The organism is Pseudoalteromonas sp. Xi13, assembly GCF_003952205.1.
In the GTDB taxonomy this organism is placed as follows: Bacteria; Pseudomonadota; Gammaproteobacteria; order Enterobacterales; family Alteromonadaceae; genus Pseudoalteromonas; species Pseudoalteromonas atlantica.
Genome location: NZ_CP034439.1, coordinates 1,926,711 through 1,984,381, shown reverse-complemented (window position 1 = coordinate 1,984,381; position 57,671 = coordinate 1,926,711). Strand labels below are relative to the sequence as shown.

Sequence of the window (57,671 nt, the reverse complement as noted above, 5' to 3'; positions counted from 1 at the left end):
CTAATGTCATGGCCAGTAAGAAATAGGTGTTTTTAAGTACCTTGTTTGTTTCAATGGTCGACATTACCGGTTTAGCGGTATTGTACGAATGATTAAATGCCATTGTAGAGCTCCTTTAAGTGAAACATGTTTGTTTCGATAATTTAACTAAAATTAGATTACCAACTCTTATATGTTTGGGCAAACCTTTGTAGATCAATAGAGTGTTATTTTTTAATTAAAGTTCATTAAAGCATCAAAAAGAAATTATTTGTTTTATCTTTAAACAAATTAATTGTTTTTTAAGCACTTGAACAATTTTTTTAAAAAAAAGCTTCACAAAGCCAATGGGTTTCCCTATTATGCAGGCCGTGCGGAGAGATGGCAGAGTGGTCGAATGCACCGGTCTTGAAAACCGGCATAGGTTTGTAGCCTATCTAGGGTTCAAATCCCTATCTCTCCACCACCTTATTACAATAATTATGAGTACACTCTTACTTGTAATTTATAGCACTTTCGGAGAGATGGCAGAGTGGTCGAATGCACCGGTCTTGAAAACCGGCATGGGTTTGTAGCCCATCTAGGGTTCAAATCCCTATCTCTCCACCATTATATTAAAGCCCGCTTTTTAGCGGGCTTTTTTGTTTTTACGCTTTATTATCAGGCCACCTTAGGTTTCCTCGCTTATTTCCCCATTTCGGTTTGCTATTAGCCGCTATTGATAGATTATTAACATATTGATGTACTACTTTTATTTTTTAGATTTTAAAATAGTATGTTGTGGCTCAAGGATGATTTACCTTCAAGAAAACCTATTGTTTATCGTGCAACGATTCTCATTGATAACGTTGTTTGTTTTATTTGTATTTCAACCTTTTGACACAATTAACTATACATCATCACTTTTGCAGCTTTGCTGTGCTGTATACCTACGACGCTGGCTATGCGTAAATTAGTCATTAATTGAAGAACGTATTTAATATTGAAATCTAAAGGTTAGGTTTTATTGACGATAGCGCCTATAAGGTAGTGAACTTTGTCTTATAGGCGACTAAGCAGCTCAAAGTAAGTGTGGGCTGGCAGCTCAATGTGTGTTTGCTTTTAGTTTGCAAAACCATTTATTAAAATCATTTGCAAAACATTATTAAACCCACTCACTAAACAGCCCAACATAAATTAAATCTTCAAATTATCACACCTTTCAAAGGGGGTTAAATACCTTTGCTATAAACGCTAAGGTATATTTTTTATAAAATTAAAATGCCTAGTTACAGCAGTTTAAAGAGTGCTTGTTTTCCCATCATAAATTACGACCATAGTCTCTATTTCTAACCTTAAGAACTTGGTGCATGCTTAAGATAATGTTTGTAGTGTGTAATTAGGAACTTATATGAAACATCAACTAGCCAAAAGTGTCGCGCTTTCTTTATTATCCCCTGTGATTGTTGGTAGTTTACTTGGCCTTTATTATGGGCTCACTATGAATGGCGATGCGGTTACCATTTTTTTACAACTACTGATGAGTGCAATTGCGAACGCACATATTGTTGGGCTTACTATGGCCGCTTTTGTCGTACCGGGTTATTTGCTTATGTTTAAGTATGCAAAAGTGAATTATTCAGGTGTACTGACTCTTGGGCTGCTCGGTGGCACAATATTTAGTTATTTACTCAGTGCTACAACAGGTGAGATATTTTTAATTAATAGTGTAATGGCCGCTTTTGCCGCAGGACTATTTTTATTTGGCCTGCGTAAAACATCAAAAAAATAATTGCAGAAATATTAATCAAGCGTGCTGAAAAACGGCGCTATTTCTGTTTTTTTGCCTGTAAAAGGTTTCAATTTTTCACGACAAAGAGTACCTTTAGCTACTGTCTGTTTAATAAGAAGTAGTTTGGTATGCAAAAGCACGATTTTTACCAGTCATTAGTTAAGCAAACTGAATCACTAATTGCTGGTGAATCTAATGTCATTGCTAATATGGCTAACGTAAGTGCGCTATTATTTACCTCATTAGAAGATGTAAATTGGGCGGGCTTTTACTTTATGGATTCGCCAAGTGAATTAGTGCTTGGGCCTTTTCAAGGTAATCCAGCGTGTATTCGTATCCCTGTTGGTAAAGGGGTGTGTGGTACGGCTGCAGCAACGTTAGAAACTCAACTAATCGAAGATGTACATGCGTTCGATGGCCACATAGCCTGCGATGCAGCGTCTAACTCTGAGATTGTTGTACCTATCATGAAAAATGATAAAATAGTTGCTGTTCTTGATATCGATAGCCCAACTATTGGTCGATTTGATACTGATGACCAAGCAGGTCTTGAAGCATTAGTTAAATGCTTAGAGGCAAGCTTATAATGAAAGACTTGCTAAATGTTCAAGACTACCTATTCGCAGTACAAGATGTAGGCGATTGGGAAGGGGAAGAAGAACATGTAGCGGAAACGCTCAATGATTTGATTCACATAGCCTGGGATAAACTTCCAGATGATTTAGATTGTGAATCAATCGATGAAATAATAAATGGTATTTGGGAACACCTTCGAGGTGATTTGGCTGTACTTGAAGCCGACTTCGAAGAGTTAATCGACTGGGTAATACACTACGTTGACTCGTCCCTTGATGAAAAGATGTGAAAAATAGGTTCTAAAATGGAAACCACAAACAAGCTAAAAGATATTAATGAAGTGCTGGAATTTCTTTATCAAGAATTTCCACAATGTTTTAAACAAAAAGACGGTATTAAACCGCTTAAAGTCGGTATTTTTAAAGATATTGCCGAGCGTATAGAAGGGTCTGAAAAAGTAAGTAAGACTCAAGTACGTCAAGCGCTTAGAAAATACACGTCTAACTGGCGTTATTTAGAAGCTGTGACTAAGTCAGAGTTTCGTATTGATCTTGATGGCAATCAAGGTGAAAAAGTTGAGCAAGAGCACATTGACCACGCTCAAAAAGCACTAGAAGAAAGCCGTGCTAAAATGGCAAAACGCAAAAAACAACAGCGTCCACGCCAAGAATCAGATTCTAAATCTTTCAAGAAAAAACCAGCCCACGCTAGCAAAAACAATGCACAAGCTAACAAACCAGCTAAAGCAGCCCCAGCTAAACGTTCAGGAAAAGTTGAACCTTTACCTGCAAGTGAGGTCAAGGTTAATAACAAGGTTAAGGTTAAACTTGGCCAAGCACTTGTAAATGCGGTAATTACTGAAGTAAACAAAGACGAAGTTCATGTTGAATTAGTAACAGGCATGCAAGTTAAAACCAAAGCTGACAGCTTATACATTATTTAAGTTGTAAATAAATTAAGGAGTTGTGTATGAGTAAAAAGTTTACGCTCATTCCGTTAGTTGCTGCCCTGTTTTCGGGTTCTTTATTCGCTTCTGTAGAAGCGGCAAAACTTGAAGACTTGCCTGTACTTAAACAAGAAAGTCAACATGGCACTGCCAGCAAACGAGTGGCTAACTTATTTGCTCGTTCACACTATACACCGGTTCGATTTAACGATGGGCTTTCTAGCAAAGTGTACGATCGTTATATCGAATCCCTTGATTTTAACAAAAGTGTGTTTTTAGCAAGCGACATTGCAGCGTTTGAAAAATACCGCAACGATTTTGATAATGCTATTACCACCGGTAAGCTTGACTTTACGTTTGATATTTTTAACTTAAGCTTAAAGCGCCGTTTTGAACGCTATGATTACTCTTTATCACTACTCGATAAAGAAATGACGTTTGATAAAGACGATGAATACTTTTTTGACCGTGAAGATTCAGCATGGCCAGCATCGCAAGCTGAGCTTGATGAAATTTGGCGTGAACGCGTTAAATACGATGCCTTACGTTTAAAAATGACAGGCAAAGATTGGGAAGGGATCAAAGAGGTCCTTACTAAGCGTTATAAAAATGCACAAAAACGTTTAGTGCAAACAAATTCAGAAGATGCATTTCAAATTGTAATGAACTCGCTAGCGCGAAGCATTGAGGCGCATACGTCGTACTTATCGCCGCGCCGCGCAGAACAATTTAAAATGGATATGGACCTAGAGCTTGAAGGCATTGGCGCCGTTTTAAGCCCAGATGAAGATTACACCGTTATTCGTAGCTTAGTACCAGGCGGGCCTGCCGATAAAACAGAGCAGCTAAAAGCTGACGACAAAATTATTGGTGTTGCCCAAGATCAAAAAGAGTTTGTTGATGTTATTGGCTGGCGATTAGATGATGTGGTTGATTTAATCAAAGGCCCTAAAGGCACTAAGGTACGTTTACAGTATCTTAAAGGCTCTGATGCACATGGCACGCCTAAAGTAGTTGAAATCACCCGTGATAAAATTCGCTTAGAAGATAGGGCAGCTAAATCTGAAGTATTTGAAGCGAGTTATTCAAATTTAACTTCAAAAATTGGTGTTATTGAGATCCCAGGCTTTTACAACAATCTTTCAAAAGACGTTAAAGTTGAATTAGCTAAACTTAAAGAAGAAAACGTAGACGGTATTATTATTGATTTGCGCCAAAATGGCGGTGGATCATTATATGAAGCCACACAGCTATCAGGCTTGTTTTTTGACCAAGGTCCGGTTGTTCAAATTCATACATTAAATAACCGTATTGAAGAGCAAAAAGACCGTGACGGAATTACCTACTACGATGGCCCATTAACTGTTTTAGTTGACCGTTATAGTGCTTCAGCCTCTGAAATTTTTGCCGCCGCAATGCAAGACTATGGTCGCGCAGTAATTATAGGCGAGCAAACCTTTGGTAAGGGAACGGTTCAGCAGCACAAAGGCTTAGGTCGTGCGTACGATTTATACGACAATGACTTAGGTAGCGTACAATACACTATTGCTAAGTTTTACCGTATAAACGGCGGCAGTACCCAGCATAAAGGGGTTATTCCTGATATTTCATTCCCTTCGGCGATAGACCCAGCAGAATGGGGCGAGAGCAAGCAAGATAATGCATTGCCGTGGGATAGCATAGTACGAGCTAAGTATAATAGGCAGGGTAATTTAACGCCTGTAATCACTTATCTTGAAAAACAGCACGAAGTACGTATTAAGTCAGAGCCAGAGTTTGGTTACGTATTTGATGATATTGCCCGTTACAATGAAGAGAAAGACCGCAAAACTATTTCTTTAGTTGAAGCAGACCGTATTAAAGAAAAAGATGAAAATGAAGCACGTACTCTAGCGCGCACTAATGAGCGTTTAAAGCGTTTAGGTAAAGAGCCAATAGAAAACCTAGATGATGTACCTGAGGTAATTGAAGAGCTTGACCCTTTCTTAGAAGAGGCAGCACTGATCACTCAAGATTACATTAACTTTGGCCGTATCGCTAAAAAATAAACACGTGTTTACCCCGTTTAAAAGGCGCTTTTTGCGCCTTTTTTGTTACCTAAATTTCGCTAAATTGCTATAATCGCAAATTACTAAATTGAGTTACATTACTGTGGCTTAAAAAAAGCACTGATACGCTAAAAATAATAAATAACCACGCCACGATATGTGGTGTGCAGGAGTCACTATTTTGAAGCCTTTAGAAAAACCGATTAAACCCGCCTCGTTTTTTGATGCACTTGTTCCTATCACTGTTTTAATTTGCCTTTTAGGCGCAGCGGTATATTTATTTGGCGATAATTCGTCATCAGGCCCTAACCAAATAGCGTTATTATTTGCCACCTTTGCTGCGGCACTAATAGGGCTAAAAAATGGCTACACGTGGAAAAAGCTTGAAGAAGCCATGATTGAAGGTATTACCTTATCATTGGGTGCTATTTTAATTTTATTAATGGTGGGCGCCTTAATTGGTACTTGGTTGTTGTCGGGTACCGTGCCAACGCTCATTTACTATGGCTTACAGGTTATTAACCCAAGCTGGTTTTACGCCGCAAGCTGCTTAATTTGTGGCATTGTTGCAATGAGTATAGGTAGCTCTTGGACCACAGCTGCCACCATAGGTGTGGCGCTTTTAGGGGTGGCCACCGGGTTAGGGCTTGATCAAACTGTGACGGCAGGGGCGGTTATTTCGGGTGCTTACTTTGGTGACAAACTCAGTCCGCTTTCTGAAACTACTAACTTAGCACCGGCTGTTGTAGGAGCTGATTTATTTGAACATATCCATCACATGTTATGGACTACTGTTCCTAGCTTTGTCATTGCATTGATCATTTTTATATTTATGGGCTTTAATGCAACGGCTTCTAACGAAGCCGGCAGGATTGACGAAATAACAGCGATTTTAGAGCAAAACTTTAATATTGGCTTTGAAATGTTAATTCCATTAATTGTGCTGCTTGTTTTAGCTATTAAAAAAATGCCAGCGTTTCCGGCAATTTCAATTGGCGCTGTGATTGGTGCTGTGTGGGCAATGTTGTTTCAGTCTGATTTAATTGCGACACAAATTGACCTTTCTCAGGGTGAGTTGGTTGGTTATTTTAAAATTATTTGGACGACTTTTTTCGATGGTTTTAGCATCGACACGGGTGATGACAAAATGGATTCATTGCTCAGTGGTGGCGGTATGGCAGGGATGTTAACTACAACATGGCTGATCATGACAGCTCTTATGTTTGGTGCCATTATGGAAAAAACCGGTTTATTAGATATTTTTGTTAAGAGCATTTTAAAAATTGCAAAAAGCACAGGCTCGCTTATTACATCAACCATTGCTACTTGTGTGGGCACAAACTTAATAGCGGCTGATCAATACATTGCTATTGTAGTGCCAGGTCGTATGTTTAAAGAAGAATATAAAAAGCGTGGCTTAAAGCCCGTTAATTTATCGCGTACTTTAGAAGATGGCGGCACAATAACAAGCCCGCTAATTCCGTGGAATACCTGTGGAGCGTACATGCAAAGCGTTTTATTAATAAACCCATTTGACTATGCCTTGTATGCTTTTTTTAATTTAATTAACCCTTTCTTAGCCATTATTTATGCGTACGTAGGTATTAAAATTTTACGCATTGAACCCAAGCAACCTGCTTAAATCTAAATAGCTCCTTTTTTAAGGAGCTTTAGTTGGAGTAACTATGACAGTTTCAGCAAAGCCAAAAGCGCAATACTTAAAAGACTACACTGCGCCTAATTTTTCTATAGAGCACACTGAACTCACTTTTGACTTACAACCACTAAATACAAAAGTGACGGCGCTACTAACGCTTAAAAGAACAACAAATCAAAACTCAGCGCTTGTGTTAGATGGAATAGACTTACAATTAGTGGAGCTGCAAGTAGACAATGTTGCTTATACTAATTATAAGATTGAAGGTGAGCACCTAATCATTAATGATTTACCTCACACATGCCAGCTTAAAATTGTTACAGAAATTTCTCCTGATACAAATACCTCTTTAGAAGGCTTGTATTTATCTGGTGGAGCGTATTGCACGCAATGTGAAGCGCAAGGTTTTAGAAAAATAACCTACTTTTTAGACCGCCCTGACGTATTAAGCACATACGATGTGACGATTATTGCTGATAAAAGCTTTAAGCATTTACTGTCAAATGGTAACCAAATTGACAGTGGTGAAACAGCTGATGGCCGCCACTTTGCTAAATGGCAAGACCCATTTAAAAAGCCAAGTTACTTATTTGCATTAGTAGCGGGTGATTTTGATGTACTAAAAGACACCTACACAACAAAAAGTGGGCGCGAAATTGAGCTTGCGTTATTTGTTGATAAAGGCAATTTATCTAAAACACCACATGCAATTAACTCATTAAAAAAAGCCATGCATTGGGATGAAACGCGCTTTAACCTAGAATACGACTTAGATATTTACATGATTGTTGCCGTAGATTTTTTCAATATGGGAGCAATGGAAAACAAAGGGCTAAATGTATTTAATAGTAAATGCGTATTGGCTAACCAAGAAACCGCCACCGATAAAGATTATCACACGATAGAGTCGATTGTTGGTCATGAGTATTTTCATAACTGGACGGGTAACCGTGTTACCTGTAGAGACTGGTTTCAGCTATCGTTAAAAGAAGGGCTCACAGTATTTAGAGACCAAGAATTTAGTAGCGATTTAGGCTCACGCGCACTTAACCGTATTGATGCCGTTAAAGTAATGCGCACACATCAGTTTAGTGAAGATGCGGGGCCAATGGCGCACCCAATTCGCCCTGAAAAAGTTATCGAAATGAATAACTTTTATACCGTGACGGTGTACGATAAAGGGGCTGAAGTTATCCGGATGATGCACACCCTGTTAGGTGAGGTTAACTTTCAAAAAGGGATGCAGCTTTACTTTGAACGCCATGATGGTCAAGCGGTTACCTGTGATGATTTTGTTGCTGCAATGAGTGATGCTTCAGGCATAGATTTAACGCAATTTAAGCGTTGGTATAGCCAATCTGGTACACCACTATTAAATGCAACACAACACTATGATCACGATAAGCAACTTTATACTTTAACAATTGAGCAATCAGCTCCGCTAAATCAGCCAGATAATAAGAGCCTTCACATTCCATTTGCCATCGAATTATTAGATGAAAATGGGCAAAGTATTGCACTTACTTATCAAGGTGAAAAACGCGACCACGTGCTTAACGTAACTGCGCCAACGCAAACGTTTTACTTTGATCAAATACCTGCTCGCCCAGTGGCTGTACTACTTGAAGATTTTTCAGCGCCCTGTATTTTAAGCCAGCAAAATTCAGAACCTGATTTACTGCATATTATGCGTTTTGCGCGCAGCGATTTTTCGCGTTGGGATGCGCAGCAGCAATTATTTATTAATGCAGTTAAGCAAGCAGTCAACGCACCTGAACACGCAACATTAAGTGAAAACGTTATTAATGCACTACGTGTGTTAATAAGCGCACAAAGTGGTGATTTAGCACTGGTAGCAGAGCTTATAAAACTGCCAAGCTTTGACACCTTTGCCGCTGAGTTTGACATAATTCCTGTTGACGAAATCATTACGATCACAAGGTTGTTTGAGCAACAGATTGCCGAGCAATTATCTGCTGAGCTTTTACATTGTTACAGCTCGTTAGTAGATGATGGCAGTATAAATCCAGATGCAGTGGCTATAAGAGCGCTTAAAGGTGTTTGTTTACATTACTTAGCTAAAATACCTTCTGTGCAAGTTGACCGCTTTATTAAAGAATCGGCAGATTCACCGAATATGACCAATGTTTTAGCCTCATTAAGTGCGGTAGTAAAAGCATCACACCCATTAAGAACAACGTTGTTAGATCATTTTGATAGCCAGTGGCGTCATGATGTTTTAGTTATGGATAAATGGTTTGCGCTGCAGGCTATGCAATCCGGTGATGATGCTATTGAGAATATAAAAGCGTTGTACGCGCATCCTAGCTTTGATTTTTCAAACCCAAATCGTGTACGCGCATTAGTGGGCAGCTTTAGTCATTTTAATACCGCACAATTTCACCGAAAAGATGGTGAAGGTTACGCATTATTAGGTGATTTACTTATTAAGCTAAACGCGATTAATCCGCAAAATGCCTCTAGAATGTTAACGCCTTTCATGTCGTGGAAACGCTTTGACACAACCCGTGCTCAAGCAATGAAAGCACAGTTGCAACGCTTAGCAAACCTTGAAGGATTAAGTGCTGATTTATTTGAAAAGGTTGAAAAAGCGCTTAATTAAATGATTGAGTATTACTTTTCTTTACACCTGAGCTATAACAAATGCATGGATTACTACCATGGTCGTTTTAGCTCAGTACAAGTGGTTGAGGATAACGGTAAAACAATACGCTTTGCCGCCTCGCACTTACGCCCTTACATTTCATCTATTGGAATAAGAGGGCGTTTTAGACTTTTACTTACCCCCGAGAATAAATTTATTCGCCTCGAACGTATCGCCTAACCTGCTGTTTTTATGTTATAGATACATAAAAATATTATCTTTTTGTTAATTTCAATTTGTTCTATTGTTAATTTGCGTGTATAAATTATCTGGTATGACGTCTTACCAATACGTAAACGTTAGCTCAAAAAATATAAAAATTGATTGAACGCGACCATTTGTAATTTTTTATAATCGCTTCTATCGTTAAGATTACACTAAAAACAATAACTTGATCACACATAATTACCCACGACAGGGGGGATACACAATGATAAGAAGATCGCTTTTTGTTAAAAACAAAATAGCTATAGGTTTAGCAGCCGCAAGCTTAGGTTTATCTGCAGCAGCGAATGCAGCAAATTTTGAGGTAGGGGGCTTTGATGTCACCTTCGACTCAACTTTTTCCTATGGTCAAAGCGTCCGTGTTGAAGACAGAGATTTCGACATTATTGGTAAAAGCAATAATCCTGCATTTGATTGGACTGGGTATAATCCTTCATTAAATACAATTTATTCTTCTCAAGATGTTTGGGCTCAACCAGGTTCTTACTCTAATAATGGCGATGCAGGTAATCTTAATTTTGATAGCGGTGATTCGTTTTCAAAATTATTGAAAGGAACACACGACCTTTCAATTAGTAAAGATAACTACGGCTTATTCACACGTTTTATGTACTTTTACGATTTTGAGTTAATGGATGGTGATAGAGCCTACGTTAACCCAACCTCAGGACAAGGCGTAGATCCATGTGATGATGACGACACAAAAGAGCAAAGCTGTGCCGACATTCGTTTATTAGATGCCTACGTTTGGGCAAATTTTGACTTAAACGATGGCAACAACCCGCTGTCAATTCGCCTTGGTCAACAAGTAGTTAACTGGGGTGAGAGTACACTTATCTCTCATGGTATTAACGTAAACCCGGTCGATATAGACCGCTTAAAAGCGCCAGGTGCTGAGCTTAAAGAAGCGTTTATTCCTGTAGGTATGCTTTGGGCGTCATTAGGGATCACTGAAAATATTACTTTAGAAGGTTTTTATCAGTACCAATGGCATGAAACACGCCTACCGGCTGCGGGTACTTATTTTTCTACCAATGACTTTGCAGCAGAAAACGGCTATCAGCAAAATGTACAGTTAGGTTTTACTTCTAACCCTGACATTGATGTGGCCTTTTTAACCGACAGCCTTAATAACCTTTATACTAATTTTGCTCAGGTAGCCGCTGCACAGGGTATTGACCCAACAAGTGCTGAAGGCCAAGCCCTGCTTGCAAACATGTATTTAGCTCATCCAACTAAAGTTGCGCTTAAAGGTAAAGGCGATAACGGTAAAACAGAGCCAGATGACGGCGGCCAATATGGTTTACGTTTAGGTGTATTTTTACCAGAGTGGAACGACACAGAAGTGGCGTTATACCATGTTAACTACCATAGTCGACGTCCGCTAATTTCTGGTCGTGTATCTAACTTTTCGCAAGCTGCCATCGCACAAGATCTAGCGATGATTGCAACAACAGAAATTACAGATGACAATGTGGCAGATTTAGTTGCGTTTTCAAAAGCAGAAAATGATTACCCGGAAGATATCAAACTTTACGGTTTAAGCTTTAACACCACAATTGGCGAAACCGCGTTTGCTGGTGAGTTTGCATTTCGTAAAGACGAACCACTACAAATAGACGATGTAGAGCTACTTTATACCGCCATGCCTGAACAATTGGCGCTTGCCGGTATTCGCCCAGACTTTGCGGGTATTTCGCAAATGAGTTTTGGTGATGCGATTAGCTCTGTAGCGGCAGGTGAAGTTGCACAAGGTTATATTGAACGCGACACATCACAAATTCAGTTTACTGCAACACATTTATTTGGCCCGTCATTAGGTGCTGATAGTTGGGCTGTAGTAGGTGAAGTAGGTGCTGTGAAAATTCATGATATGCCTGATTACGACGAAATGCGTTTAAATGTGTCGGGTACAGGTCGAAGCGGTGTGATCACCGGCCCAGGCACGACTGACTACACAACATTACAACTAGGCCTTTCTAATGGCCCAGAAGAAAAGTCGTTTGCAACGGCATCATCTTGGGGTTACCGCCTAATTGCTAAAGGTGATTACTTTAACCTTTACAATGGTATTAACTTCTCTCCACGATTTGTATTTTCTCATGATGTAAACGGTAACACACCTGATCCTATGTTCTTGTTTATTGAAGACCGTAAATCGTTGGGTGTAACGATGAACTTTAATTACCAAAATGCATGGTCACTTGATGTGAGCTACAACTCATTTTGGGGTGGTGGCGATATCAATACTTTCTCAGATCGTGACTACGTTTCTTTCAATTTAAAATATTCAATTTAGGGGTAATATTAGTATGATTAAAAAACCTACCCTCATCGCTACGGCTTTGTGTAGCATGTTTTTAAGTTCAGCGGCAATGGCAAAAATGAGCGCTGAAGAAGTTGCACGTTTAGGACAAGACTTAACGCCATTTGGCGCAGAAAAAGCAGCCAATGCTGATGGGTCAATTCCAGCGTGGAATGGCGGTATTACATCTGCACCAGAAGGTTATGAACCAGGGATGCACCATTTAGACCCGTATTCTGCGGACAAAGTGTTGTTTACCATTGATAAAACAAACCTTGATAAGTACAAAGCTAATTTAAGCCCTGGCCAAATTGCCTTATTTGAAGCATACCCAGATACGTTTAAAATGCCTGTTTATGAAACGCGCCGCTCTGCGTCTTACCCACAGTTTGTATACGATGCAACAAAAGAGTTTGCTGCAACGGCTGAGCTTATTGAAGGTGGCAACGGAATAAAAAATACCGCAATTGGTATTCCATTTCCTATACCTAAATCTGGCTTAGAAGCTATTTGGAATCACTTATTACGCTATCGTGGACAATCAATAGAGCGTTTTGGTGGACAAGCTGCACCCACCGCATCGGGTTCGTACAATTATGTAGGCTTTGATGAACAACTATTGGTTAAATATTCAGATCCTAAAGCGACTCCTGCAGAGCTTCAAGACTCAAACATTTTGTTTAAATTTAAGCAAAAGGTAACAGAGCCAGCACGCCTTGCCGGTACAGCGCTACTTGTACACGAAACTATGGATCAAATTTTAACGCCTCGCCAAGCGTGGACATATAACTCAGGTCAGCGTCGTGTTCGTCGTGCACCAAATGTTGCATATGACGCACCAGGCACAGCCGCAGATAGCTTACGTACTACCGATGATTTTGATATGTTCAATGGCTCACCTAACCGTTACAACTGGACGTTAAAAGGTAAGCAAGAGCTATATATTCCGTACAATAGCTACAAGCTACACAGTGATAAACTAGAGTACGACGATATTTTAAAACCAGGCCACATTAATCCAGAGCATACGCGTTATGAAAAGCACCGTGTATGGGTTGTTGAAGCTAACTTAAAAGATGATACACGCCATATTTATAAAAAACGCGTGTTTTATATTGATGAAGATAGCTGGCAAGTACAAGTGACCGATATTTATGATAATCGCGACCAGCTTTATCGTGTAGCAATGGCATATGGCTTAAACTACTACGAAGTACCTACGCAGTGGAGTACCTTAGAAGTGTATCATGATTTAAATTCGCGCCGTTACTTAGCTATTGGTTTAGATAACCAAGAAAAAATGTACGACTTTTCAGAGTCGTTTAACGATAACGAATTTACTTCAAGCGCATTACGCCGTGAAGGTAGATAACAACGTAATATGCAGCTAACAGCCCGTTAGCTGCTTTTTTCTTTCTCATCGCGTTTGTCTATACGACACGCAGGATTTTCCTCAGCAAACAGACAAACAATTCTTCAGTTCAAGGCGATTAAAATTTATGAAGTATTTGGTATATGCCAGCCTGATCATAAGCGGTGCGAGTATTGCACAAGATGCACCTCAGTATGCTATTAGCGCAATCAACTCAAATAAAACCCTACTAACTGATATTACCAATACAGGTGCAGGTTTAGTGGCTGTAGGTAAGCACGGTACGGTAATAACAAGCAAAAACGCTGAGCAATGGCAGCAAGCGCAAAGCGTCCCTACACAGGTATTGTTAACGGCTGTCGATTTTTCTAATGAAACCCACGGGTGGGCGTGCGGGCACGATGCCACAATAATTAATACCACCGATGGTGGTTTAAATTGGCAATTACAACAAGCAAAGCCAGAGCTTGATAAGCCTTGTTTAGATATTCACTTTGAAGATGACTCAAATGGTTTTGCTGTTGGCGCTTATGGCATGTTTTATCAAACCAGTGATGGCGGCAAGCACTGGCATAAACGCTTTTTAGACTCTTTACTGTTTAGTGAAGACAGAGAGTATTTGAATGATTTAAAAGAAAATGATCCTCAAGGCTACGAGGCCGAAACAGCATCTATACTGCCTCATTTTAACCGTATTGAAAAAACAGACAGTGGTTTGATGTTAGTCGGTGAAATGGGGTTAATGGCCAAAAGCAGTGATAATGGCCAAACATGGCAACGCCTTGATGAAATTTACCCAGGTTCTTTTTTTGCGGTAGCATCAGATCCGCAGCAAGAAATTGTGGCAGGGCTCAGAGGAAATGTATTTGCTAAAAATAAAAATGAACAACAATGGCAGCATTTTGAAAATGTTAAAACGGCCACGGTTAATAACATTATAAATTATAATAATGAATATTGGTTACTGCTGGCAAATAGTGGTGTGATCTTTCATTTAAAAGACGGCTTACTTACACATGAACAACGCCCCGATGGTAAAGCTATTCTTGATGGCGTAATAATTAATAATAAATTGGTCATGGCAACAGAAGATGGCATTAAAGTGAAGGAGTTGAACCCTTAATGCATACGTTTTTAGATTTTTTAGAAAAGGCGGTGTTTAGACACCGTACTATCATGTTGATCGCTTTTGCGCTAATCACATGTTTTTTAGGCTATAAAGCCACTCATATTGAATTAGACGCCTCGTTTAACAAAAATATTCCGCTAAATCACGAATACATGAAAGTGTACACCAAACACGAAAAACAATTTGGTGGCGCAAATAGCATTTTAATTTCGGTGTGTGATGACAGTGGCAACATTTTTAACCCAGAATTTTTCACCCAATTAAAAGCAGTACACGATCAACTGTATTTTATTCCTGGTGTAAACCGCCCATTAGTTAACTCTATTTTTGCGCCCAGTGCGCGTTTTGTTGAAGTGGTTGAAGATGGTTTTGCTGGCGGCCCAATCATTCCTGCAAACTTTAAAGCTGACCAAAAAGGTTTAGCGGTAGTTAAAGAAAACATTGAAAAAGCAAAAGTAGTAGGGCGAATGATTGCCAGCGATTATTCATGTGCCATGGTGACCGCGCAGCTACTCGAAACCGACCCGCAAACTCAGCAAAAGCTAGATACACTCGCATTTGCAGATAAATTAGAAACGCAAGTAAGAGAGCCTTTAAGTACAGATAAAGTCAGTATTCATATTATTGGATTTGCCAAAATGGCCGGCGATATCGCTCAAGGGGCAAAAGGCGTTGTGCTATTTTTTGCTATTGCCATTGGTTTTACCTTTATTATGGTATGGCTATTTTGTGGCAGTTTAAAGCTCACCATTTTACCTATAGCGTGTTCAATTATTGCCGTAATCTGGCAAATGGGTTTATTGTCGAGTTTGGGTTTTGGACTCGACCCTATGTCTATATTGGTGCCGTTTTTAGTATTTGCGATTGGTGTAAGCCACGGCGTGCAGATGATCAACGCCATTGGGAAAAAAGTAGGTGAGGGTAAAAGTACCCGCATTTGTTGTCAATCAAGCTTTAGAGCATTACTTGTACCTGGTGGTATTGCGCTGCTTTCAGACACGGTGGGCTTTTTAACCCTGCTGACTATTGATATAGGTATTATTCGTGAACTTGCGATTACAGCAAGTTTAGGTGTTGCGGTTATTATATTTACTAATTTAATTTTATTGCCAGTGTGGGCCTCGTATATGAATTTTGCCAACACTGTGCATATTCAATCAGGCGATTCGCTAAAGCCAAATATGCTAGATGCGATACGCGATTTATTAGTAAAAGCCACAGACCCTAAAACCGCAAAAATGATTATTGGTTTTACGCTGGTGTTATTTGCATTAGGTTACTGGCAAGCAGATAAAATGCGAATTGGTGATTTACATGCAGGTGCGCCTTCGCTGCATCAAGATGCTCGCTACAATCAAGATACTTTTTTAATATCGGACAAATACACCATTTCGTCGGATATTTTAAAAGTGATTGTTGAGGCTTACCCAGCGGCGTGTACAGAGCACGATGTGATGGCGCGCATTAGCCGTTTTCAGTACAAGGTAGAAAACGTGCCAGGCGTACAATCGGCGGTTAGTTTAAGCTCTGTGGCGCAGTCGGTTAACGCAGGTTACAACGAAGGTAACTTAAAATGGCAAAGCTTACCGCGTAATTCAGCCAGCTTAGTGCAATCAACAGCCCGTGTAGAAACAAGCACAGGATTACTCAATGGTGATTGCTCAGTCATGCCGGTGATTATATTTTTAGATGATCACAAAGCAAATACAATCGATACCGTTATTCAACGTGTTAAGCAATTTGCACAAGAAGAAGGCACAGACAAGTTAGCCTTTAAATTAGCGTCTGGGCCTGTAGGGGTGATGGCGGCAACAAATGAGTCTGTTTCTGCGGCGCAAATTCCGATGATGCTATACGTTTACGGCGCAGTTATTATTTTGTGTTTGTTAAGCTTTAAGAGCGTAAAAGCGACAATCGCAGTGGTATTACCTCTGTATATTGTATCAACTCTTGCACAAGCGCTTATGGTGCAATTAGAAATTGGCTTAACGGTATCTACTTTACCTGTTATAGCCTTAGGTGTAGGTATTGGTGTGGATTACGGTATTTATATACTTTCTTCGATGATGGGCCAACTTAAGCAAAACGTACCGCTGAGCGTGGCGTACCGTAATGCCCTTGTTGAGCGTGGCAGTGCTGTATTGTTTACCGGTATTACCCTTGCGATAGGTGTTAGTACGTGGATATTCTCTGATCTTAAGTTTCAAGTAGATATGGGAATACTGCTTACCTTCATGTTTTTAGTAAATATGTTAGGTGCGGTACTGCTATTACCCGCAATTGGTAGTCTGCTGTGGACCGACCAGAAAAAATAAAGTGAATAATTGTGCTCCTAAATGACCTGTAATGGTCATTTATATCTATATTTTGTGAATAGATGACCAAATAGCTGAAATGCTTAAAATGTTTTCATCGAAAAGGCTGTTTATTAGCGCTAAAAGGGTTAGAATTTAACTGACTCCACGCTAATAAATGGCTGTACAAATATTCTGCTTAACTAAAAGCAGTAATAGATTAAGGAACATACAATGACACGAAATGAAGGCCAAGCCTCGGTTATCCTAGATAATGTCTGTAAGCTTATCCAGAAAAAAGTTCACGCTGATAATGTGTTACTCGTTGAGAAATTCGCCAAAGCCTTGTACAGCAATATGTCTAAAGAGGATTTGGCAAATCGCAATGATAGTGACCTATACGGTGCTGCACTCAGCCTTTGGAATGCACTAGAAAAAAACACCACGGACGACGCAGTAATTCGCGTTTTCAACCCTGAAGTAGCAAAAGATGGCTGGCAGTCATCACATACAATTGTAGAAATTATTGCTAAAGATATGCCATTTTTAGTCGATTCTGTTCGTATGGCTATGACCCGTGAAAATATAGCTTCTCACTTATTACTTCACTGCCCACTAAAAATTCAGCGTGACAATAACGCTAAAATTTCTGGTTTATCAAATTTAAAAGCAGAGCAAGAATCGACCTCTACTAAAACAGTGTTCTTTATTGAGATTGACCGCCAAACCGATGCATCTGTTATTGCTTCTTTCAAAAAAGAGCTCGAATCAGTCTTGGTTGATGTTTCTATTGCGGTAGATGATTGGCAGCCAATTCGCGAAAAATTAGTCTCTGTTACTAAAGAAGTACCCAAACGTAAGCACAATAAAAATAAAAACGAAGTATCTGAAGCCGTAGAGTTTTTAGATTGGCTGGCTAAAGATAACTTTACTTTAATGGGTTATCGCGAGTACGAGCTTACCCCTGTACAGGGTGATTACCAGTTAAAAGGTAAAATGGACACAAGCCTTGGCCTGATGAAAAATTCAACCGATGAACACACACGTTTATTATCTGAATTACCAGAATTTGCTCGCCAAGAAGCCCTCAGCAGTAACTTATTAGTATTAACAAAAACGAACTCTGTATCGCGCGTTCATCGCCCAGCGTACATAGATTACGTTGGTATTAAACGCTTCGATGATGAAGGCAATGTGGTTGGTGAAGACCGTTTTATCGGCCTATTTTCATCAAGCTTTTACAATAACAGCGCAGCAGATGTGCCTGTTCTAAAAACTAAAATTAACCGCATTATGGATATGTGTGACTTTGCTAAAGGCACCCATGCATACAAAGCGGTACTGAATATTTTAGAAACGTACCCACGTGATGAATTAGTTCAAGCTCGCGAAAGCGAGTTACTTGAAGTAGCAATGGGTGTTTTACAAATTCAAGAGCGTGACATGTGTCGCTTGTTTGTTCGTAAAGACGCCTACGGACGTTTCTTCTCTTGTATGGTGTACGTTCCGCGTGAGCGATATAACACAGCGCTGCGCCGAGAAACACAAGACATTTTAGCTAACGCCTTTAATTCTGACGAAAAAGTCGAATTTACTACCTATTTCTCTGAGTCAACACTGGCGCGTACACATTACACCGTTCGTGTGACCGATAACAATATCGAATATAACGTGAAAGACATCGAAAACAACCTAGTAGAAGCTGCTCGTACATGGGAAGATAAATTACAATCTGCACTGTTAGAGTCAGCAGGGGAAGCCCGCGGTAATGAGCTAAATCGTAAATATTGCAACGCGTTTGCACGCTCTTACAAAGATGAAGTACTACCGAGTGCTGCGGTTGTAGATATTGAGAAACTAGAATTGTTAAACGACGAGAACAAGCTAGAAATGCTGTTCTACCGTCCGCAAGAAGAAGCTAACAGCAATATTGTACGCCTAAGCTTGTTCCATAAAGATGAGCCAATTCACTTATCTGATGTTATGCCAATGCTAGAAAACTTTGGTTTACGCGTTGTAGGTGAAACGCCATATTCTGTTAAAACAAGTGATGGTCGTATCAATTGGATCATGGACTTCTCTATGCTGATTGACAGCAAAGGAATGGCTGACTTTGATAAGATTTCTGCTCGTTTTCGCGCTGCATTAACTAATGTATGGGGCAACCGCCTTGAAAACGACGGCTTTAACCGCTTAGTATTAATGGGTGGCTTAACAGGTCGTGAAGCCTCTATATTACGTGCCTATGCAAAATACATGCGCCAAATTGGGGTTACCTTCTCGCAGACCTACATTGAGAGCACGTTTGCAAACTACCCGCATATTGCTGCGCAAATAGTTAACTTATTTGCTAAAAAATTCTCAGTAAAAAGCCCTGCAAGCCCTAAAACACTTGAGAAATTAAGTGCACAAATTTACTTAGAGCTTGAAAACGTAGCGAACCTTGATGATGACCGTATTATACGTTTATACGTAGATATGATTGTCGCAACACTGCGTACTAATTACTTCCAAAAAGATGAAACAGGTCAGTTTAAATCTTACGTGTCGTTTAAAGTACAGCCTAGCTTAATTCCTGATATGCCGCTTCCGCTGCCAGCATTTGAGATTTTTGTATACTCTCCGCGTGTAGAAGGTGTGCATTTACGGGGTGGTAAAGTTGCTCGTGGTGGCCTTCGTTGGTCAGACCGTCGTGAAGATTTCCGTACTGAGGTACTGGGCTTAGTAAAAGCACAACAAGTTAAAAACACCGTAATTGTTCCGGTAGGTTCTAAAGGTGGTTTTGTATGTAAGCAGCTACCGAGTGAACGCGAAGCCTTTATTAAAGAAGGTCAAGAGTGTTACAAAATTTTCATCCGTGGTTTATTAGACATTACCGATAACATTGAGCGTGGTGAAATTGTACCGCCAGCTAATGTAACGCGTCACGATGAAGACGACCCATACCTAGTAGTTGCAGCCGATAAAGGTACAGCTACCTTCTCTGATATTGCTAACGGTATTGCTAACGAATACAACTTCTGGCTAGGTGATGCGTTTGCATCAGGTGGTTCAGTAGGTTATGACCATAAGAAAATGGGCATAACAGCAAAAGGTGCATGGGAGTCTGTTAAACGTCATTTCCGTGAAATGGATATTGACTGTCAAACTACCGACTTCACTGTGGTTGCTATTGGTGATATGGCCGGCGACGTATTTGGTAACGGCATGTTATTGTCTAAGCACATTCGTTTACAAGTCGCGTTTAACCATATGCACATATTTGTAGACCCTACACCAGATGCAGCGACCTCTTACCCAGAGCGTGAGCGCTTGTTTAACCTGCCTCGTTCATCATGGGAAGATTACAATAAAGATCTGATTTCAGCGGGTGGTGGGATTTTCTCTCGCGCAGCTAAATCGATTTCTTTAAGCCCAGAAATGAAAAAAATGCTTGGCACTAAAAAAGCAAGCATGACACCGAACGAGTTGATCAAAGCCTCATTAATGATGGAATTTGATTTACTGTGGAACGGTGGTATTGGTACTTACATTAAAAACAGCCACGAAACAGACGCTGATGTAGGGGATCGTGCAAACGATGCGCTGCGCATAAACGGTAAAGACTTAGGCGCTAAAGTATTAGGTGAGGGGGGTAACTTAGGTGCAACCCAATTAGGGCGTATCGAGTTTGCAGCCAAAGGCGGGCGTGTAAATACCGACTTTATTGATAACGTAGGCGGTGTTGCGTGTTCAGATAACGAAGTAAATATTAAAATTTTACTTAACGGCTTAGTTTCAGAAGGGGATTTAACACGTAAACAACGTGATGAGTTACTTTACTCTATGACCGACGAAGTATCTGAACTTGTACTTAAAGATTGTTACCGTCAAACACATACATTGTCGATTACACAGTCTAAAGGTGCATCAACTCTTAAAGAGAAGATCCGCTTTATTCATGCCCTTGAAAAAGAAGGCAAGCTAAACCGTGCAATCGAGTTTTTACCAACTGATGAAGAGTTGGCAGAGCGCGCTGCAGCAGGTAAAGACCTAACACGTCCAGAGCTTTCAGTATTAGTTTCGTACGCTAAAATGGTGCTTAAAGAGTCTTTAGTAACAGATGAAATTACTGAAAACCCTTACTACCGTCAGCTACTAGTTAAGTCTTTCCCGCGTCCACTGCGCGAAAAATTTAACGACGCGATGGATAATCACCCACTGCGCAAAGAAATCATTGCAACAAAACTGGCGAACAATATCGTTAATGACATGGGCTTAAACTTCATGGTACGCATGAACGAAGAGACCGGTGCTAACGAAGCTGAAATCGCAATGTGCTACTCAATTGCGAGTGAGATTTTTGAAATGCGTGAAACCTGGTCATCAATCAGCGCGCTAGATAATAAAATCCCAGCAGCAGTTCAAACCGAAATGCTGTACCAATTACGTCGTACTGTTCGTCGTGCAACACGCTGGTTCTTGCGTCATCGTAATAAAGCACAAACAATTGAACAAGCTATCGAGTTCTTTGCACCAACGTTTAAAGATTTAAGCGAAAACTTAAATACGTACATGCAAGACAAAGAACACGAATGTTTAACTGGTAAAGCAAATGAGCTAGTTGAAAAAGGTGTACCTAAGCAAATTGCTAAGCGTATTATTGACCTTTCTAGCCTGTTCTCTGTAATGGATATTGCTGAAATAGCGCATAATTCAGGCCGCAGTGTGGCGATGGTATCTAATACCTACTTTAAACTCGGCTCGCGTATGGGCTTACACTGGTTCTTAGATCAAATTACTAACCAGCCTGTTTCTAACCATTGGCAAGCACTTGCCCGTGCGTCGTACCGTGAAGAGCTTGATTGGCAACAACGTACGCTTTCTCATGTTGTGCTAAACAGCTTTGAAGGTGACGAAAACGATGTTGATAATCAAATCGATCAGTGGATGGCCAGCCAAGATCTGCTGCTACAGCGTTGGAAGCAAATGTTAGCTGAATTTAAAACCTCGCAAAGTCACGACTTTGCTAAGTTCTCAGTTGCACTGCGCGAATTAATGTTGTTAAGCCATAACTGTGATACATCAGGAAAATAATTTAGCTTTAATTGGTTATTTATTCAGTAAATAATCAGTTAATTGTTAAAATTGTTATACAATACCTCAGCCTAGTCTGAGGTATTTTTTTGTCTGTAATTTAAAGAGGAACAATTCATGTTTTACGATTTAGCCCGCCGTTTTATGTTTACCCGAGATGCTGAATGGGCACATGAGTTTGCGCTTAATAATTTACGCCGTTTTGCACACACCCCTTTAAATGCAGCTTGGTCACAACAACTACAAAGCAAACCCGTTAATTTTTTAGGCCTTGAGTTTAAAAACCCTGTGGGTTTGGCTGCAGGTTTAGATAAAAACGCAGAGTGTATTGATGCCTTTAGCCAAATGGGCTTTGGTTTTGTCGAAGTTGGCACAGTTACCCCGCGCCCGCAAGCAGGTAATGATAAGCCGCGCATTTTTAGATTACCGCAGTCAAATGCCATTATTAACCGAATGGGCTTTAATAATAAAGGGGTCGATAATTTAGTTAATAACGTAAAAAATGCCAAGTACACCGGTATTTTAGGTATTAATATTGGTAAAAATAAAGATACCCCAAATGAGCAAGGGAAAGACGACTACATTCATTGTATGCGTAAAGTGTTCGAGCATGCTTCGTATATTACGGTCAATATTTCATCTCCAAATACCCCAGGGCTGCGCGATTTACAATATGGCGCCGCGTTAGATGATTTACTGCAAAGTTTAAAGAATGAACAGCTCGATTTAATTGCCAAGCATAATAAGCAAGTACCTATGCTGGTTAAAATAGCGCCAGATCTTGATCAAATCCAAATTGAGCAGGTTAGCGAGTCACTATTAACGAATCAAATTGATGGCGTAATCGCAACAAATACTACGCTTGAACGTAGTGCAGTAATGGGTCAGCAATACGCCGATGAGGCGGGTGGTTTATCTGGCAGCCCAGTAAGAGCGCGCTCTACACACGTTGTTAGCGAACTTAAACGTTTAACACAAGGTAAATTACCAATTATTGGTGTAGGCGGTATTGATGATGCACAATCTGCTCAAGAAAAGCTAAATGCAGGCGCAAATTTAGTGCAGGTTTATACTGGGTTCATCTACAAAGGGCCACAATTGGTAAAATCGATCGTTGATTCCTTATAAGGATCAGTTATGTAAGCTTTTGATCGTTCAATAAATGTTCTAAAAAAATGTTTTAAAAATGGTCAAAAGCCGTTATAATCTAGTATTAATGTCTTAATTAAAAATAAATTTTTAAACAAGGAGGAGGCAAATGTTACAAGCAACAAAACAATGGCAGTGGATTGCATGTGCAAATAAAAACCGCTTACTACTTGATTTAAATGACGATATGCAATTATGTACACCGTATAAATTAAGACAACTCACCGACTGTGTATTTGAAAACCCGCGTTTTAGCTTAGAAGATGCTGCTTTTTATGAACAGGTATATAACTACTTAGATGGTTTTGAGCTGTATAAGCCTGCACAAATTTGCCAAATTGCGCTCAATGCCACCGCTGTAAAATTTCATTTAAAACCGGTACTGGCTAAAAGTTGGTTTTTTGAAGAGTACACAGGCACCCAGCCAAGTACAGAAGCCATCGTTAAACTTACCTCAAAAGCACAAACCGGTGAGTTTTTAATTGTTGAACATTGCCCTGATGCTTCAATTTGCCTAAACCTTAACGAAACATTCAAACTTGATGATAATTTGTCTCTTGAACAGTTTGAAGTTATCCGCGTTTTAAACAATCGTGTACACCCGCTATTACTTGAGCAATATCACACTAAATCAGCTTAGCAAATTTACAAATCGAGCTGCGTTTATCAAGTGTTTGTCAGCCAACCTATGTTATAATCCTGCGCAATTAGCTATTAAGGGTTATTACTTTGCAATTTATCGCACTTACTTCTATCGGAATCGAAAATTTACTTGTTGATGAACTAACAGAATTAGGCGCCGTCGTGTCTAAACAAACTGTGGGTTCTGTTCGCTTTGAGGCAGATTCAACATTGGCGCAAAAGGTTTGTCTATCAACTCGTTATGCAACACGTGTGCTGATGCTTATTGAAGAAAAAGAAGGCGTTAATGATAAAGATAGCCTGTATAAATTTGCTCGTTTTCAGCCATGGCAAGAATGGTTTGGCCCTACCCAAACATTTGCTGTTGATTTTAATGGTACCAACGACTCTTTAAAAAATACCCAGTTTTCAGGCTTGGTAATTAAAGATGCAATTGTTGACTACTTTAACGATTTATACGAACAGCGCCCAAATGTAGATAAGCAAGATGCCAATGTGCGTGTTGTGGCGCGTTTAAACCGTCACGGTGTGGCTTTGTACATTGATTACTCGGGTCCTCGTTTGTCTGAGCGCGGTTATCGCCAAGGCCAAGGTAAAGCCCCAATTAAAGAGCACTTAGCGGCCGCGATTATTAAACGCAGTGGTTGGCTTGAAAATGTAAATCAGCCTTTATTTGACCCATGTTGTGGTGCCGGCACTATTTTAATAGAAGCGGCGGGCATGGCGCGTAACGAAGCACCTGGTTTATTTAGAGAAGGGTTTGCTTTTGAGCGTTTACCTAGTTTTAGAGCGGCCAAATTTAAACAACTGCGTGAAGAATTAATTGAGCAAATTACCGATCCTAAATTGTGGTTAATTGGCCACGATTACGATGCGCAAGTTCTTGATAAAGCCATTGCCAATGCCGAGCGAGCAGAGCTGGGTAATGTTATTAAGTTTAAGCAAAGTGATGCAACTAAGCTTACCTCTGTTGCTAAATTACCCGGGGTGGTTATTTCTAACTTACCGTACGGCGAGCGTATTGGCTCTATGGCTGAGCTGGTAAACTTACACCGCAGCATGGGCGTGGGGTTTAAAAAGCACTTTAATCATTGGAAGCTTGCGTTACTAGGCATGGATGAAAGCCTATTTAAGCTGTTAAAACTGGTTAAACAAAAGCGTTATAAATTTAAAAACGGCCCATTAGATGTAGAACTAAATTTATATCAGTTAGATGATAAACAGGTAAGCCTGACAAGCGATGACAAACCGGCTCTTAATTTTGAAGGCTCAATGTCTTTTGCTAATCGTTTGAAAAAGAACAAACAAGGCCTAAAAAATTGGCTTAAACAAAACGAAGTAAAAGCTTATCGCGTATACGATGCTGATATTCCTGAATACAACGTAGCGGTTGATATTTACGGCGACTCTGCTGTTATTTTTGAATACGCAGCACCTAAAGAAATTGACGAAAAAACATCAGAAAAGCGTCTTCAAGATGTGATTAGCTTAACTGCACAGCAGCTAAGTATAGCGCCTGAAAACATTGCTGTTAAAGTGCGTAAAAAACAAAAAGGGGAAGAGCAGTACACCCCAATGGCTAAACAAAACCGCACTATGGTGGTGGAAGAATTTGGCGCTAAGTTTAAAGTAAACTTGTTTGATTACCTCGATACAGGGCTGTTTTTAGACCATCGTTTAGCGCGTCGTTATATTCAGCAAAATGCAAAAGATAAACGCTTTTTAAACTTATTTGCCTACACAGGTACAGCCTCTGTGCACGCGGCATTAGGGGGTGCAAAAGTAATTACCACCGTTGATTTATCAAAAACCTACCTTAAGTGGGGCCAAGATAACTTTGCGTTAAATGATATTAGCAATACCCGCTACCGTTTTGAGCAAGCTGATTGTTTAAAATGGCTAGAATACGCACAAGGCCAATACGATTTAATCTTTTTAGACCCGCCTACGTTTTCTAATTCTAAACGAATGAAAGACGCGTTTGATGTGCAAACCGATCATATAAAATTACTTACTTGGGTTAAAAAAATCTTGAGTCCGTCGGGTACATTAATTTTTTCTAATAACAAACGTGGTTTTGTAATGGATGAAGTAGGTTTGATGGGCTTAGGGTTAAAAGCTGAAAATATTTCAGAAAAAACGTTATCACCTGATTTCAAACGTAATAAAAAAATACACAACAGTTGGTTAATTACCCATGGCTAATTATGTTTTATACCACACCGATGGCTGTCATTTATGTGAGCAAGCCGAGCAGGTTTTATTATCGGTTTTGGATAAAAATAGTGAGCTTAAATTAATTGATATACTCACTGATGAGCAGCTAATAGCGCGTTTTCAGTTAAGTATTCCGGTATTTGAGAGCAAAAGCGGCCACCATTTGTATTGGCCGTTTGATGCACAAACAGTGCATAAATTTTTAGCGCAAGAATAAAAGAGCAGTATTTATGGATTTAATTAGAATACAAAAAGCGCAGTTAGCTTATGGTACGCACCCATTACTTGATGATGCTGATGCAGTGATAGAAAGCGGTGAGCGCGTCTGTATTGTAGGGCGAAATGGGGCGGGTAAATCTACACTTTTAAAAGTACTAGATGGCCAAGTTATTTTAGATGATGGTGAAATTAACCAGCTTGGCGGGATCAAAATATCTCGCTTAGAGCAAGATCCTCCTAAAGGAGCAAATGGCTCAGTATTCGATTATGTAGCTCAGGGTATGCCTGATATTGCTAATTTGCTGATTGATTATCATCATGTGAGCACGCAGTTACAAACCGATTGTACCGACAAACTGCTAAATAAGCTTGAGCGTTTATCTAACGATTTAGAAGCGTGTGACGGTTGGCGTTTTGATTCGCGTATTCAATTAGTACTCACGCGTTTAGAGCTTAGCCCAGATGCTAAATTAGAGTCGCTCTCAGGTGGTTGGTTGCGTAAAGTTGCTTTAGCACGTGCTCTTGTGAGTGAGCCTGACTTATTGTTACTTGATGAACCAACAAACCATTTAGACGTAGACAGTGTTAAATGGCTAGAGCAGTTTTTAAAAGAATTTAAAGGCGGTATTGTATTTATATCGCATGACCGTGCGTTTATCCGTGCTGTTGCAACACGTATTTTAGATTTAGACCGCGGTAAACTTATCTCTTACCCTGGTGATTACGCGACCTACCTTGAACAAAAAGCGCATGACTTAAAAGTAGAAGAATCACAAAATGCACTTTTTGATAAGCGTTTAGCAGAGGAAGAGGCCTGGATACGCCAAGGGGTTAAAGCCCGTCGTACTCGTAACGAAGGCCGTGTACGTGAACTTAAACAGTTACGTGTTGAGCGCAAAGCCCGTGTAGAGCAAGTAGGTAAAACCGATTTTAATATTGAAACGGCTGACAGATCGGGCAAGTTAGTGTTTGAGGCAAAACACCTTAATCATGCATTTAAAGATAAAGTGATTGCTAATGATTTTTCTACCCTTGTTATGCGCGGTGACCGCATTGGCTTAGTAGGCCCAAATGGTATTGGTAAAACTACCTTACTTAAACTGCTGTTTGGTGATTTAGAAGCCGATAGCGGCCATGTTAAACAAGGCGTTAATTTAGAATTTGCTTACTTTGACCAATATAGGCAAAAGCTTGATGAAGAGGCCACTGTTCAAGATAACGTTGCAGAGGGTAAACAAGAGGTAATGATGGGCGGGCGTTCTCGTCATGTACTTGGTTACTTGCAAGACTTTTTGTTCCCACCGGCACGTGCGCGTACACCTGTAAAAGCACTCTCTGGTGGTGAGAAAAATAGGCTTTTACTTGCAAAACTATTTTTAAAACCCTCAAATATTTTAGTACTCGATGAGCCAACCAATGACTTGGATATTGAAACATTAGAGTTACTCGAAGAAATTATTAATCAGTATCAGGGTACTGTGCTTATAGTAAGCCATGACCGTGAATTTATTGATAATACGTGTAGTAGTGTATGGGCGTTTGAAGGTGATGGAAAAATAACTGATATGGTAGGGGGTTACACCGATTACCAAGCTTATTTAAGCTATTTAGCCGAGCAGGAAAAACAGCAACAAGCACCAAAAAAAGACGTTAAACCTGCGCCTGTAGCCGCGACAAAGCCTGAAAACAAAAGCACTAAGCTTTCTTACAAATTAAAACTTGAATTAGAGCAACTACCCAATAAAATGGAACAACTTGAAGCCGCTGTAGAAGCGCAGCAAGCTGTAGTGAGCGATCCTGACTTTTTCAAACAAGATAGCGACGTAACCACTAATGCATTGAACCATTTAGCAAAACTTGAGTCTGACCTTGAAGCCGCGTTTGTGCGCTGGGAAGAACTTGAAGAATTACAGAATCAGTAGTAAGGATTAAAATGAAATATAAATTACTCGCTGCCAGTATTTTAGCGACATTGAGTACATCTGCATTAAGTGCAACCTATGAATTAACAGAACTAGGTACTCTTGACGGCGCTAAACATTCTTACGTGACTGACGTAAGCGAAAGCGGGCACATTATTGGTACTGCCAACGGATTGTATAATTTACCAATCGATATTAGCTATATCGACTTTACTGAAAGCGTTATTGAAAATGCGTACGATAGTGAAGAGTACAACTTTGAGCTAAGTGATAAAGAAATTACTTTTACACTTGATGATATAGAAAATAACGATGCGGTTTTTAATAACGCCGATGCGCATTCATTTATGGTTAGCTTTTTAGCTGGCAGACCAACGGATTACGAGTACCAAAAGTTAAGCTCGGTAGTTGGTATTAAGTTTGAAGATGGCATTGTTACTGAGCAAATACTGTTTGATGAAGAGTCGGTAGATTACGATGGTTTAACGCGTTCGGTTAGTAACTTTTATAATGCGGTAAGTGAAGATGGCGTGAGCGTTGGTTGGAGTGCAGCTCCATATGATAAAGTTTTATTTACGCCAGATGATGAAGATGAAGAAGAAACATGGTTTACCCATGATTTTATTGAGCGCGGAATAGTTATTTCTGAAGATGGAACGCGAAAGGTTGAGTTAGTTCCAGACTTTGACGATTATGGCGGCACTAGCCGAGCTAACGATATTGTTAAAACAAATGACGGATACACTGTCGTTGGTTATGTTTCTACAGGTATTCCTGAAGACAGACTTGATAATATTGAAGATAACTGTGATAACGAAGACGAGCCAACCAATACCTGTGTGGAATTATTAAATTCAAGTGTAACCACCGGCGTATTTGATGAGCGCGCGGTAAAATGGGAGCTTGATGAAGCATTTAATATCACTTCTACTGAAATACTTGGCCTTGCCTTAACGCCAGAAGAAGATGATGACTTTGCTTTTACAAGTACCGCTCTTGCGCTAAATAATAATGGCACAGTGGTGGGCTCTTCAAATGCTCGTTACTATAAAAATGACGACACTATTTTAACAATGCCTGTTTATTTTAAAAATGGTGACGTGTTTAATTTTATAGACCAAGAAGATGATTGGCTTTCTGGTAAAGCGCTTGCTGTCAATGACAACGACGTAATTGTTGGTTATGCATCAAAGCGTATTGAAACCACGATCCGTGATCAGTTTTTCTATCATGATATAAGTACTGGCAATACCGTTTTCCCTACCGGTTACTTTAATAGCTCAAGCGCTTATGGTAATGATATTAATAACCAAGGTTATGTTGTTGGTGAAGGCGAGGTAGGTACATCTGAAAACAGCCGTCGTAAAGAAGCGTTTATATATAAAATTGGTGACGATAAAATTACCAATTTAAACGATTTACTACCTTGTTATGAAACAGATGGTGAAACAGACTACGCCTACACAATGGCTGAAGCGAAAGTCATTAATGAAGACAATGAAATTTTTGGTGTAGCTACCAAAACCGTTGAAAAGCGCGATACCTTTGGTAATGTAGAAACCGATATTGAAGGTAATATTGAGTACGAAAGTGTTGCTGTTGCAGTAAAACTAACACCTATTGATGGTGAAGTAGAAGACTGTACACCTATAGAAGAAGAGCTTTATGAAAGAAGTTCAGCAAGCTTCCCTTGGTACACACTGTTATTATTGCCGCTAGTGGGTTTACGCAGAGTATTTAGATTTTAAGCTTTATGCTTTTCATAAAAAAAACCAACTTATAATAGTTGGTTTTTTTTCGTCTATAATAAAGTGCTTGGCGTTAATTAGTTATCTCAATTTGCTTAAATTAAGTCATTCTATTTGAACACTTTAATAGTTGGCTTTATTACGTATTAGTATTTCGCGCTAACCAGGCTTTGCGTACAGAGCGTCGCCAAATTATATCAATACCTAAATAAGCAATAATAGCGGCAACAGAAGCGCACACCAGTGAGCCAATTAAAAATGCAGGACCGATGGTAGAAAGGCTTTTTAAGAACCATGCCCAACTGGCTTCAAATGCAAAATGCTGCTCTGGTTGATTTAAAACAAGCGTACCTACAAGGTATGAGCCGTAAAATATTGGCGGCATAGTCAGTGGGTTGGTAAGCCACACTAATGCCACAGAAATAGGTAAGTTAACTCTAAATACAATAGCTGCCGCAGCGGCTAAAACCATTTGAAAAGGAACAGGGATGAACGCAAAAAATAAACCAACCGCAAATGCGCCCCTTGCAGAGCGTCTGTTTAAATGCCATAGGTTGGCGTCTTGTAATAGGCGGCCGAATATTCTAAGTGTTTTATGATGCCTAATTTTATTAGGATCAGGTAAAAATCGTTGGATCGTTTTCTTAGGCATTTCAAGCAACCATTTACTTCAGTGTGGATTAGTCTTGGATTTGTAATAGGTTGTATTTCAACCGTATTTTATTATCAAACCCATGAATTTACAGTCATCACAATATCTGTCCTTATTGCGAGCGCCTATTTTAAGCCGTTTTTGAATGTTTTGTTAGGGTTTATTTTAGCTATTTGCTGCATTGTTGTGCACTTTTACCTGTTTTATAGCTATACATTGCCAAATGATGAAAATAACTATGCTTACCCTGCCACAATTCTTGTTGATGACGTTATCTCTGCAAAGCAACCACAGTATATAAAAGCAACGTTATTAAAGTTAAATGGGGATGAAATACACAAATTTAAAGCACCTAAAGCCATGTTAAGTGTCGATTCTGCACAGCTTATTAAGCAGGGCGATACGTTTGAGGCAACAATAGCGCTGAAAAAATTCAGAACAATTAAAAATAGAGGTGTGTTTGATAATAATGTGCATGCCTTTAAACAACGCATATTATTTAAAGGCAAAGTACTTAATAAGCAATTGCGCATTACTAACGCGGTTTCACCTTCAATAATTTATAAATACAGGTCGTTTTTAAAACACACCTATCAAAACACAACGCTAAACTGGCTTTATTATGCATTGCTTAGTGGTGATAAATCACTGATGTCGTTTGAAAATAAACAAACAATGCAAAGTTTAGGGCTCAGCCATTTATTAGCCATTTCAGGGTTGCACATAGGGCTTATATTCAGCTGTTTTTATTTACTGAGTAAGTACACAGCATACATTTTGAAAATTAATGTATTACAGTCTATTAATTTAACTATTATTTATAGTTTTATCGGCTGGTTAGCGGCATTTATATATGTGTATTTAAGTGAATTTTTACTCTCAGCGACTCGCGCATTTATTATGTTAAGTTGCGTATTAGGTCTTTACTTTATTGCCAAACAGCCACTGCGCTGGCGAAGCATTCTATATGCTTTAGTCGCTGTATTACTCATCAATCCTTTTAATGTTTTAAACCCAGGTTTATATTTTTCTTTTATTGCGGTTGCAATTATTTTCCTTGTTATAAAGCACCTTCCTAAAACTAAATATAATTGGCTTGGCGTGTTTATAACGCTGTGTATTATTCAGCTTGCTTTATTTATTGGGCTTTTGCCAATTACCCTTATTTATTTTAGTGGGGTAAGTATTGCTGGGCTGGTTATTAATTTATTGGCAATTCCATTATTAAGCGTGGCGATCATGCCTCTTTTGCTGCTATTTACGATAATAAGTGCTGTGGTAGATATAACGCCCGTCATTTTATTATTCGATAGTGTACTTATAACATTGTTTAAGTATATGGATGCAATCCCTTGGCATTACAGATGGTTAGATATAGCTAAACCGCGTACATTGTACTTAGTTGCAGCTTATCTATGCATATTAATCGCCTGGTTTAGCCCCTTTAAACGTTTAGCACTCATTCCTCTATGCGTTACATTAATAGATTATCTGTATTTACCAAAACCTATTTGGCAATTTCATGTGTTTGATGTTGGGCACGGATTAATGACGTTACTCGAAAAAGACAATCAAGCGCTGGTTTACGATTTTGGCCCGAGTTACTTTAACCGTTTTAGCCGTACATACAGTGTGTTAATTCCTTATTTGAAAACACATAACTTAACCGTCAGTGATGCAATAATAAGCCATCAAGACAACGACCATGCAGGGGGCGCAGCACATTTTATTAATGCAGGATTTAGTGAAAGCTTTAAGCGTTTTCACCCACACGGCACAACCACACAGTGTACCTCTTTAGATTATAACTTTAATGGATTGCGCATTAGCAGCTTTGCCGATAGCACATTTAATAACGAAAATGATAATTCGTGCGTGCTTTTAATCAAATCACCCCAACTTACTATGTTATTAACGGGTGATATTTCTAAAGCACGTGAGCTGAGCCTTATTAAAACTCACTCATTACAAGCCGATGTGATTTTAAGCCCTCATCATGGCAGCGATACGTCTTCAAGCACGGAATTTATCAACCATGTAAATCCGCATACGGTTATTCACTCAACAGCTTTTCAAGGCCAATGGCAATTTCCCAGTGAAAAAGTGGTTTCGCGCTACAAAGCAGTAAATGCTAAACAATATGTTACGGCACGTGATGGGCAAATTACGGTAAGTATATATCAAGATAGCTTTAAAGTGACAACGGCGCGCAAACACGAAAGTTATTGGTTTATAGAAGATTGACGTTTAGTTTTAACGGTTTGAAGGATACAATAAGGGCTGTAATTGTATAACGAGAGTAATATGAGTCAAAGTACTACACAAATTTATAAACGGTTGATTTCTTACGTTGGTGATTATAAAAGCGTTGCCTTCGTCGCTATTATTGGAATGATCGGCTATTCGGGTATGGATGCTTTATTTATTCAATTAATGAAACCCTTTATTGATGAAGGCCTAAACCAACGTAATAGCGAAGTGCTAGCTTATGCCCCATTTGTGGTAATTGCGCTGGTAATAGGGCGTGGCTTGTTTAATTTTATGTCTTCGTATTGCCTAAGCTATGTAGGCTCGCAAGTAGTACGTTCGTTACGCCAGCAGTTATTTGAACACATATTACATTTGCCTGTTTCGTTTCATGATAAAAACTCAACAGGTGATTTAATTTCGAAAATTACTTTTGATACAGAACAAGTTCAGCAAGCAATCACCAAAGCACTGTTAATTGTTGTAAGAGAAGGCGCTTTTGTCGTTTTTCTACTTGCCCTTATGTTTTATACCAGCTGGCAGCTTTCGCTGATTTTTTTAGTGATCATTCCATTAGTGGCAATTATTGTAACGTTTGTGTCTAAACGATTTCGCCACATTTCAAAAAATATACAGTCTGCAATGGGGCAGGTCACCCGTAGCTCTGAACAAATGCTAAGTGGACACAAAGTTATTCATGGTTTTGGTGGGCAAAAACAAGAAATCGACCAGTTTTCAAAAATCAATAATCATAATCGTCAGCAACGTATTAAAATGGATGCCACTAAAGCGTTAAGCGTGTCGGTAATTCAAGTGCTTGCAGCAAGTGCAATGGCTGTTATTTTGTGGGTTGTATCTATGCCTTCAATGATAGATACGATCAGCTCTGGCGATTTTATGGTACTCATTTCTTCTATGATGATGCTTTTACGCCCGCTTAAACAATTAGCAAACGTGAACAGTGATATGCAGCGCGGTATTTCTGCAGCGCAAAGTGTTTTTTTAGTTTTAGATGAAGAAATTGAAAAAGACAAAGGTACCTACACCGTAGATAAGGTGAAGGGCGAAATCGAGGTTAAAAACGTTACCTTTAAATACCCAACTAAAGATGAGGCTGTTTTAAATAACCTATCAATAAGTATAAAAGCCGGTGAAAGCATCGCGCTTGTAGGGCGCTCTGGCTCGGGTAAATCGACTATTTCTAATTTATTACCGCGTTATTATGATTTAGAAGCACCAAGTGAAATTTTATTGGATGGCGTTGCGCTTGAGAAATATAAACTGGCCGATTTACGCCGCCAGTTTGCCTTAGTATCTCAGCAAGTTGTGTTATTTAACGACACAATTGCTAATAATATTTGTTATGGCATAAGCCGCGAAATAACACAGCAGCAACTAGAAGAGGTGGTTAAACAAGCTCACGTGTGGGAATTTGTTAAAGACCTACCTGAGCAACTCAATACCATGGTCGGTGAAAACGGGGTGATGCTCTCTGGTGGCCAACGTCAACGTATAGCAATTGCTCGCGCTATATTAAAAGATGCACCTATTTTAATTTTAGATGAAGCAACTTCAGCCTTAGACACAGAGTCAGAAAAGCTAATTCAGCAAGCTCTTGATACCCTAATGCAAGACAAAACGTCTATAGTCATTGCCCATCGTCTTTCAACCATTGAGAACAGCGACAAAATATACGTTATTGATGGTGGTCGGGTGATTGAAAGTGGCGATCATCAAAGTTTATTAGCTAAAGATGGTACTTATTCAGCTCTATGTAAAATGCAGTTTGGTGAGCACGGGTGAGTAAAATAGAGCAAAGCTGGTATAAACCATTTAGTTTTATAACGCTACTTTTACTGCCATTAGCTGCGCTTTTTTGGTTAATTTCAAGCATTAGGAAATGGTTTTTTAAGGTTGGCTTTGCCACGCCTTTTAAAGCTAAATCTAAAGTAATTGTGGTGGGCAATATAAGTGTAGGCGGAAATGGCAAAACGCCATTTGTGTTATGGCTTTACGAATACTTGTCAGAGCAAGGTCTAAAAGTGGGCATTATCAGCCGAGGTTACGGCGGTAAAGCCAACAGCTACCCGCTGGTGGTAGAGCGCGGCGTAACAAGTGCACAAGCCGGTGATGAGCCAATACTTTTATTTAATCGCTTAAAATGTCCGCTTGTTGTTGGACCCGATAGAAAAGCCAACATTACATTATTAGAGCAGCAATTTTGTGTGGATGTCATAATCTCAGATGATGGTATGCAGCATTATAAAATGGCACGCGATATAGAGTGCTGCATTGTTGATAGCCAAAGGCGATTTGGTAATGGCTTTGTTATGCCTGCAGGGCCATTACGTGAAACCACAAACAGATTAAATAGCGTTGATTTAGTGATTGAAAACGGGGGAGATGCATCCCTTAGCTACGTTTTGCAAACTGGTGCACTTAAACACGTTGCTAACAATACCCCTGTTAATAAAACAATTGAAAAAGGCCATGCAATAAGTGCCATTGGTAACCCACAACGTTTTGAAGATTCATTAAAGGGTCAAAATATTCAGCTGCTTTCCACTCATCATTATCGAGATCACTATGCTTATAGCATGGCTGATTTTACTCAATTTAATGATGATAACGTATTAATGACAGAAAAAGATGCAGTAAAATGTAGAGACTTTGCAAAAGGTACTTGGTACTACCTACCCGTAAATGCAAAACCTACAGACGCTGTAATACATAAATTAGATTTATTATTAAAACAAAAAGGGATCCTCAATGGCCTTTGATACAAAATTACTTGAAATAATTGCTTGTCCTGTGTGTAAAGGAAAGCTTCGTTTTGATAAAGAAAATGCAGAACTTATTAGTACTGCAGCTAAACTTGCATACCCAGTACGCGACGATATACCGGTACTTTTAGAAAATGAAGCGCGCGAGCTATCTCAAGATGAGGTTGATAAGTGGAATTCGTAGTTGTTATACCTGCACGTTACGCGTCTACCCGTTTGCCTGGCAAACCATTAGCTGACATATGCGGTAAACCTATGATTCAACACGTGTATGAAAAAGCGTGTTTGTCAGGTGCAAGTAAAGTGGTTATTGCAACCGATCATCAAAAAGTTTTTGATGCTGTTAAATTGTTCACAAACGATGTGCTGATGACGCGAGAAGATCATCAATCGGGCACTGAACGTTTAGCAGAAGTTGTTGACTTACTTAAGCTAGACGCAGAAACCCTAGTGGTAAATGTACAAGGCGATGAGCCATTACTTGCCAGCGAAAACGTATCGCAAGTTGCCACTTTACTAAATAATTCAAGCGCGCCAATGGCAACATTAAGTGTAGCCATTGAAGAGCAAGACGAAGTGTTTAATCCTAATGCCGTGAAGGTTGTTAGTGATATTAATAAAAATGCGTTGTACTTTTCACGTGCCAGTATTCCGTTTGACAGAAGCGCAATGTTAAATAGCGACAGTGTGTTAGATATAACGCCTTTTCAGCGCCATGTGGGTATATATGCTTATCGTGCGGGCTTCATTAAGCAGTATATTGAGTTAAGTGTATCGCCGCTTGAAGTACTTGAGTCGCTAGAGCAACTTAGGGTGTTGTACCATGGTTACGCTATCAAAATTGAGCAGGCCAAAGTAACGCCACATGCTGGGGTTGATACGCCCGAGGATTTAGAAAAAGTGATTGCCTACCTAAAAGCTAAGCAAGCCTAATAATGGTTAAAAGTGAATTACCCATAGTATTTAGCCACGCTGATTTTTATATATTTGAAAAACCAGCGGGGCTTAATTTTCACTCAGAAGGTGAAAAAGGGTTTGTGGTATTAGCTGAGCAGCAAACCGGCGAAAAATTATTTGCTGTTCACCGCCTTGATAAAGTGACATCTGGCCTTATTATTCTTGGTCGCAATAAAGAAGCCGCTGCTAAATTTACGTCTCTTTTCACTGAGCATGCAATAAACAAGTTTTATTTAGCAATCAGTAATGCTAAACCTAAAAAAAAGCAAGGGTGGATAAAAGGTGATATGGCTAAGTCTCGCAGGGGCATGTTTAAGCTTTTACCGACCCTGCAAAACCCGGCCATTACCCGCTTTTATTCTTTTAGTTATAAGCCGGGGTTTAGAGCGTATATTTTAAAGCCGTATTCGGGTAAAACCCACCAACTTAGAGTGGCATTAAAAAGTTTAGGGGCGCCAATTTTAGGCGATACACTTTATAGTGGCAGCGCAGCTGTGCGGGCGTATCTTCATGCCTATGCGTTAAGTTTTTTATGGCATGGGGAGCAAATTAATTGCTCTTTGCTACCTACTACGGGTGATGAGTACCAGCAATTAATTAATCATCAAGAATTTCAAGCATGGCAATCGCCGTGGCAACTGGATTGGTAAATGAGCGAAAAAGTAACAGATATTCGTTTTGGCGGAATCAAACGCCTATACGGTAACCAAAAATTTGACTGGCTACAACAAGCCCATTTTTGTGTAGTAGGGATAGGCGGTGTAGGAAGTTGGGCCGCCGAAGCTTTAGCACGTACAGGCGTGGGTAAAATCACTTTAATTGATTTAGATGATATTTGCGCGACGAACGTAAATAGGCAAATTCATGCACTTAGCGGCAGTATTGGCCAAGCCAAAGTAGATGCAATGAAAAGCCGCTGCGAACTGATAAACCCAGCGTGTAAAGTAACTGTGATAGATGACTTTATTACTCTTGAAAATATTCGTGAGCATATTCAAGGTTTTGATTACGTTATTGACTGTATTGATGCAGTTAAAGAAAAAGCAGCGCTTATTGCTCATTGTAAGCGCAATAAAATGCCTATTATTACTACTGGCGGCGCGGGTGGGCAAACAGATCCTAGCCAAATAACATTTGGTGATGTGGCTAAAACCACGCAAGATCCGCTACTTGCTAAAGTGCGTTATATTTTACGCAAACAATATAATTTTAGTAACAACCCAAAACGCAAATTTAATATTGATTGTGTGTACTCAACTGAGCAACTTGTCTACCCAGGCAGTGATGGTAGTGTATGCCATGCTAAACAAAATGCTGATGGTACAATGAATATGGATTGTAATAACGGGTTTGGCTCGGTAACTATGATCACCGGAAGTTTTGGCTTTTTTGTAGCGGCTAAAGCGGTACGTAAATATTTAGATAAAAAACAGCGTTTACAACAAGCTCAATAGTTTAATTGAGCTTGTTAGTTGCCATGCTTTGAATTGCCTCGACCATGGCTTTTATTCCGTTCCCTCGAGATGCACTAAGGTGTTTAATCAAGCCTAACTTTTCAAATTCGTCATACGCATTAATATTCACGACTTCTTCAGGTGTTAAGCCATTATAAAGCGCTAAAATTATCGCTAATAAGCCTTTTACAATGCGCGTGTCTGAGTCGCCAATAACCACTAAACGATTCTCGCTATCGTCAAACTCCATAAACATCCACACTTTGCTCTCACACCCTGGCACAAGCACGTCATCGGTTTTAAGTACATCGGCTAAAGCGGGGAGTGTTTTGCCCAGAAGCATTATTTCGCGATATTTTTGCTGCCAAGATTGCGCCTGCTGTATAGGTTTTACTACGTTTTTAAACGTATTTGTCATGAGTTATCCTAAATTAGTCTAATAATTCAATCGATTCTTTCAAGGCATTGATGAAATTATCAACATCTTGATGGGTATTATAAAATGCAAAGCTTGCTCGAACAGTGCCTTTTACCCCTAAATGGTGCATTAATGGTTGCGTACAATGGTGTCCACTGCGCACTGCAATACCAAATCCGTCAAGCAAAGTTGCCAAATCGTAGGGGTGTTCACTTTTATAATTAAAACTAAGGGTGCCAATATTATTGTTCAGGTCGCTATAAATAGTAATTCCGTCAATTTTACTCAACTGTGTGGCTGCATAGTTAAAAATAGCCTGCTCATGGCGCTGTAACTTTTGAATGTTTAGGGCTGATAAATAATCAATTGCTGCACTAAAGCCAATGACGCCGGCTATATTTGGGGTGCCAGTCTCAAATTTAGCAGGAGCGTCTCTGTAGGTGCTTTTTTCAAGCGTTACAGTATCTATCATCTCACCACCCGTTTGATACGGGGTAAGCGCATTAAGTAATTCATAGCGACCATATAAGCCCCCTACACCCGTAGGGCCAAGCATTTTATGCGCTGAGAATACATAAAAATCGCATCCAAGCTGCTTTAAATTAGGGCGTAAATGCATGGCTCCTTGTGCGCCATCAACAACAACTAACGTGCCGACTGCTTTCGCTGCAGCTATTAATGGGGCTAAATTGGTAATATTACCTAATGCGTTAGACGCTTGGCTGATACACAGCACCTTTGCTTTAGTATGTGTGATCATGTCTACACAGCGCGCTATATTAAACGTCGCGTTTTGCTCAAGGGGAAGTGCAAATAGCGTAGCCCCTGTATTTTGCGTTAATACCTGCCAAGGAACAATATTAGCGTGGTGCTCAAGGGGTGTAATTAATACCGTATCTTCACCAGTAATTTGCCTTTGGAGGCCATGAGCAAGTAAATTTAGCGCCTCTGTTGCGCCTTTAGTCCAGACGATTTCTTTAGCATTTACGTTAAAGTAATCAGCTGTTTTTAATCTTGCTGCTTCATATTGCTCTGTGGCGCGCTCGCTTAAGGTGTGGCGGCCTCTGTGAACGTTTGCGTTGCCTAAATTATAAAAGCGAGTGGTTGCATCAATAACGCTCTGTGGCTTTTGCGAGGTTGCGCCAGAGTCTAAATATACTAAAGGGTTGCCATTAAGGGTTTGGTTTAACGTAGGGAAGTCGTTGCGAATTTTTGTTATATCAAACTCTTGAGAAGGCATGGCTATTCAACATCTATAAATTTAGGCAGGAATTGTAATCGGTTTCATAAAATTGACAAGCAAAGCGCACAAAAAAGGCCGCAAAAGCGGCCTTTTTTAACTAACTACGCTTAGCGCTTGTCAGTTGATACGAAGTCACGTTGAGTGTAACCAGTATACATTTGACGAGGGCGGCTGATCTTATGACCAGGTTGAGATAGCATCTCATCCCAGTGAGTGATCCAACCAACAGTACGTGCCATTGCAAAAATTACAGTGAACATGCTTGTTGGAATACCAATCGCTTTTAAGATAATGCCTGAGTAGAAATCAACGTTAGGGTAAAGTTTCTTCTCTACAAAGTATGGGTCTTCAAGGGCAATTTGTTCAAGCTTCATTGCAATATCAAGAAGCGGATCTTGAATGTTAAGCTCTTCTAATACTTCGTGACACGTTTGACGCATTACTGTAGCGCGTGGGTCGAAGTTTTTGTAAACACGGTGACCAAAGCCCATAAGACGGAACGGATCAGACTTATCTTTTGCTTTTGCTACGTACTCATCAATACGATCAACAGAACCAATCTCTTCTAACATGTTTAAACATGCTTCGTTAGCACCGCCGTGAGCAGGGCCCCAAAGAGATGCGATACCCGCTGCAATACATGCATATGGGTTAGCGCCTGAAGAACCCGCTAAACGAACTGTTGACGTTGAAGCGTTTTGCTCATGATCAGCATGAAGCATGAAGATTTTATCCATTGCTTTAGCTGTCACAGGGTTAACTTTGTATTCTTCAGCCGGTACAGAGAACATCATGTGTAAGAAGTTTTCTGCGTAGCTTAAATCGTTACGTGGGTAAACAAACGGTTGACCAATGTTTGTTTTGTACGCCATAGCTGCAATAGTCGGTAATTTAGCGACAAGTTTAATCGCGCTTGTTTTACGTTGGCTTGCATCAGTAATATCAAGATCTTCGTGGTAAAAAGAAGATAATGCGCCTACTACACCACATAGCATTGCCATTGGGTGAGCATCGAAGCGGAAACCTTGGAAAAAGTTAGCAATTTTCTCATCAAGCATGGTGTTATGCGTGATTTCTTTTGCAAATACATCGTATTGCTCTTTAGTTGGTAACTCACCGTTTAATAGTAAGTAACAAAGCTCGATGTAGTTAGAGTCTTCAGCTAATTGCTCAATTGGGTAACCACGGTGAAGTAATACACCTTTACCACCATCAATGTAGGTGATTGCAGATTCACAAGAGCCAGTCGACATGAAACCTGGGTCATAAGTAAAGTGACCGTGTGAACCTAACGTACGTACGTCGATCACATCTTGGCCAGCAGTGCCTTGATAAATTGGAAGTTCGATTGGATCTAGTCCATCAATATGGACTGTGGCTTTTTTATCTGCCATCTATGTATCTCCTATTAAGATATCTATTCTGATTTTTAGATTTTTAAAGTTCTGAAATCTTGTTTTAAGCACATCTTCGCATTTTAACGTGAAAGAGGGGGTTAAAGTCAATTTTTATAAACATTATGCATATATGTATAATAAATATTCGGTATTAATTAAATATTATACTATCGGCTAATTCGCAAACGTCTCTAACTAAACAAGAATTGTAAAACAACCTTTGGGTATATATACTATCGGAGGTTTTAAACCGCTTTGTATTTAGGTAAACATATTTTTACAGCGTAATTTTTGCAGATTTGTGAACTTTTGCTGTATTGACACGTTTACTTTGATAGTTCCACCAGAAATTTTGGTGGGTTTTAGAAAAACAAGTAGATGAGCTCCAATGTGAGCAAGATGGGCAAGTAACTGTGAAAAAGCAAAGACCTGTAAATCTAGATCTAACAACTATATCTATGCCGGCAACGGCTAAAGCATCAATCTTTCACCGCGTCACCGGTGTTGCATTATTTTTTGCTTTAACGTTTGTCATTTGGGCTTGGTCTGAGTCTCTTTCTTCAGCTGAAGGTTTTGAATTCGTCAAGGGTCTGTTTAGCGGATTCATTGCCAAATTCATAGCTTGGGGCACACTTTCTGTATTGGGTTATCACCTTATTGGTGGTATCCGTCACATCATTATGGATATGGGCCACTGGGAAGAACTTGAATCAGGTAACCTTAGCGCTAAAATTGCAATGGCACTTGGCGTTGTATTTGCCGTACTGGCAGGGGTGTGGATATGGTCTTAAATCAAGCAACTCTTAAACGTGATGGTGTACAAGATTTCGTATCTTTACGTACCACGGCACTAGTAATCACCGCATACGCGATTTTTATTATCGGCTATTTTTTAGCAACGCCAGAAGTCACTTTCGAAGCCTGGACAGGCCTATTCTCTAATCTAGCAATGAAGGGTTTTACACTTATTACTCTTGTATGCATGATGGTTCATACCCGCATTGGCCTTTGGCAAGTTTTAACGGATTACGTTAAAAACGCTAAACTACGCGCTGTTTTAGGCTTTGTATTAAACCTGATGGCCGTTGCTTACGTAGCTATTGGTCTAATCGTTTTATGGGGTGTTTAAGTGAAATATTCTGTTCGTGAATTCGACGCCGTAGTAATTGGTGCAGGTGGTGCTGGTATGCGTGCCGCTCTTGCCATTACCGAATCTGGCAAAACGTGTGCATTAATATCTAAAGTATTCCCAACACGCTCACACACTGTATCTGCACAGGGTGGTATTACAGTAGCGCTAGGTAATTCACACGAAGACAACTGGGAATGGCATATGTACGATACCGTTAAAGGTTCCGATTTTATCGGTGACCAAGACGCTATCGAATACATGTGTCAAACAGGCCCAGAAGCTATTACTGAATTAGAAAACATGGGTTTACCATTTTCTCGTTTTGAAAATGGCCGTGTTTACCAACGTCCTTTCGGTGGTCAATCGAAAAACTTTGGTGGTGAACAAGCTGCACGTACCGCAGCAGCAGCTGACCGTACTGGTCATGCTTTATTACACCTTCTATACCAACAAAACGTTAAAAACCAAACTAATGTATTCTCTGAGTGGTATGCACTAGATTTAGTTAAAAACGACAATGGCGATGTAGTAGGCTGTACAGCAATTGAGATTGAAACAGGTGAAATCACTTTCTTCAAATCAAAAGCTGTTGTACTTGCAACCGGCGGTGCTGGTCGTATTTTCGCATCAACAACCAATGCTCACATTAATACGGGTGATGGTGTTGGTATGGCAGCCCGTGCAGGCGTTGCTATGCAAGATATGGAAATGTGGCAATTCCACCCAACGGGTATTGCAGGCGCTGGTACACTTGTAACGGAAGGTTGTCGTGGTGAAGGTGGTTATCTTTTAAATAAAGATGGCGAACGCTTCATGGAACGTTATGCACCAAACGCTAAAGACTTAGCGTCTCGTGACGTTGTAGCACGTTCAATGATGACTGAAATCCGTGAAGGCCGTGGCTGTGATGGTCCTTGGGGTCCACACCTTAAGCTGAAACTTGACCACTTAGGTGAAGAAACGCTTAACTTACGTCTACCAGGCGTATGTGACCTTGCTAAAACTTTCGCACACGTTGACCCTGCTAAAGAGCCAATTCCAGTAATACCAACTTGTCACTACATGATGGGTGGTGTTCCAACTAACGTAAATGGTCAAGCGCTACAAATCGATGCTAACGGTAACGAAAAAGTAGTAGAAGGCTTATTTGCCGTAGGTGAAATTGCCTGTGTATCTGTACATGGTGCAAACCGCCTAGGTGGTAACTCATTACTTGATTTAGTTGTATTTGGCCGTGCTGCGGGTAACTTCCTAGGTAAATACCTAAATGAAGTTGAAATTACTAAAGCACCGACAGCATCTGATATTGACGCGTCTCTTGCACGCTTTAACCGTTGGGAAAATTCAACGGCTGGCCAAGGTGAAGACCCAGTTCAAATCAAAAAAGACCTACAACAATGTATGCAGCTTAACTTCTCGGTATTCCGTGAAGGTGAGTCTATGGCGACAGGTCTAAAAGAGCTTAAAGAAATTCGTGAACGTCTGCAGCATGCACGTCTTGATGATAAATCATCAGACTTCAACACGCAGCGTATCGAATGTCTTGAACTAGACAACTTAATGGAAACAGCTTACTCAACTGCAGTAGCTGCAAACTTCCGTACTGAAAGCCGTGGTGCACACTCTCGCTTTGACTACCCAGATCGTGATGACGAAAACTGGTTATGTCACTCAGTATTCAATCCGGTAACGGATGAAATGAGTAAGCGTGACGTAAACTACGCGCCTAAGACGCGTGAAGCGTTCCCACCTAAAGCACGTACCTACTAGGAGCGAGACGATGGCACAAGTACAATTTTCAGTTTATCGTTACAATCCGGATGTTGATAACGCACCTCGTATGCAAGAATATACTTTGCAAACAGAGGAAGGTCAGGACATGATGGTATTGGATGCACTTTTATTATTAAAAGAGCAAGATCCAACATTATCATTCCGTCGCTCATGTCGTGAAGGCGTGTGTGGCTCTGATGGCGTTAACATGAATGGTAAAAATGGTTTAGCATGTATTACACCATTATCTACGCTGCAAAAAGGCGGCAAAGGTACTATTGTAATTCGTCCTTTACCTGGCTTACCTGTGGTACGTGACCTTGTTATTGACATGAGTCAGTTCTACACTCAGTACGAAAAAGTTAAACCATACCTAATTAACGATCAGCCAGCGGCTGGTGAGCGTCTTCAATCTATTGAAGAACGTGATAAATTAGATGGACTTTACGAGTGTATTTTATGTGCATGTTGTTCTACATCGTGTCCTTCGTTCTGGTGGAATCCAGACAAGTTCATTGGTCCAGCAGGCCTTCTTCATGCTTACCGTTTCTTGGCAGATAGCCGCGATACGGCAACTGAAGAACGTTTAGCAGACTTAGACGATGCGTTCAGTGTGTTCCGTTGCCACAGTATCATGAACTGTGTTAGCGTTTGTCCTAAGGGTCTTAATCCGACCAAAGCAATTGGACAAATTAAATCTATGTTATTAAACCGCGCGGTTTAATCACCTAGTAACGTAAGATGGCTAATATTTTTATTAGCCATCTTGTTATGACAACTATTAATTTCTGCGCTAAAGAAAAGGGCTTATAAATGCACGAAGGTGTGATGAAGGCATGGCTAGAATCTTCACATTTAAACGGCGGCAACGTTGCTTATGTAGAAGAGCTTTATGAAGCGTATTTAGATGATGCGACTTCTGTGCCAGAAGAATGGCGAGAAGTGTTCGAACAATTACCAAAAGTAGATGGTGTGGATGTTGAAGTAAAGCATTCAGAAGTTCGTTCACAGTTTGCGGCGCTTGCTAAAAACAAGCATAGAGAGGTAGTGGTAGCAGAGGGTAGTGGCGGTGACCTTAAACAGGTTAAAGTACTACAACTTATTAATGCTTTCCGCTTTCGAGGACACCAAAATGCTAACCTAGATCCATTAGGCATTTGGCAACGAGAGCGTGTTCGAGATTTAGAGCTAGAATACCACGACTTATCTAAAGCTGATTTTGACCGCGAATTTAACGTAGGATCGTTTGCCGTAGGCCGCGATACTATGCCTTTAGGTGAACTATATCAGGCACTTAAAACCACCTATTGTGGTTCTATTGGTGCTGAGTATATGCACATCACATCAACAGAAGAAAAGCGTTGGTTACAACAGCGTTTAGAATCTGTTCAATCACGACCTACTTTTTCTAAAGAAGAAAAACTGCGTATCCTTAAAGGATTAACCGCAGCAGATGGTCTTGAAAAATATTTAGGTGCAAAGTTCCCAGGTGCTAAGCGTTTCTCACTTGAAGGTGGTGATGCGTTAGTTCCTATGCTTAAAGAACTTATTCACCGTGCTGGCGAAAGCGGGCAAAAAGAAGCAGTTATTGGTATGGCCCACCGTGGTCGCTTAAACGTACTAGTTAATGTGTTAGGTAAAAACCCGTCTGAGTTATTCGATGAGTTTGCTGGTAAACACAAAGACACGTTAAGCTCTGGTGACGTTAAATACCATATGGGTTATTCATCTGACTTTGCGACCAAAGGTGGCAATGTTCATATGGCACTTGCGTTTAACCCTTCTCACCTAGAAATTGTTAACCCTGTGGTTATGGGCTCAGTAAGAGCGCGTTTAGACCGTTTAGGTGACAGTTCAGGTAGCAAAGCATTACCTATTACTATCCACGGTGATTCTGCGATTACAGGCCAAGGTGTTGTACAAGAAACATTTAACTTGTCGCAAACAAATGCCTTCTCATGTGGTGGTAGTATCCGTATTGTTGTAAATAACCAAGTTGGTTTTACAACTTCAAAACAAGACGACGTACGTTCTACAGATTACTGTACTGACATTGCTAAAATGGTTCAGTCACCAATCTTCCACGTTAACTCTGATGACCCTGAAGCCGTTGCATTTGTTACACAACTTGCACTTGATTTTAGAAACCAGTTTAAACGTGACGTAGTAATCGATTTAGTATGTTATCGCCGCCATGGTCATAACGAAGCTGATGAGCCTAATGCAACACAGCCTCTTATGTACCAAAAAATTAAAAAGCATGCGGTTCCGCGTTTAATTTACGCTGATCAACTTATGTCTGAAGGCTCATTCACTGAGAGTGAAATTAAAGCATTAGCTGATGAATACCGTAACGGCTTAGATGAAGGTAACTGTGTTGTTGAAGAAATTCAGCCAGAAACTTCGCACTCATCTGATTGGGCAAAATATGTTGGCCATGAGTGGAATGTTGAGTACGACGCAAGCGTACCGGTAGATAAGCTAAAAGCACTTGGCGAACAAGTTGCCCAGTTCCCTGAGCAATATAAAGCACAGTCTCGTGTTAAAAAGATTTACGATGACCGTAAGCTTATGGCAAGTGGCGAAAAACCACTAGATTGGGGTATGGCAGAAACACTTGCTTATGCAACAATTGCCTCTGAAGGCACAGATATACGTTTAACCGGTCAAGACTCAGGGCGTGGTACTTTCTTCCACCGCCATGCTGTAGTACATAGCCAGTCGGATGGTTCAACTTACCTCCCTCTTCAAAATTTAAGTGAAGACCAAGGTACTTTTGAAGTATTTGATTCTGTTTTATCAGAAGAAGCGGTACTTGCTTTTGAATATGGTTATGCAACAGCTGAACCTACATCGTTAGTCCTTTGGGAAGCCCAGTTTGGTGACTTCGCAAATGGTGCACAAGTCGTATTTGACCAGTTCTTAAGCTCTGGTGAGCAAAAGTGGGGCCGTTTATGTGGCTTAACATGTTTGCTTCCGCATGGTTATGAAGGTCAAGGTCCAGAGCATAGTTCTGCACGTTTAGAGCGTTTTTTACAGCTTTGTGCTGATCACAACATGCAAGTATGTGTTCCTTCAACACCTGCACAAGTTTACGCTATGCTTCGTCGTCAATCAGTTAGACCACTTCGTCGTCCATTGATTGTAATGACACCAAAATCACTACTTCGTCATCCACTTGCGGTATCTTCACTTGAAGAACTTTCACAAGGTGTATTCCATAATATGATCGACGAAATCGATGATATTAACCCTGAGAAAGTAGAACGCGTAGTATTTTGTAGTGGTAAAGTTTACTACGAACTATTACAAGAGCGTCGTAAGCTTGAGCAAGACAACATTGCTATTGTACGTGTGGAGCAGTTATACCCGTTCCCGCATGCAGAAATGGACACGATTATGGAACGTTACCAACACGTTACTGATTTTGTTTGGTGTCAAGAAGAGCCACAAAACCAAGGTGCTTGGTACTGTTCGCAACATCACTTTATTGATGCAATCCCACAGGGTGCTAAATTGACTTACGCAGGGCGTAAGGCGTCGGCATCTCCAGCGTGTGGTTACATGTCAGTACATACTAAAGAACAACAAGCGCTCGTTGCAGACGCGCTTACTATACAAAAGAAAGGATAAGCAATGAGCACAGAAATTAAAGTTCCTGTTCTTCCTGAGTCGGTTGCAGATGCTACCGTTGCTACATGGCATGTAAGTGTAGGCGACAAAGTAAGCCGTGACCAAAACTTAGTAGACATTGAAACAGATAAAGTGGTTTTAGAAGTGGTTGCACAAAATGACGGTGTAATTACTGAAATATCACAAGAAGAAGGTGCAACGGTACTTGGCGACCAAGTTATCGGTTTACTTGGTGATGCTGATGCAGCACCAGCAAGTGACAGTGCTCCGGCTAAAGAAGAAGCCGCACCTGAAAAATCAGAAGACGCGCCTGCGGCGCAATCAGCTCCAGCATCAGAAGGTAAAGAAGTGGACATTAAAGTACCTGTACTTCCAGAATCAGTTGCAGACGCAACAATTGCTACATGGCATGTACAACCAGGTGAAGCGGTAACTCGCGACCAAAACTTGGTAGATATTGAAACTGATAAAGTTGTTCTTGAAGTAGTAGCTCAAGAAGACGGTATCATGGGCGAGCAACTAAACGCAGAAGGCGATACTGTACTTGGCGAACAAGTTATTGGTAACGTTAAAGCGGGCGGCGCTCCAGCGGCACCTGCAGCTAAAGCAGAAGAAGCGCCTGCTGCAAGTGAGTCTACCGATAGCTCAGATGTGTTAACGCCGTCTGTACGTCGTTTAATCGCTGAAAAAGGGCTTGATGCGTCTAAAATTAAAGGCACAGGTAAAAACGGCCGTGTAACTAAAGAAGACGTTGATACTTTCTTAAAAGCACCTGCTCCAGCTGCTAAAAAAGAAGATGCTTCAGCACCTGCTGCACCTATGGGTGACCGTACACAAAAACGTGTACCAATGACGCGCTTACGTAAAACCATTGCTAATCGTTTATTAGAAGCGAAAAACTCAACAGCAATGTTAACTACATTTAACGAAGTAAACATGAAACCTATCATGGACCTTCGTAAGCAATACCAAGAAGTATTTGAAAAGCGTCACGGTATTCGTTTAGGCTTTATGTCTTTCTACGTGAAAGCAGTAACTGAAGCACTTAAGCGTTTCCCTGACGTAAATGCATCAATTGATGGTGACGATATTGTTTACCACAATTACTTTGATATCAGCATCGCTGTATCTACACCACGTGGTTTAGTTACACCAGTACTTAAAGATTGCGACAAACTATCTGTTGCTGAAATCGAGAAAGGTATTCGTGAATTAGCCCTTAAAGGCCGTGACGGTAAACTAACACTTGACGATATGACAGGTGGTAACTTTACCATTACTAACGGTGGTGTATTTGGTTCGTTACTTTCTACGCCTATTATTAACTTACCACAGTCATCAATCTTGGGTATGCACAAAATCCAAGAGCGTCCTATGGCTGTAAATGGTAAAGTTGAAATTCTTCCTATGATGTATTTGGCACTATCTTACGATCACCGCCAAATCGATGGTAAAGAATCTGTTGGTTTCTTAGTAACTATTAAAGAGTTACTTGAAGATCCAACTCGCTTATTACTGGATGTTTAATCGAGTAGTATGAAATATAAGCTGTGAATGACAATTCACAGCTTTTTTTTTGCGCCTTTGGTGTTACTGGGGTTTTCATGTTAAGCCTTGGGATCTATACTAGGTGCGCAATTTGGGATAGCTGTTTATTTGCATAAATATTCAGCTCTTTTAGTATAAAAAATTGGATAAAGCATCATGAATTTGCATGAGTATCAGGCAAAACAACTTTTTGCCGAATATGGTTTACCAGTTTCTCAAGGTTTCGCTTGCGATACACCTGAAGAAGCTGCAGCAGCTGCCGAGAAAATTGGCGGTGATATGTGGGTTGTTAAAACTCAGGTTCACGCAGGTGGCCGTGGTAAAGCTGGCGGTGTTAAGCTAGTTAAAACAATCGAAGAAGTAAAAGAATTCGCTGCTAACTGGTTAGGTAAAAACTTAGTTACTTACCAAACAGACGAAAATGGTCAGCCTGTTGCTAAAATTTTAGTAGAAAGCTGTACAGATATCGATAACGAATTGTACTTAGGTGCAGTTGTTGACCGTGCTTCTCGCAAAGTTGTTTTCATGGCGTCTACTGAAGGCGGTGTTGAAATTGAAACTGTTGCTGAAGAAACTCCAGAGCTTATCCACAAAGCAGAGATCGATCCATTAGTGGGTCCTCAAGCTTACCAAGCACGTGAGTTAGGTTTTAAACTGGGTCTTAACCCTACACAAATGAAGCAGTTCGTTAAGATCTTTATGGGTCTTGGCAACATGTTCAACGATTTTGATTTCGCTCTTCTTGAAATCAACCCGTTAGTAATCACAGACGAAGGTAACCTTCACTGTCTTGACGGCAAAATCGGTATCGATGGTAATGCACTTTACCGTCAACCAAAAATCCGTGAAATGCACGATCCATCTCAAGAAGATGCACGTGAAGCTCACGCAGCAAGCTTCGAGCTTAACTACGTAGCACTAGACGGTAACGTAGGTTGTATGGTTAACGGTGCAGGCCTAGCGATGGGTACTATGGACATCGTAAACCTACACGGCGGCAAGCCAGCTAACTTCCTAGATGTTGGTGGCGGCGCGACTAAAGAGCGTGTTTCTGAAGCATTCAAAATCATCCTTTCTGACGATAACGTAAAAGCTGTTTTAGTTAACATCTTTGGTGGTATCGTACGTTGTGACATGATTGCTGAAGGTATCATTGGCGCAGTTAAAGAAGTAGGTGTAAACGTGCCTGTAGTTGTACGTTTAGAAGGTACTAACGCTGAATTAGGTCGTGACGTTCTTAAGAACTCAGGCCTAGATATCATCGCTGCTGAATCACTAACAGACGCTGCTGAGAAAGTTGTAGCTGCTGCGGAGGGCAAATAATGTCTGTATTAATCAATAAAGATACAAAAGTTATCTGTCAAGGTTTCACTGGTGGCCAAGGTACTTTCCACTCTGAGCAAGCGCTTGAGTACGGTACACAAATGGTTGGTGGTGTAAGCCCAGGTAAAGGCGGTCAAACGCACCTTGGTCTTCCAGTATTCAACACAGTACGCGATGCAGTTAAAGAAACAGGCGCAACAGCGTCAGTTATCTACGTACCAGCACCGTTCTGTAAAGATGCAATCTTAGAAGCTATCGATGCGGGCATCGAGCTAATTGTTTGTATCACTGAAGGTATCCCAACACTAGACATGGTTGACGTTAAAGTTAAGCTTGATAACTCTGGTGTTCGTATGATCGGTCCTAACTGTCCAGGTGTTATCACTCCTGGTGAGACTAAGATTGGTATCATGCCTGGTCACATCCACAAGCCTGGTAAAGTAGGTATTGTTTCTCGCTCTGGTACTTTAACGTACGAAGCAGTTAAACAAACTACTGACGCTGGTTTTGGTCAGTCTACGTGTGTTGGTATTGGTGGCGACCCAATCCCAGGTACTAACTTTATCGACGTGCTAGAAATGTTCGAAAAAGATCCACAAACTGAAGCAATCGTAATGATTGGTGAAATTGGTGGTACTGCAGAAGAAGAAGCTGCAGAGTACATTAAAGCTAACGTAACTAAGCCTGTTGTTTCTTACATTGCTGGTGTAACTGCACCAGAAGGTAAGCGTATGGGTCACGCTGGCGCAATCATCGCAGGCGGTAAAGGTACTGCTGATGAGAAATTTGCTGCACTAGAAGCTGCTGGCGTACAAACTGTACGTTCACTTGCTGATATCGGTAAAGCACTTAAAGAGAAAACAGGCTGGTAATCAGTTTGCTTAATCTTTAAAAAGGCTCGCATTTGCGAGCCTTTTTGTTATTGGCTTAAAAATTAGTATGGGTAACTAATGTGTTGAAAAAACCGTACTGATAAATCTTGACGTTCTTTATTTATTGCCAGCTCTGAGCACATAGCGTGTATTGTTTTTTCTACTTGATTCATAAAGCGGCCATAGCCCATTTCATGTTTATCTTTACGGGTGGCAACAATCACAAAATGTAGTGACTCAACTAATTTTTCAGCATTGAAAAAAATATGTATTTGCGTGGCTGTGCCATTCACATCAAAACTTATTTTTTGTAATTCTGCATTCCCATCATTTTTATCTATTTGGCTATTACGCACTATGGGCCTTGCACCATTAGCAACCATAGCGCCGTGAGATAATTCGTATCGCTCGCAGCACCCTTTAAATGATTGGGCAAAGTAGTTATAAAACTCAATGTAATTATTTTTATTTATTAAGCTTTGAAATTGCGTTTTAATGCCGCGCGAAACCGGTATAGAAAACGTTGCATAGGTCATTTCTGCATGCTCGGCGGGTATTTTACATTGGCGAGCTAAATAACGAGGGTATAGGCTTCTAAGTTTGTAGCCGTAACTTTGGTTACAGCCTTTGCTCTTGGCAAATAAGTCATAGGTTAAATGCTGATGATCGCGAAGCTTAAACTGGGCCTGTTCAATAAATAATTGTGTTTGTAAATTATCTAACACTTTTTGCACCCTGCTGTGAAATTGTGCCGAGCTTGCGCGTAAATCATCACCGGTGGCTAAAAATAACAAGCGAATTTTTTTACTTTTAAAAGTAGGAGTGTAGTGTAGTTTGTGCGCCTCGTGGTAACGCGGGTTGTAAAAAAACAACATTTGCTTTGCTGTTTCTAATTGATACGACTCATCATGAAATCTGACAACGGGTAATTTGTCGTTAGCGAGTAGGTGTACATTATGTAGCTCGTATTCATCACAGCTTGCAAATAGTTGCTTGGCAATGCGGGTATAGCAACTATCGATATCGCTAAAACTAGTGTAAAAGTCATCAGTGGGTGTAATTTCAGCGAGTAAATAGTGATTAGCTCGCGCATTTGTTGGAATATAAACTCTGTGTTGTGTAGAACTGGCCATCTTTGAATCCTTTTAAGGAGCTTAAGTTTAGGTACTATAAATGCCTTTCATGACTCAAATATTGCGCTAAAACAAATTTAAGTAATAAACTAATGCACCATTGCCATAATAACTAGAATAAACCCGCATCTATTGCTGTATGTTAGTGTTTGTTTTTGTAATAATGCATTAGTTTTGTTATCACGAATATTCAGAGGATCGCACTCCTATGGCGGAAATTGAGAATCGCCCAAGTAACTTTATAAGAACTCGAATTGATGAAGATTTAGCAAGTGGCAAACATGCAACTACGCATACACGTTTTCCACCTGAACCTAATGGCTTTTTACATATTGGCCATGCAAAATCAATTTGTTTGAATTTTGGCATTGCAAAAGATTACGATGGTTTATGTAACCTACGTTTTGATGATACAAACCCAGAAAAAGAAGATATTAACTACGTTAATTCAATCAAAGAAGACGTGCAGTGGTTAGGCTTCAACTGGAGTGGTGAGATAAAATATTCGTCAAACTATTTTGATACCCTATACGGCTATGCAGTAGAGCTTATTGAAAAAGGCTTAGCGTACGTTTGTTTTTTAACGGCCGATCAAGCACGTGAGTATCGCGGTACGTTAAAAGAGCCGGGTAAAAATAGCCCATACAGAGACACCTCAGTAGAAGAAAACCTCGCATTGTTCGAAAAAATGCGCGCGGGTGAATTCAAAGAAGGTGAGTGTGTTCTACGCGCTAAAATTGATATGGCAAGCTCATTTATGGTGCTTCGCGATCCAATTATTTATCGCGTTCGTTTTGCTCATCACCATCAAACAGGTGACAAGTGGTGCATTTACCCAATGTATGACTTCACACATTGTATTTCTGATGCGCTTGAAGGGATAACCCATTCATTGTGTACACTTGAGTTTCAAGATAACCGTCGTTTATACGACTGGGTACTTGATAACATCAGCCTTGAATGCCACCCACAGCAAATTGAGTTTTCGCGCTTAAATCTTGAATACACAATTATGTCTAAGCGTAAGCTAAACGACTTAGTTGTAAATAACTATGTAGAAGGGTGGGATGACCCACGTATGCCAACTATTGCTGGTTTACGTCGTCGTGGTTATACACCGGCTTCAATACGTGAGTTCTGTTTACGTATCGGTGTGACTAAGCAAGAAAACATGGTTGAAATGGGCATGCTTGAAGCGTGTATCCGTGAAGACTTAAATGAAAACGCACCACGTGCAATGGCAGTACTCGATCCAGTTAAAGTGGTAATAGAAAACTTTGATGCAGATAAAGTAGAAACATTGTCGGTAGCTAACCACCCTAATAAAGAAGAAATGGGGCGTCGTGAAGTACCGTTTACTCGTGAGCTTTTCATTGAGCGTGAAGATTTCCGCGAAGAAGCGAATAATAAATTTAAACGCTTAGTTCTTGATAAAGAAGTACGCTTACGTGGTGCTTATGTAATTAAAGCACAGCGTGTAGAAAAAGATGAAAATGGTGAAATTACCACTATTTACTGTACTTACGACAACGAAACACTAGGTAAAAACCCAAGTGACGGTCGTAAAGTAAAAGGGGTTATTCATTGGGTTTCTGCGCCTGAGTCGGTTAATGCAGAAGTTAGATTGTATGACCGTTTATTTAATGTACCAAACCCAGGTGCAGCTGAAGAGTTCGAATCGACACTTAACCCTGATTCGTTAGTTGTATTAGAAAATGCAAAACTTGAAGCATCGCTTGCTAAAGCCGAACCGGCTCAAGGCTTTCAGTTTGAGCGTACTGGCTATTTCTCACGTGATACAAAGTCAGAAAGTTTAGTATTCAACCAAACGGTTGGTCTTAGAGATTCATGGGCTAAAATCGAGAAGCAGTAACGCTTTTATAATACCAATTTGCATAATATCTCATTATTGCAAATTGGTATTAAACACAGTTTAAATGTTTAATTTTAAGCACAAAAAAACCTGCAATAGCAGGTTTTTTTATTACTATAGCGCGTTATTAGCTATTTGAATCGCTAAATGCTTTACACGCTGCTTTGTCTTGACACTCACCGTATAGGTATAAAGAGTGATTTGTTAGTGTAATACCGTTTTCTTCGGCTATTTCTAACTGGCGACGTTCAATTAAGTCATCTTCAAATTCAACAACTTTACCACATTTTAAACACACTAGGTGGTCGTGGTGAGTGCTGCCAGAAAGTTCAAATACTGACTTTCCGCCTTCAAAATGGTGACGGCTTACAATACCTGCGTCATCAAATTGGTTTAATACACGGTAAACAGTCGCAAGACCAATTTCTTCACCTAAATCTAAAAGAATTTTGTATACATCTTCAGCGCTGATGTGTTGGTTATCTGGAGATTGTAGAATTTCTAAGATTTTAATACGCGGTAAAGTTACTTTTAAACCGGCTTTTTTAAGTTCCAAGTTATGATCAGTCATTAAATCTGTCTCAAATTTGTTTGGTTATACTAGACATCTCTTACAGATGCACACGACACATTAGCAATAACAAGGATAACGCGCCTAAGCACTGAGTGCAAAGAACAATTGATCAATTTTGCTATTAATTCTAAAGTCGCTAACTGTTTGATAATTATTTAAACAGTTAGCGATAAAAGGGGGGAGGTTAGTCTGCTAGTTCACTTAAGCACATTTCATCATATACTTGTGCGCACCATGCTTTAACACGTTGTTCTGTTAATTCAGGTTGGCGGTCTTCATCAATACCTAAGCCTACAAAGTGCGTGTCATCAGCCATACCTTTAGATGCTTCAAAGTCGTAGCCTTCACTCGACCAATGGCCAACCACAATAGCACCGCGCTCGGTAACGATATCGTTGATCATACCCATAGCGTCTAAAAAGTATTCTGCGTAGTCTTCTTGGTCGCCACAACCAAAAATAGCCACTAGCTTACCTTCAAAGTCTACTTCTTCAAGCTCAGGGAAAAAGTCATCCCAATCACATTGTGCTTCACCGTAGTACCAAGTAGGAATACCGAATAAGATTAAATCGAACTCTGCAATCTCTTCTTTAGAGCTTTTTGCAATGTCGTGTACAGCCACAAGCTTTTTACCCAATTCTTTTTGGATCATTTTTGCTACGTGTTCTGTATTACCTGTGTCACTTCCGAAAAAAATGCCTACACTTGCCATGGACTTCAAACCTTTTATCTATCAATAGCCAATCTTTCTTGTAAAATTGTTTCAATCAGCGCACTACGGCTAATATTTTGTGCATCTGCCATATCACTCAGTGCCTGATATAACTGTGATGAAACTTTAAATTCTACACGCTTTAAACCGCGTGCTTTATCTCGTTTTATTTGATTACGTTTATTAACCTTTAACTGCATATCCCTTGGTAAAGGGTTCGTTTTAGGCCTGCCTGGGCGCTTTTCGTATTCAAATAAATCGGGAGTTGTTCTATCTGTTTCTGACTTCGCCATGCCTAACCTACACCTGCACCTTGCCAAAAAACTTGTATAAGTCCTTTCGCAATAAAGCCAGAACACCCTAAAAAGAGGACGCCCCACACAATGTAGCGACCAAACTTAGGTACGTTACCACTATTAAGTACGTCTTTAATTGCCAGGCCGATGAATACAAAAATACCGGCTAAGCCAAAGTACAACCCTAGGGTATCAAATTCGTTAATAAACTGACTGACCATCAACGTATAACCTTTAAATTAAACGGCGCGTACTATAGCATATAAATATGCATTAATTTAGTACGGATAACCAAAAACACATGATTAAAATTGCATTAAAGCCCTGTTAAAAAGTCATTTATTGCTTTATTAACTGCAGCGGGTTTTTGTGCATGAAGCCAATGTCCAGCACCGTGTATAATTTTTGCTCGTGTATTTTTAAAGCGCTTTGTTATTTCATCGCGGTATTCTGGCAGTATGTAATCAGAATCGTTACCTTTGATAAACAAAGTATCGCACAAACAAGAATTGTTTTCATTAACATTGGCTGTGATTGTCGAATATTTTTCATCAAGTACATCTAAATTAAATCGCCATTTGTACTGTCCATCGTCATTTTTAGCTAAGCTTTTTAGTAAAAACTGCCTAACACCTAGCTCATTAATGTACTCGCTCATAATAGCATCGGCTTGTTTTCTATCAGTAACCTGGCTAGTTGCCACTTTTTTTAGTGCATTAATAATTTGTGTGTGGCGGGCAGGGTAACTCACTGGGGCAATATCAAGTACCACCAGCTTATTTACTTTTTGGCTATGCATTAGCGCCACTTCCATCGCCACTTTACCGCCCATTGAATGGCCAATAAGGTGCGCATTGTTAATATTTAACGCGTTCATTAGCTCAACAATATCTGCGGCCATTGCAGGGTAGTTCATTTCATTACTGTGCGGTGAAGCACCATGGTTACGCAAATCTACATTAGTTACCCTAAAGTGCTCGCTCAAGGGTTTTGCAATAACATTTAGGTTTTCTAAAGAGCCAAATAAACCATGAATGATCACTACATCCGGACCTTCACCGTATTGTTTATAGTTTAATAGCATGACCGCCTCCTAAAATTTTGGCTTAGTTTGCCGAGCATTGCCCTAAAAAGCAAAAGATATAACGGTTAACATGCTCTGCACGCGCCTTTTATGGGGTAACACCGTTTATTTTTACGCCAATTATGGGCTATTTGGTGTTACCAGCCTAATGGAGATAAAAATATGGGTAGTATTTTTAAAAGCTGTTAATTACTACATTGGGTTTATAAGCAAATAATCAACACACCTTTATTAGCGCGTTTATAGGTTATGTTTGTGCGAGTGCTTGTTGTAACTCGCATTTATATTTGGTTTGGGTATAATCACGGGGAAAGAAAAAATGTGGCCCGTAATGACAGGAACAACATGAAACAAATCGACATAGACGACGAGTTATATCAGTATATTGCTAGCAATACACAAAGTATTGGCGAAAGCGCATCCACTATTTTACGTCGTTTATTAAATCTAAACGGTGATGACAACACTTCCGTTGCTAAGAACAATCAAAACAACCAAACAGCTACTCAAGCCCCACTTGACGACACGCCAGCTACTAACGACAGCCAAGAGCAAGAGGTTGTCACACCAGTGAAGCAAACAAACGCTAATGTATTTAATATTCTAAATAAAGAAGAACTAGCAATG

At 40.1% G+C, this 57,671-nt stretch carries 47 protein-coding genes and 2 tRNA genes (2 of these 49 cut by a window edge); 38 read left to right on the top strand and 11 right to left on the bottom strand.

The window, feature by feature from the left end; all coding sequences use genetic code 11:
• On the bottom strand, positions 1-103 hold the 5' end (the start) of the coding sequence (locus EJ103_RS08920; protein WP_004586716.1) for a Bax inhibitor-1/YccA family protein. It extends 563 nt beyond the left edge of the window; the window shows 103 of its 666 coding nt (coding positions 1-103); its start codon is at positions 101-103; its stop codon lies beyond the left edge, outside the window.
• Between the two features lie 251 nt (positions 104-354).
• Between EJ103_RS08920 and EJ103_RS08915 the strand changes: the two genes are divergently transcribed.
• The 21 genes from EJ103_RS08915 to EJ103_RS08815 all read left to right on the top strand — a co-directional run bounded on the left by EJ103_RS08915 (position 355) and on the right by EJ103_RS08815 (position 29,940).
• A tRNA-Ser gene (locus EJ103_RS08915) sits at positions 355-445 on the top strand.
• A gap of 52 nt (positions 446-497) precedes the next feature.
• Positions 498-588, top strand: a tRNA-Ser gene (locus EJ103_RS08910).
• A 781-nt stretch (positions 589-1,369) separates the two neighbouring features.
• Positions 1,370-1,750, top strand: coding sequence for a hypothetical protein (locus tag EJ103_RS08905; RefSeq protein WP_126007213.1), 381 nt, complete (start codon positions 1,370-1,372; stop codon positions 1,748-1,750).
• Positions 1,751-1,878: 128 nt separating this feature from the next.
• On the top strand, positions 1,879-2,337 hold the full coding sequence (locus EJ103_RS08900) for a GAF domain-containing protein (RefSeq protein ID WP_004586714.1): 459 nt from the start codon (positions 1,879-1,881) through the stop codon (positions 2,335-2,337).
• On the top strand, positions 2,337-2,615 hold the full coding sequence (locus tag EJ103_RS08895; RefSeq protein WP_004586713.1) for a hypothetical protein: 279 nt from the start codon (positions 2,337-2,339) through the stop codon (positions 2,613-2,615). The genes EJ103_RS08900 and EJ103_RS08895 overlap by 1 nt, the downstream gene beginning before the upstream one ends.
• 15 nt (positions 2,616-2,630) lie before the next feature.
• Entirely contained in the window at positions 2,631-3,269 is a 639-nt protein-coding gene (gene proQ, locus EJ103_RS08890) for an RNA chaperone ProQ (protein ID WP_126007211.1), read from the top strand.
• Between the two features lie 26 nt (positions 3,270-3,295).
• A complete protein-coding gene (gene prc, locus EJ103_RS08885; RefSeq protein ID WP_126007209.1) occupies positions 3,296-5,320 on the top strand; it encodes a carboxy terminal-processing peptidase in 2,025 nt (674 codons plus the stop codon).
• A 181-nt stretch (positions 5,321-5,501) separates the two neighbouring features.
• Positions 5,502-6,962: a Na+/H+ antiporter NhaC gene (nhaC, locus tag EJ103_RS08880; protein ID WP_171036153.1), complete on the top strand. Its 1,461-nt coding sequence runs from the start codon at positions 5,502-5,504 to the stop codon at positions 6,960-6,962.
• A 43-nt stretch (positions 6,963-7,005) separates the two neighbouring features.
• The gene (gene pepN, locus EJ103_RS08875; protein WP_126007207.1) at positions 7,006-9,600 is read left to right on the top strand and encodes an aminopeptidase N; all 2,595 of its coding nucleotides are present in this window, start codon (positions 7,006-7,008) and stop codon (positions 9,598-9,600) included.
• Positions 9,601-9,822: a DUF2835 domain-containing protein gene (locus EJ103_RS08870; protein WP_024033528.1), complete on the top strand. Its 222-nt coding sequence runs from the start codon at positions 9,601-9,603 to the stop codon at positions 9,820-9,822.
• Positions 9,823-10,072: 250 nt separating this feature from the next.
• Positions 10,073-12,166 carry a DUF1302 domain-containing protein gene (locus EJ103_RS08865; protein ID WP_126007205.1) on the top strand — a complete coding sequence of 698 codons (2,094 nt, stop codon included), beginning with the start codon at positions 10,073-10,075 and terminating at the stop codon, positions 12,164-12,166.
• Positions 12,167-12,179: 13 nt separating this feature from the next.
• Entirely contained in the window at positions 12,180-13,544 is a 1,365-nt protein-coding gene (locus tag EJ103_RS08860) for a DUF1329 domain-containing protein (protein WP_024033529.1), read from the top strand.
• 127 nt (positions 13,545-13,671) lie between these two features.
• Positions 13,672-14,667, top strand: coding sequence for a YCF48-related protein (locus EJ103_RS08855; protein ID WP_126007203.1), 996 nt, complete (start codon positions 13,672-13,674; stop codon positions 14,665-14,667).
• Positions 14,667-16,988, top strand: a complete 2,322-nt coding sequence (locus tag EJ103_RS08850; RefSeq protein WP_126007201.1) for an MMPL family transporter — start codon at positions 14,667-14,669, stop codon at positions 16,986-16,988. Before EJ103_RS08855 ends, EJ103_RS08850 begins: the two co-directional genes overlap by 1 nt.
• Positions 16,989-17,201: 213 nt before the next feature.
• Positions 17,202-22,043: an NAD-glutamate dehydrogenase gene (locus EJ103_RS08845; RefSeq protein WP_126007199.1), complete on the top strand. Its 4,842-nt coding sequence runs from the start codon at positions 17,202-17,204 to the stop codon at positions 22,041-22,043.
• 117 nt (positions 22,044-22,160) lie between these two features.
• Positions 22,161-23,171, top strand: coding sequence for a quinone-dependent dihydroorotate dehydrogenase (pyrD, locus tag EJ103_RS08840; RefSeq protein ID WP_126007197.1), 1,011 nt, complete (start codon positions 22,161-22,163; stop codon positions 23,169-23,171).
• 130 nt (positions 23,172-23,301) lie between these two features.
• On the top strand, positions 23,302-23,832 hold the full coding sequence (locus EJ103_RS08835) for a cell division protein ZapC (RefSeq protein ID WP_024033533.1): 531 nt from the start codon (positions 23,302-23,304) through the stop codon (positions 23,830-23,832).
• An 89-nt stretch (positions 23,833-23,921) separates the two neighbouring features.
• A complete protein-coding gene (rlmKL, locus tag EJ103_RS08830) occupies positions 23,922-26,039 on the top strand; it encodes a bifunctional 23S rRNA (guanine(2069)-N(7))-methyltransferase RlmK/23S rRNA (guanine(2445)-N(2))-methyltransferase RlmL (protein WP_126007195.1) in 2,118 nt (705 codons plus the stop codon).
• Positions 26,032-26,268, top strand: a complete 237-nt coding sequence (locus EJ103_RS08825; protein ID WP_126007193.1) for a glutaredoxin family protein — start codon at positions 26,032-26,034, stop codon at positions 26,266-26,268. The genes rlmKL and EJ103_RS08825 overlap by 8 nt, the downstream gene beginning before the upstream one ends.
• A 13-nt stretch (positions 26,269-26,281) precedes the next feature.
• A complete protein-coding gene (locus tag EJ103_RS08820; protein ID WP_126007191.1) occupies positions 26,282-28,192 on the top strand; it encodes an ABC transporter ATP-binding protein in 1,911 nt (636 codons plus the stop codon).
• Between the two features lie 11 nt (positions 28,193-28,203).
• Entirely contained in the window at positions 28,204-29,940 is a 1,737-nt protein-coding gene (locus EJ103_RS08815) for a DUF3466 family protein (protein WP_126007189.1), read from the top strand.
• A 139-nt stretch (positions 29,941-30,079) separates the two neighbouring features.
• On the opposite strand, the gene EJ103_RS08810 is transcribed toward EJ103_RS08815, so the two are convergent.
• Complete coding sequence (locus tag EJ103_RS08810) at positions 30,080-30,592, bottom strand: DUF2062 domain-containing protein (protein ID WP_126007187.1); 513 nt, start codon at positions 30,590-30,592, stop codon at positions 30,080-30,082.
• Between EJ103_RS08810 and EJ103_RS08805 the strand changes: the two genes are divergently transcribed.
• The 7 genes from EJ103_RS08805 to tcdA are packed head-to-tail and all read left to right on the top strand — an operon-like array spanning position 30,572 to position 38,033.
• The gene (locus EJ103_RS08805) at positions 30,572-32,836 is read left to right on the top strand and encodes a DNA internalization-related competence protein ComEC/Rec2 (RefSeq protein ID WP_126007185.1); all 2,265 of its coding nucleotides are present in this window, start codon (positions 30,572-30,574) and stop codon (positions 32,834-32,836) included. The two genes, EJ103_RS08810 and EJ103_RS08805, sit on opposite strands and share 21 nt — an antisense overlap.
• 60 nt (positions 32,837-32,896) lie before the next feature.
• Complete coding sequence (gene msbA / locus EJ103_RS08800) at positions 32,897-34,642, top strand: lipid A export permease/ATP-binding protein MsbA (RefSeq protein WP_126007183.1); 1,746 nt, start codon at positions 32,897-32,899, stop codon at positions 34,640-34,642.
• On the top strand, positions 34,639-35,619 hold the full coding sequence (lpxK, locus tag EJ103_RS08795; RefSeq protein WP_126007181.1) for a tetraacyldisaccharide 4'-kinase: 981 nt from the start codon (positions 34,639-34,641) through the stop codon (positions 35,617-35,619). The genes msbA and lpxK overlap by 4 nt, the downstream gene beginning before the upstream one ends.
• The gene (locus EJ103_RS08790) at positions 35,609-35,806 is read left to right on the top strand and encodes a Trm112 family protein (protein ID WP_004586692.1); all 198 of its coding nucleotides are present in this window, start codon (positions 35,609-35,611) and stop codon (positions 35,804-35,806) included. The genes lpxK and EJ103_RS08790 overlap by 11 nt, the downstream gene beginning before the upstream one ends.
• Positions 35,794-36,555, top strand: coding sequence for a 3-deoxy-manno-octulosonate cytidylyltransferase (gene kdsB, locus EJ103_RS08785; RefSeq protein ID WP_126007179.1), 762 nt, complete (start codon positions 35,794-35,796; stop codon positions 36,553-36,555). The genes EJ103_RS08790 and kdsB overlap by 13 nt, the downstream gene beginning before the upstream one ends.
• A 2-nt stretch (positions 36,556-36,557) precedes the next feature.
• A complete protein-coding gene (locus EJ103_RS08780) occupies positions 36,558-37,229 on the top strand; it encodes a TIGR01621 family pseudouridine synthase (protein WP_126007177.1) in 672 nt (223 codons plus the stop codon).
• A complete protein-coding gene (tcdA, locus tag EJ103_RS08775) occupies positions 37,230-38,033 on the top strand; it encodes a tRNA cyclic N6-threonylcarbamoyladenosine(37) synthase TcdA (protein ID WP_126007175.1) in 804 nt (267 codons plus the stop codon).
• A 1-nt stretch (position 38,034) separates the two neighbouring features.
• Here the strand turns inward: tcdA and EJ103_RS08770 are convergent, their stop codons facing one another.
• The 3 genes from EJ103_RS08770 to EJ103_RS08760 all read right to left on the bottom strand — a co-directional run bounded on the left by EJ103_RS08770 (position 38,035) and on the right by EJ103_RS08760 (position 41,088).
• Positions 38,035-38,451 (bottom strand): SufE family protein, encoded by a 417-nt coding sequence (locus EJ103_RS08770; protein ID WP_126007173.1) that lies wholly within the window; start codon positions 38,449-38,451, stop codon positions 38,035-38,037.
• Positions 38,452-38,464: 13 nt separating this feature from the next.
• A complete protein-coding gene (locus EJ103_RS08765; protein WP_126007171.1) occupies positions 38,465-39,691 on the bottom strand; it encodes a SufS family cysteine desulfurase in 1,227 nt (408 codons plus the stop codon).
• A gap of 110 nt (positions 39,692-39,801) precedes the next feature.
• Entirely contained in the window at positions 39,802-41,088 is a 1,287-nt protein-coding gene (locus EJ103_RS08760) for a citrate synthase (RefSeq protein ID WP_126007169.1), read from the bottom strand.
• A gap of 416 nt (positions 41,089-41,504) precedes the next feature.
• On the opposite strand from EJ103_RS08760, the gene sdhC reads away from it, so the two are divergent.
• The 8 genes from sdhC to sucD all read left to right on the top strand — a co-directional run bounded on the left by sdhC (position 41,505) and on the right by sucD (position 51,372).
• Complete coding sequence (gene sdhC / locus EJ103_RS08755) at positions 41,505-41,882, top strand: succinate dehydrogenase, cytochrome b556 subunit (protein ID WP_084554498.1); 378 nt, start codon at positions 41,505-41,507, stop codon at positions 41,880-41,882.
• Positions 41,873-42,220, top strand: a complete 348-nt coding sequence (sdhD, locus tag EJ103_RS08750; RefSeq protein WP_004586684.1) for a succinate dehydrogenase, hydrophobic membrane anchor protein — start codon at positions 41,873-41,875, stop codon at positions 42,218-42,220. Before sdhC ends, sdhD begins: the two co-directional genes overlap by 10 nt.
• Positions 42,221-43,993 carry a succinate dehydrogenase flavoprotein subunit gene (gene sdhA / locus EJ103_RS08745; RefSeq protein WP_004586683.1) on the top strand — a complete coding sequence of 591 codons (1,773 nt, stop codon included), beginning with the start codon at positions 42,221-42,223 and terminating at the stop codon, positions 43,991-43,993.
• A 10-nt stretch (positions 43,994-44,003) separates the two neighbouring features.
• Complete coding sequence (locus EJ103_RS08740) at positions 44,004-44,720, top strand: succinate dehydrogenase iron-sulfur subunit (RefSeq protein WP_004586682.1); 717 nt, start codon at positions 44,004-44,006, stop codon at positions 44,718-44,720.
• Between the two features lie 89 nt (positions 44,721-44,809).
• Positions 44,810-47,629, top strand: coding sequence for a 2-oxoglutarate dehydrogenase E1 component (locus EJ103_RS08735; protein ID WP_004586681.1), 2,820 nt, complete (start codon positions 44,810-44,812; stop codon positions 47,627-47,629).
• Positions 47,630-47,632: 3 nt separating this feature from the next.
• Positions 47,633-49,156 (top strand): 2-oxoglutarate dehydrogenase complex dihydrolipoyllysine-residue succinyltransferase, encoded by a 1,524-nt coding sequence (gene odhB / locus EJ103_RS08730; RefSeq protein ID WP_126007167.1) that lies wholly within the window; start codon positions 47,633-47,635, stop codon positions 49,154-49,156.
• A 177-nt stretch (positions 49,157-49,333) separates the two neighbouring features.
• A complete protein-coding gene (sucC, locus tag EJ103_RS08725; protein WP_126007165.1) occupies positions 49,334-50,500 on the top strand; it encodes an ADP-forming succinate--CoA ligase subunit beta in 1,167 nt (388 codons plus the stop codon).
• Positions 50,500-51,372, top strand: a complete 873-nt coding sequence (gene sucD, locus EJ103_RS08720) for a succinate--CoA ligase subunit alpha (protein WP_004586678.1) — start codon at positions 50,500-50,502, stop codon at positions 51,370-51,372. The genes sucC and sucD overlap by 1 nt, the downstream gene beginning before the upstream one ends.
• A 62-nt stretch (positions 51,373-51,434) precedes the next feature.
• Here the strand turns inward: sucD and EJ103_RS08715 are convergent, their stop codons facing one another.
• Positions 51,435-52,505: a DUF3083 family protein gene (locus EJ103_RS08715; RefSeq protein ID WP_126007163.1), complete on the bottom strand. Its 1,071-nt coding sequence runs from the start codon at positions 52,503-52,505 to the stop codon at positions 51,435-51,437.
• 208 nt (positions 52,506-52,713) lie between these two features.
• On the opposite strand from EJ103_RS08715, the gene glnS reads away from it, so the two are divergent.
• Entirely contained in the window at positions 52,714-54,378 is a 1,665-nt protein-coding gene (gene glnS / locus EJ103_RS08710; RefSeq protein WP_126007161.1) for a glutamine--tRNA ligase, read from the top strand.
• A 127-nt stretch (positions 54,379-54,505) separates the two neighbouring features.
• On the opposite strand, the gene fur is transcribed toward glnS, so the two are convergent.
• The 5 genes from fur to EJ103_RS08685 all read right to left on the bottom strand — a co-directional run bounded on the left by fur (position 54,506) and on the right by EJ103_RS08685 (position 57,044).
• Positions 54,506-54,949, bottom strand: a complete 444-nt coding sequence (fur, locus tag EJ103_RS08705) for a ferric iron uptake transcriptional regulator (RefSeq protein ID WP_004586675.1) — start codon at positions 54,947-54,949, stop codon at positions 54,506-54,508.
• Between the two features lie 187 nt (positions 54,950-55,136).
• Entirely contained in the window at positions 55,137-55,664 is a 528-nt protein-coding gene (gene fldA / locus EJ103_RS08700) for a flavodoxin FldA (RefSeq protein WP_004586674.1), read from the bottom strand.
• 14 nt (positions 55,665-55,678) lie between these two features.
• Positions 55,679-55,957 carry a LexA regulated protein gene (ybfE, locus tag EJ103_RS08695; RefSeq protein ID WP_004586673.1) on the bottom strand — a complete coding sequence of 93 codons (279 nt, stop codon included), beginning with the start codon at positions 55,955-55,957 and terminating at the stop codon, positions 55,679-55,681.
• A gap of 2 nt (positions 55,958-55,959) precedes the next feature.
• Entirely contained in the window at positions 55,960-56,181 is a 222-nt protein-coding gene (locus tag EJ103_RS08690; RefSeq protein ID WP_004586672.1) for a DUF2788 domain-containing protein, read from the bottom strand.
• Between the two features lie 95 nt (positions 56,182-56,276).
• On the bottom strand, positions 56,277-57,044 hold the full coding sequence (locus EJ103_RS08685; protein ID WP_055253688.1) for an alpha/beta fold hydrolase: 768 nt from the start codon (positions 57,042-57,044) through the stop codon (positions 56,277-56,279).
• A gap of 345 nt (positions 57,045-57,389) precedes the next feature.
• Between EJ103_RS08685 and seqA the strand changes: the two genes are divergently transcribed.
• Positions 57,390-57,671 carry the 5' portion of a replication initiation negative regulator SeqA gene (gene seqA, locus EJ103_RS08680; RefSeq protein WP_126007159.1) on the top strand. Its footprint extends 294 nt past the window's final position, so 282 of the gene's 576 nt are visible here — the first part of the coding sequence; its start codon is at positions 57,390-57,392; the stop codon falls past the right edge of the window.

Excerpts from the sequence above, each read along its gene's own strand:
- EJ103_RS08740 (WP_004586682.1), top strand. The coding sequence starts at position 44,004 with ATGGCACAAGTACAATTTTCAGTTTATCGTTACAATCCGGATGTTGAT.
- EJ103_RS08860 (WP_024033529.1), top strand. The coding sequence starts at position 12,180 with ATGATTAAAAAACCTACCCTCATCGCTACGGCTTTGTGTAGCATGTTT.
- fldA (WP_004586674.1), bottom strand. The coding sequence starts at position 55,664 with ATGGCAAGTGTAGGCATTTTTTTCGGAAGTGACACAGGTAATACAGAA.
- EJ103_RS08900 (WP_004586714.1), top strand. The coding sequence starts at position 1,879 with ATGCAAAAGCACGATTTTTACCAGTCATTAGTTAAGCAAACTGAATCA.
- EJ103_RS08870 (WP_024033528.1), top strand. The coding sequence starts at position 9,601 with ATGATTGAGTATTACTTTTCTTTACACCTGAGCTATAACAAATGCATG.
- EJ103_RS08810 (WP_126007187.1), bottom strand. The coding sequence starts at position 30,592 with ATGCCTAAGAAAACGATCCAACGATTTTTACCTGATCCTAATAAAATT.
- EJ103_RS08835 (WP_024033533.1), top strand. The coding sequence starts at position 23,302 with ATGTTACAAGCAACAAAACAATGGCAGTGGATTGCATGTGCAAATAAA.
- EJ103_RS08850 (WP_126007201.1), top strand. The coding sequence starts at position 14,667 with ATGCATACGTTTTTAGATTTTTTAGAAAAGGCGGTGTTTAGACACCGT.
- EJ103_RS08845 (WP_126007199.1), top strand. The coding sequence starts at position 17,202 with ATGACACGAAATGAAGGCCAAGCCTCGGTTATCCTAGATAATGTCTGT.
- EJ103_RS08825 (WP_126007193.1), top strand. The coding sequence starts at position 26,032 with ATGGCTAATTATGTTTTATACCACACCGATGGCTGTCATTTATGTGAG.
- EJ103_RS08895 (WP_004586713.1), top strand. The coding sequence starts at position 2,337 with ATGAAAGACTTGCTAAATGTTCAAGACTACCTATTCGCAGTACAAGAT.
- sdhD (WP_004586684.1), top strand. The coding sequence starts at position 41,873 with ATGGTCTTAAATCAAGCAACTCTTAAACGTGATGGTGTACAAGATTTC.
- sucD (WP_004586678.1), top strand. The coding sequence starts at position 50,500 with ATGTCTGTATTAATCAATAAAGATACAAAAGTTATCTGTCAAGGTTTC.
- EJ103_RS08735 (WP_004586681.1), top strand. The coding sequence starts at position 44,810 with ATGCACGAAGGTGTGATGAAGGCATGGCTAGAATCTTCACATTTAAAC.
- EJ103_RS08690 (WP_004586672.1), bottom strand. The coding sequence starts at position 56,181 with ATGGTCAGTCAGTTTATTAACGAATTTGATACCCTAGGGTTGTACTTT.
- EJ103_RS08765 (WP_126007171.1), bottom strand. The coding sequence starts at position 39,691 with ATGCCTTCTCAAGAGTTTGATATAACAAAAATTCGCAACGACTTCCCT.
- EJ103_RS08865 (WP_126007205.1), top strand. The coding sequence starts at position 10,073 with ATGATAAGAAGATCGCTTTTTGTTAAAAACAAAATAGCTATAGGTTTA.
- fur (WP_004586675.1), bottom strand. The coding sequence starts at position 54,949 with ATGACTGATCATAACTTGGAACTTAAAAAAGCCGGTTTAAAAGTAACT.
- EJ103_RS08820 (WP_126007191.1), top strand. The coding sequence starts at position 26,282 with ATGGATTTAATTAGAATACAAAAAGCGCAGTTAGCTTATGGTACGCAC.
- EJ103_RS08760 (WP_126007169.1), bottom strand. The coding sequence starts at position 41,088 with ATGGCAGATAAAAAAGCCACAGTCCATATTGATGGACTAGATCCAATC.
- msbA (WP_126007183.1), top strand. The coding sequence starts at position 32,897 with ATGAGTCAAAGTACTACACAAATTTATAAACGGTTGATTTCTTACGTT.
- EJ103_RS08790 (WP_004586692.1), top strand. The coding sequence starts at position 35,609 with ATGGCCTTTGATACAAAATTACTTGAAATAATTGCTTGTCCTGTGTGT.
- pyrD (WP_126007197.1), top strand. The coding sequence starts at position 22,161 with ATGTTTTACGATTTAGCCCGCCGTTTTATGTTTACCCGAGATGCTGAA.
- EJ103_RS08855 (WP_126007203.1), top strand. The coding sequence starts at position 13,672 with ATGAAGTATTTGGTATATGCCAGCCTGATCATAAGCGGTGCGAGTATT.
- odhB (WP_126007167.1), top strand. The coding sequence starts at position 47,633 with ATGAGCACAGAAATTAAAGTTCCTGTTCTTCCTGAGTCGGTTGCAGAT.
- EJ103_RS08815 (WP_126007189.1), top strand. The coding sequence starts at position 28,204 with ATGAAATATAAATTACTCGCTGCCAGTATTTTAGCGACATTGAGTACA.
- prc (WP_126007209.1), top strand. The coding sequence starts at position 3,296 with ATGAGTAAAAAGTTTACGCTCATTCCGTTAGTTGCTGCCCTGTTTTCG.
- ybfE (WP_004586673.1), bottom strand. The coding sequence starts at position 55,957 with ATGGCGAAGTCAGAAACAGATAGAACAACTCCCGATTTATTTGAATAC.
- EJ103_RS08905 (WP_126007213.1), top strand. The coding sequence starts at position 1,370 with ATGAAACATCAACTAGCCAAAAGTGTCGCGCTTTCTTTATTATCCCCT.
- pepN (WP_126007207.1), top strand. The coding sequence starts at position 7,006 with ATGACAGTTTCAGCAAAGCCAAAAGCGCAATACTTAAAAGACTACACT.
- EJ103_RS08780 (WP_126007177.1), top strand. The coding sequence starts at position 36,558 with ATGGTTAAAAGTGAATTACCCATAGTATTTAGCCACGCTGATTTTTAT.
- EJ103_RS08770 (WP_126007173.1), bottom strand. The coding sequence starts at position 38,451 with ATGACAAATACGTTTAAAAACGTAGTAAAACCTATACAGCAGGCGCAA.
- EJ103_RS08685 (WP_055253688.1), bottom strand. The coding sequence starts at position 57,044 with ATGCTATTAAACTATAAACAATACGGTGAAGGTCCGGATGTAGTGATC.
- tcdA (WP_126007175.1), top strand. The coding sequence starts at position 37,230 with ATGAGCGAAAAAGTAACAGATATTCGTTTTGGCGGAATCAAACGCCTA.
- proQ (WP_126007211.1), top strand. The coding sequence starts at position 2,631 with ATGGAAACCACAAACAAGCTAAAAGATATTAATGAAGTGCTGGAATTT.
- glnS (WP_126007161.1), top strand. The coding sequence starts at position 52,714 with ATGGCGGAAATTGAGAATCGCCCAAGTAACTTTATAAGAACTCGAATT.
- EJ103_RS08715 (WP_126007163.1), bottom strand. The coding sequence starts at position 52,505 with ATGGCCAGTTCTACACAACACAGAGTTTATATTCCAACAAATGCGCGA.
- sucC (WP_126007165.1), top strand. The coding sequence starts at position 49,334 with ATGAATTTGCATGAGTATCAGGCAAAACAACTTTTTGCCGAATATGGT.